The 55,977-nt window shown below is 70.7% G+C and carries 53 protein-coding genes and 1 pseudogene (1 of these 54 only partly in view); 30 read left to right on the forward strand and 24 right to left on the reverse strand.

Annotated elements, in window-relative coordinates; translation table 11 throughout:
• Positions 1-490 (forward strand): ATP-binding protein (locus BLQ91_RS33835; protein ID WP_245734050.1); only part of this gene is annotated, 490 nt, incomplete at its 5' end.
• A 590-nt stretch (positions 491-1,080) separates the two neighbouring features.
• Here the strand turns inward: BLQ91_RS33835 and BLQ91_RS33840 are convergent.
• From BLQ91_RS33840 to BLQ91_RS33855, 3 genes are all read right to left on the reverse strand, one after another.
• Positions 1,081-1,905 carry an extensin family protein gene (locus BLQ91_RS33840; RefSeq protein WP_090103641.1) on the reverse strand — a complete coding sequence of 275 codons (825 nt, stop codon included), beginning with the start codon at positions 1,903-1,905 and terminating at the stop codon, positions 1,081-1,083.
• A 129-nt stretch (positions 1,906-2,034) separates the two neighbouring features.
• On the reverse strand, positions 2,035-2,937 hold the full coding sequence (locus BLQ91_RS42245) for an SRPBCC family protein (protein ID WP_245734052.1): 903 nt from the start codon (positions 2,935-2,937) through the stop codon (positions 2,035-2,037).
• A 29-nt stretch (positions 2,938-2,966) separates the two neighbouring features.
• Complete coding sequence (locus tag BLQ91_RS33855) at positions 2,967-4,229, reverse strand: NAD(P)/FAD-dependent oxidoreductase (protein ID WP_218130505.1); 1,263 nt, start codon at positions 4,227-4,229, stop codon at positions 2,967-2,969.
• A 79-nt stretch (positions 4,230-4,308) separates the two neighbouring features.
• Between BLQ91_RS33855 and BLQ91_RS33860 the strand changes: the two genes are divergently transcribed.
• From BLQ91_RS33860 to BLQ91_RS33865, 3 genes are all read left to right on the forward strand, one after another.
• On the forward strand, positions 4,309-5,781 hold the full coding sequence (locus BLQ91_RS33860) for an FAD-dependent oxidoreductase (RefSeq protein ID WP_090103643.1): 1,473 nt from the start codon (positions 4,309-4,311) through the stop codon (positions 5,779-5,781).
• A gap of 522 nt (positions 5,782-6,303) precedes the next feature.
• Positions 6,304-6,648: a hypothetical protein gene (locus BLQ91_RS40680; protein ID WP_143022946.1), complete on the forward strand. Its 345-nt coding sequence runs from the start codon at positions 6,304-6,306 to the stop codon at positions 6,646-6,648.
• Positions 6,649-6,958: 310 nt separating this feature from the next.
• Positions 6,959-9,073, forward strand: a complete 2,115-nt coding sequence (locus BLQ91_RS33865; RefSeq protein ID WP_176960094.1) for an NACHT domain-containing protein — start codon at positions 6,959-6,961, stop codon at positions 9,071-9,073.
• Between the two features lie 359 nt (positions 9,074-9,432).
• On the opposite strand, the gene BLQ91_RS33870 is transcribed toward BLQ91_RS33865, so the two are convergent.
• Positions 9,433-10,335, reverse strand: coding sequence for a LysR family transcriptional regulator (locus BLQ91_RS33870; protein WP_090103647.1), 903 nt, complete (start codon positions 10,333-10,335; stop codon positions 9,433-9,435).
• 72 nt (positions 10,336-10,407) lie between these two features.
• Between BLQ91_RS33870 and BLQ91_RS33875 the strand changes: the two genes are divergently transcribed.
• Positions 10,408-11,076, forward strand: a complete 669-nt coding sequence (locus BLQ91_RS33875; protein WP_090103650.1) for a nitroreductase family protein — start codon at positions 10,408-10,410, stop codon at positions 11,074-11,076.
• 28 nt (positions 11,077-11,104) lie between these two features.
• Positions 11,105-11,968, forward strand: a complete 864-nt coding sequence (locus tag BLQ91_RS33880; RefSeq protein ID WP_090103652.1) for an AraC family transcriptional regulator — start codon at positions 11,105-11,107, stop codon at positions 11,966-11,968.
• On the opposite strand, the gene BLQ91_RS33885 is transcribed toward BLQ91_RS33880, so the two are convergent.
• The 3 genes and pseudogenes from BLQ91_RS33885 to BLQ91_RS33895 form a co-directional block, all read right to left on the reverse strand.
• Entirely contained in the window at positions 11,946-13,115 is a 1,170-nt protein-coding gene (locus BLQ91_RS33885) for a hypothetical protein (RefSeq protein WP_143022948.1), read from the reverse strand. The genes BLQ91_RS33880 and BLQ91_RS33885 overlap by 23 nt on opposite strands.
• A 15-nt stretch (positions 13,116-13,130) precedes the next feature.
• Positions 13,131-13,946 (reverse strand): SDR family NAD(P)-dependent oxidoreductase, encoded by an 816-nt coding sequence (locus BLQ91_RS33890; protein ID WP_090103656.1) that lies wholly within the window; start codon positions 13,944-13,946, stop codon positions 13,131-13,133.
• Positions 13,947-14,055: 109 nt separating this feature from the next.
• A pseudogene (locus tag BLQ91_RS33895) lies at positions 14,056-14,431 on the reverse strand (AMP-binding protein); the annotation flags it as partial.
• 187 nt (positions 14,432-14,618) lie between these two features.
• Between BLQ91_RS33895 and BLQ91_RS33900 the strand changes: the two are divergent.
• Positions 14,619-15,380 carry a helix-turn-helix transcriptional regulator gene (locus tag BLQ91_RS33900; RefSeq protein WP_143022949.1) on the forward strand — a complete coding sequence of 254 codons (762 nt, stop codon included), beginning with the start codon at positions 14,619-14,621 and terminating at the stop codon, positions 15,378-15,380.
• A complete protein-coding gene (locus BLQ91_RS33905; RefSeq protein WP_090103660.1) occupies positions 15,381-15,803 on the forward strand; it encodes a nitroreductase family deazaflavin-dependent oxidoreductase in 423 nt (140 codons plus the stop codon). It abuts the gene before it with no gap.
• 25 nt (positions 15,804-15,828) lie between these two features.
• Here BLQ91_RS33905 and BLQ91_RS33910 read toward each other — a convergent pair whose 3' ends face one another.
• Positions 15,829-16,392: a TetR/AcrR family transcriptional regulator gene (locus tag BLQ91_RS33910; RefSeq protein WP_090103662.1), complete on the reverse strand. Its 564-nt coding sequence runs from the start codon at positions 16,390-16,392 to the stop codon at positions 15,829-15,831.
• A 19-nt stretch (positions 16,393-16,411) separates the two neighbouring features.
• A complete protein-coding gene (locus BLQ91_RS33915; protein WP_090103664.1) occupies positions 16,412-17,587 on the reverse strand; it encodes an MFS transporter in 1,176 nt (391 codons plus the stop codon).
• A gap of 337 nt (positions 17,588-17,924) precedes the next feature.
• Between BLQ91_RS33915 and BLQ91_RS33920 the strand changes: the two genes are divergently transcribed.
• Positions 17,925-19,145, forward strand: a complete 1,221-nt coding sequence (locus tag BLQ91_RS33920) for a glycoside hydrolase family 16 protein (RefSeq protein ID WP_090103666.1) — start codon at positions 17,925-17,927, stop codon at positions 19,143-19,145.
• A gap of 98 nt (positions 19,146-19,243) precedes the next feature.
• On the opposite strand, the gene BLQ91_RS33925 is transcribed toward BLQ91_RS33920, so the two are convergent.
• Genes BLQ91_RS33925 through BLQ91_RS33935 form a run of 3 tightly spaced genes read right to left on the reverse strand, consistent with a single transcriptional unit; the run spans position 19,244 to position 21,128 of the window.
• Positions 19,244-20,104: an ornithine cyclodeaminase family protein gene (locus tag BLQ91_RS33925; protein WP_090103668.1), complete on the reverse strand. Its 861-nt coding sequence runs from the start codon at positions 20,102-20,104 to the stop codon at positions 19,244-19,246.
• Positions 20,105-20,125: 21 nt separating this feature from the next.
• Positions 20,126-20,287 (reverse strand): DUF397 domain-containing protein, encoded by a 162-nt coding sequence (locus BLQ91_RS33930; RefSeq protein ID WP_090103670.1) that lies wholly within the window; start codon positions 20,285-20,287, stop codon positions 20,126-20,128.
• Between the two features lie 10 nt (positions 20,288-20,297).
• Complete coding sequence (locus BLQ91_RS33935) at positions 20,298-21,128, reverse strand: helix-turn-helix domain-containing protein (RefSeq protein WP_176960095.1); 831 nt, start codon at positions 21,126-21,128, stop codon at positions 20,298-20,300.
• Here BLQ91_RS33935 and BLQ91_RS33940 point away from each other — a divergent pair.
• Genes BLQ91_RS33940 through BLQ91_RS33950 form a run of 5 tightly spaced genes read left to right on the forward strand, consistent with a single transcriptional unit; the run spans position 21,127 to position 26,666 of the window.
• Positions 21,127-21,444, forward strand: coding sequence for an HC3 family zinc finger protein (locus BLQ91_RS33940; protein ID WP_143022950.1), 318 nt, complete (start codon positions 21,127-21,129; stop codon positions 21,442-21,444). The genes BLQ91_RS33935 and BLQ91_RS33940 overlap by 2 nt on opposite strands.
• Positions 21,426-21,674, forward strand: coding sequence for a hypothetical protein (locus BLQ91_RS40685; protein ID WP_143022951.1), 249 nt, complete (start codon positions 21,426-21,428; stop codon positions 21,672-21,674). Before BLQ91_RS33940 ends, BLQ91_RS40685 begins: the two co-directional genes overlap by 19 nt.
• Positions 21,671-21,838, forward strand: a complete 168-nt coding sequence (locus BLQ91_RS41755; protein WP_176960096.1) for a hypothetical protein — start codon at positions 21,671-21,673, stop codon at positions 21,836-21,838. Before BLQ91_RS40685 ends, BLQ91_RS41755 begins: the two co-directional genes overlap by 4 nt.
• 10 nt (positions 21,839-21,848) lie before the next feature.
• Positions 21,849-24,956 carry a phosphodiester glycosidase family protein gene (locus BLQ91_RS33945; protein ID WP_090103675.1) on the forward strand — a complete coding sequence of 1,036 codons (3,108 nt, stop codon included), beginning with the start codon at positions 21,849-21,851 and terminating at the stop codon, positions 24,954-24,956.
• 48 nt (positions 24,957-25,004) lie between these two features.
• Complete coding sequence (locus BLQ91_RS33950; RefSeq protein WP_090103677.1) at positions 25,005-26,666, forward strand: DEAD/DEAH box helicase; 1,662 nt, start codon at positions 25,005-25,007, stop codon at positions 26,664-26,666.
• A 107-nt stretch (positions 26,667-26,773) separates the two neighbouring features.
• Here BLQ91_RS33950 and BLQ91_RS33955 read toward each other — a convergent pair whose 3' ends face one another.
• From BLQ91_RS33955 to BLQ91_RS33975, 5 genes are all read right to left on the reverse strand, one after another.
• Positions 26,774-27,511 carry a methyltransferase domain-containing protein gene (locus BLQ91_RS33955; protein WP_090103679.1) on the reverse strand — a complete coding sequence of 246 codons (738 nt, stop codon included), beginning with the start codon at positions 27,509-27,511 and terminating at the stop codon, positions 26,774-26,776.
• A gap of 147 nt (positions 27,512-27,658) precedes the next feature.
• Positions 27,659-31,075, reverse strand: coding sequence for a S8 family serine peptidase (locus BLQ91_RS33960; RefSeq protein ID WP_143022952.1), 3,417 nt, complete (start codon positions 31,073-31,075; stop codon positions 27,659-27,661).
• A gap of 64 nt (positions 31,076-31,139) precedes the next feature.
• Positions 31,140-31,538, reverse strand: coding sequence for a VOC family protein (locus BLQ91_RS33965; protein ID WP_090103683.1), 399 nt, complete (start codon positions 31,536-31,538; stop codon positions 31,140-31,142).
• Entirely contained in the window at positions 31,535-32,335 is an 801-nt protein-coding gene (locus BLQ91_RS33970; RefSeq protein ID WP_245734054.1) for a helix-turn-helix domain-containing protein, read from the reverse strand. The genes BLQ91_RS33965 and BLQ91_RS33970 overlap by 4 nt, the downstream gene beginning before the upstream one ends.
• A 10-nt stretch (positions 32,336-32,345) precedes the next feature.
• Positions 32,346-33,320 (reverse strand): ROK family transcriptional regulator, encoded by a 975-nt coding sequence (locus tag BLQ91_RS33975; protein ID WP_090103685.1) that lies wholly within the window; start codon positions 33,318-33,320, stop codon positions 32,346-32,348.
• Positions 33,321-33,358: 38 nt separating this feature from the next.
• Here BLQ91_RS33975 and BLQ91_RS42250 point away from each other — a divergent pair, with 38 nt between their 5' ends.
• The 9 genes from BLQ91_RS42250 (at position 33,359) to BLQ91_RS34015 (ending at position 43,869) form a co-directional block, all read left to right on the forward strand.
• Positions 33,359-34,366: a Gfo/Idh/MocA family protein gene (locus tag BLQ91_RS42250; RefSeq protein WP_090103687.1), complete on the forward strand. Its 1,008-nt coding sequence runs from the start codon at positions 33,359-33,361 to the stop codon at positions 34,364-34,366.
• Positions 34,363-34,836 carry a heme-degrading domain-containing protein gene (locus tag BLQ91_RS42255; protein ID WP_090103689.1) on the forward strand — a complete coding sequence of 158 codons (474 nt, stop codon included), beginning with the start codon at positions 34,363-34,365 and terminating at the stop codon, positions 34,834-34,836. Before BLQ91_RS42250 ends, BLQ91_RS42255 begins: the two co-directional genes overlap by 4 nt.
• A 401-nt stretch (positions 34,837-35,237) precedes the next feature.
• The gene (locus BLQ91_RS33990) at positions 35,238-36,644 is read left to right on the forward strand and encodes a family 2B encapsulin nanocompartment shell protein (RefSeq protein WP_245734056.1); all 1,407 of its coding nucleotides are present in this window, start codon (positions 35,238-35,240) and stop codon (positions 36,642-36,644) included.
• Positions 36,645-36,664: 20 nt separating this feature from the next.
• Positions 36,665-37,744 carry a terpene synthase family protein gene (locus tag BLQ91_RS40690; RefSeq protein ID WP_143022953.1) on the forward strand — a complete coding sequence of 360 codons (1,080 nt, stop codon included), beginning with the start codon at positions 36,665-36,667 and terminating at the stop codon, positions 37,742-37,744.
• A complete protein-coding gene (locus BLQ91_RS40695) occupies positions 37,737-38,738 on the forward strand; it encodes a terpene synthase family protein (protein WP_143022954.1) in 1,002 nt (333 codons plus the stop codon). Before BLQ91_RS40690 ends, BLQ91_RS40695 begins: the two co-directional genes overlap by 8 nt.
• Positions 38,739-38,760: 22 nt before the next feature.
• Complete coding sequence (locus tag BLQ91_RS34000; protein WP_245734058.1) at positions 38,761-40,161, forward strand: family 2B encapsulin nanocompartment shell protein; 1,401 nt, start codon at positions 38,761-38,763, stop codon at positions 40,159-40,161.
• Positions 40,162-40,163: 2 nt separating this feature from the next.
• Positions 40,164-41,210, forward strand: a complete 1,047-nt coding sequence (locus BLQ91_RS34005) for a family 2 encapsulin nanocompartment cargo protein polyprenyl transferase (RefSeq protein WP_090103693.1) — start codon at positions 40,164-40,166, stop codon at positions 41,208-41,210.
• A 21-nt stretch (positions 41,211-41,231) separates the two neighbouring features.
• The gene (locus BLQ91_RS34010; RefSeq protein WP_090103695.1) at positions 41,232-42,173 is read left to right on the forward strand and encodes a 4-hydroxy-3-methylbut-2-enyl diphosphate reductase; all 942 of its coding nucleotides are present in this window, start codon (positions 41,232-41,234) and stop codon (positions 42,171-42,173) included.
• Positions 42,163-43,869: a 1-deoxy-D-xylulose-5-phosphate synthase gene (locus BLQ91_RS34015; RefSeq protein WP_090103697.1), complete on the forward strand. Its 1,707-nt coding sequence runs from the start codon at positions 42,163-42,165 to the stop codon at positions 43,867-43,869. The genes BLQ91_RS34010 and BLQ91_RS34015 overlap by 11 nt, the downstream gene beginning before the upstream one ends.
• Here BLQ91_RS34015 and BLQ91_RS34020 read toward each other — a convergent pair.
• Complete coding sequence (locus BLQ91_RS34020) at positions 43,832-44,929, reverse strand: acyltransferase family protein (RefSeq protein ID WP_090103699.1); 1,098 nt, start codon at positions 44,927-44,929, stop codon at positions 43,832-43,834. The two genes, BLQ91_RS34015 and BLQ91_RS34020, sit on opposite strands and share 38 nt — an antisense overlap.
• A gap of 179 nt (positions 44,930-45,108) precedes the next feature.
• Positions 45,109-46,230, reverse strand: coding sequence for a citrate synthase (locus BLQ91_RS34025; RefSeq protein ID WP_090103701.1), 1,122 nt, complete (start codon positions 46,228-46,230; stop codon positions 45,109-45,111).
• Between the two features lie 42 nt (positions 46,231-46,272).
• On the opposite strand from BLQ91_RS34025, the gene BLQ91_RS34030 reads away from it, so the two are divergent.
• Positions 46,273-47,394, forward strand: coding sequence for a citrate/2-methylcitrate synthase (locus BLQ91_RS34030; protein ID WP_090103703.1), 1,122 nt, complete (start codon positions 46,273-46,275; stop codon positions 47,392-47,394).
• Positions 47,395-47,600: 206 nt separating this feature from the next.
• On the opposite strand, the gene BLQ91_RS41765 is transcribed toward BLQ91_RS34030, so the two are convergent.
• The gene (locus tag BLQ91_RS41765) at positions 47,601-47,750 is read right to left on the reverse strand and encodes a hypothetical protein (RefSeq protein WP_176960097.1); all 150 of its coding nucleotides are present in this window, start codon (positions 47,748-47,750) and stop codon (positions 47,601-47,603) included.
• Positions 47,751-47,821: 71 nt separating this feature from the next.
• Here BLQ91_RS41765 and BLQ91_RS34035 point away from each other — a divergent pair, with 71 nt between their 5' ends.
• On the forward strand, positions 47,822-48,766 hold the full coding sequence (locus BLQ91_RS34035; RefSeq protein ID WP_090103705.1) for a helix-turn-helix domain-containing protein: 945 nt from the start codon (positions 47,822-47,824) through the stop codon (positions 48,764-48,766).
• Here BLQ91_RS34035 and BLQ91_RS34040 read toward each other — a convergent pair.
• Positions 48,671-49,204 (reverse strand): MarR family winged helix-turn-helix transcriptional regulator, encoded by a 534-nt coding sequence (locus BLQ91_RS34040; protein ID WP_090103707.1) that lies wholly within the window; start codon positions 49,202-49,204, stop codon positions 48,671-48,673. The genes BLQ91_RS34035 and BLQ91_RS34040 overlap by 96 nt on opposite strands.
• A 94-nt stretch (positions 49,205-49,298) precedes the next feature.
• Here BLQ91_RS34040 and BLQ91_RS34045 point away from each other — a divergent pair, with 94 nt between their 5' ends.
• Positions 49,299-49,856: a YceI family protein gene (locus BLQ91_RS34045; RefSeq protein WP_090103710.1), complete on the forward strand. Its 558-nt coding sequence runs from the start codon at positions 49,299-49,301 to the stop codon at positions 49,854-49,856.
• A gap of 148 nt (positions 49,857-50,004) precedes the next feature.
• Positions 50,005-50,655, forward strand: coding sequence for a response regulator (locus tag BLQ91_RS34050; protein WP_090103712.1), 651 nt, complete (start codon positions 50,005-50,007; stop codon positions 50,653-50,655).
• Here BLQ91_RS34050 and BLQ91_RS34055 read toward each other — a convergent pair.
• A complete protein-coding gene (locus tag BLQ91_RS34055) occupies positions 50,652-52,217 on the reverse strand; it encodes a sensor histidine kinase (RefSeq protein ID WP_090103858.1) in 1,566 nt (521 codons plus the stop codon). The genes BLQ91_RS34050 and BLQ91_RS34055 overlap by 4 nt on opposite strands.
• Before the next feature lie 155 nt (positions 52,218-52,372).
• Here BLQ91_RS34055 and BLQ91_RS34060 point away from each other — a divergent pair, with 155 nt between their 5' ends.
• Positions 52,373-53,023, forward strand: a complete 651-nt coding sequence (locus BLQ91_RS34060; protein WP_090103714.1) for a hypothetical protein — start codon at positions 52,373-52,375, stop codon at positions 53,021-53,023.
• A 21-nt stretch (positions 53,024-53,044) separates the two neighbouring features.
• Here the strand turns inward: BLQ91_RS34060 and BLQ91_RS34065 are convergent, their stop codons facing one another.
• Together BLQ91_RS34065 and BLQ91_RS43080 are read right to left on the reverse strand one after the other, a co-directional pair.
• Positions 53,045-54,202 carry a hypothetical protein gene (locus BLQ91_RS34065; protein WP_090103716.1) on the reverse strand — a complete coding sequence of 386 codons (1,158 nt, stop codon included), beginning with the start codon at positions 54,200-54,202 and terminating at the stop codon, positions 53,045-53,047.
• Positions 54,203-54,285: 83 nt separating this feature from the next.
• Positions 54,286-54,849, reverse strand: a complete 564-nt coding sequence (locus tag BLQ91_RS43080; protein ID WP_245734060.1) for a CGNR zinc finger domain-containing protein — start codon at positions 54,847-54,849, stop codon at positions 54,286-54,288.
• 82 nt (positions 54,850-54,931) lie between these two features.
• On the opposite strand from BLQ91_RS43080, the gene BLQ91_RS34075 reads away from it, so the two are divergent.
• Positions 54,932-55,366: a nuclear transport factor 2 family protein gene (locus BLQ91_RS34075; protein ID WP_245734062.1), complete on the forward strand. Its 435-nt coding sequence runs from the start codon at positions 54,932-54,934 to the stop codon at positions 55,364-55,366.
• 5 nt (positions 55,367-55,371) lie between these two features.
• On the forward strand, positions 55,372-55,977 hold the 5' portion of the coding sequence (locus BLQ91_RS34080; protein WP_090103864.1) for an MOSC domain-containing protein. Its footprint extends 75 nt past the window's final position; 606 of the gene's 681 nt are visible here — the first part of the coding sequence; its start codon is at positions 55,372-55,374; its stop codon lies beyond the right edge, outside the window.

Below are 55,977 nucleotides of genomic sequence, written 5' to 3' on the forward strand. Positions count from 1 at the left end.
CGCCCAGGTCGACGACCTGACACTCATCGCGCTGCCCACCGCGGTGAACTGCGCGGATCTGTTCGTGCGCTTCACACTCGGTGAGTGGCGGCTCAGGAACATGACCGCGGAGTGCTCGGCCGTCGCCTGCGCGCTGGTCGAAGCCGCTGTCGAGTCAGCAGACCCCAAGACGTCGCGGCTGATCACGCTGCGCCTCAGGCTGACCGGCGAGTACCTCGTCGTCGAGCTCGAGGCGGCGCGGTTCACCATGCCGCCGGCCTCGCCCGACCTGCGCACCGGCGAACTGCAGCTCGCCGGCGGCGTCAAGCTGATCTGGTGCGAGCTCCCGCTGCCGACGGGCGTGAACGCCACCGCGGTGCCGCTTCCCCGGCGCGAGAAGCGCCGTTCCCCCGCCGCCGAGGCGCTGGGCGACGAGCCGGACGTCGATCCCGAGCTCATCCAGCGCATCCTGTTCGGTCTCGGCGGCTCGATGGGCGGCGGCCCCCGCTGACACCTCCGGGTTCCGCGAAGGCGCATCCACCGAGTGGGTGCGCCTTCGTTGTGAGCGCGCTCTCACGGGCGCACGCTCCACCGGCCTGTTCCGAAGCCCCCTGAACAATTGGTTCACCGCCGGCAAGCCTGCCGTTCACCGACCGATGGCGCCACATTCCCACCACCCGAAAGAATGTCGCTCCGGCTGACGGACGGTTTCGTCACCAGCGTTTCCGATACGGTCTCGCACCACGCCGCCCGAACTGTCCCCGCACATTCGGAGAGGTGTGTCCCGCGACGATCAGCACGCTGGCCGCGGCCGGACTGGCCCTGTCCACCACCGTGGTCCGGGTGCCGCGTCGGCACGGCCGCCGTCGCCGTCTCCCCCGACATCAAGGCGTTCACCGTCACCGCAGCGACTGCACGGCCCAGGTGGAGCCGGGCGCTCAGCGACAGCCGGCAGGTCGCGCACCGGACGGACGGCTCGATCGAGACCGTCCACCACGTCGCCTGGAAGAAGTGCCCGAAGCAGCCCGCCGACCACGCCCGCGCACGGCGAGGCCGGAGCCCAGGAGGCATGGGCTCCGGCCTCGCCGCTTCTCGGCGAACTCAGATGTTCTGGTTCGCGAAGCCCTTCGTCGCGATCTTCGACAGCATCCCCTGCCACACCGACGAGCTGGTGTGCGGGTCGCCGGTCACGCCCAGCGCCGACTTGAGGCCGTTGAACGCGCTCGTCGTCGCGGGGCCCCAGATGCCGTCGATGGCGAGGCCGGACGCGCGGAAGTTGTTGCAGACGGCCTGCACGAACTTGGTGTCGGACTCGGAGTCCTTGACCGCGCGGACCGGCATGCCGCCGAAGTCGGCGTGGATGTGGTCGGCGTGGTCGGCGTTGTACCAGCCGTCGAGCACGTAGCGGAACCGGCGGCGGCACACGGCCTCCGTCGCGAGGTAGCGCTTGCGGACCGAGGCGGTGCCGGACGCGTGGGCCTGGTCGAGCGGCGAGATGGTGTTGCCGCCGGACCAGCGCACGTGGTCGAGGTCCATCGCGGTGCCGGCGCCGTGCTGGCCCGCCTTGTTGACGTAGAAGCCCGCGGAGACGATGTAGCTGATCGAGCCGTAGCTCGACGAGAGCGAGCGCAGGTCGCGGATCCAGGCGACCAGCGCGTTGTAGAACGCGTCGGTGGCCTGCCAGTTGCGCGCGGTCGTGTTGCCGCGGTTGGAACGCCAGTAGTAGACGGGCGTGCCGTCGATCTTCTGGAACGTCATCATCGCGAGCGCGCCGACCTCGGGCGTGAACTCGGACTCGCGGTGCTGGTCGTTGGTCTCGGGGGCGGCACTCGCCAGGCCCGGAGCGATGGTGGACAGGCCGGCGAGACCGGCGACCGCCGCCGCGCCCGTGACGAAGCCGCGTCTGGTGACGTTGTTCTCGAACACCCCAGTACTCCCTCTGCGTCCAGGCCGGCGGGGGCAGGGGAAGGGCCTGTCTCACCAACCGGCCCGAGGGAGTCTAGGGATCACATTCGCGCTGCGGAATCGCGCCTGACCTGCGGTTTTCCTCAGCCTTTACCGCACGTCGCCGAGCACGCGGATCAAGCTCTTCTCGGTCTCGGTGCCCAGTTTCTCGAGCGCGATCTTCGCGACCGGGGCGCCGATCTTCGCCACTCCGTTGAACTCCAGGTGCGCGTGGTAGGCGATCCTGGTGGTGCCGGGGGTGGCGCCGGCCGTGATCGTGATGTCGTCGGTGGCGGTGGCCGTGTCGTTGCGCCCGACGAACCGCAGACCGTTCGGCTCGTCGCGGGTCAGCTCGTAGACCAGCTCGGTCTTGCGGCCGAGGAACGTCGAGACGTTGCGCCAGCGCGCGCCGACCTCGACCGGGCCGTCGTCGAGGCGCGTGCACGACACGGTGCCCGGATCCCACTGCTCGGCGCGGGCGAAGTCGCGCAAGTACTCGACCACTCCCTCGGGCGAGGACGCGACCGTGAACGTGCGCTCGACGTCCACACCGGACGTCGACGGCGCGTCGAACGCCTGCGGCGCGCGGCGCAGCCGGTACTGGTCGACGAGCTCCGCCTGGCTCGCGGCCCGCGCCGACAGCCGTTCCAGGCGGTCGTCGTCGAAGCTCTTCAGCTTGCGCAGCGTCCGCCACAGAGCGGTCTTGCCTTCGATGCCGATCCGCAGGCCCTCCAGCTCGAGGACGTCGCTGAGCGGTGAGCGGCCGAGCACCTTGCCGTTGAGCTTGAGCATGCCGGCCTTCTCGCTCAGCCAGCCGATCGCCGCCTTGTGCGGGCGCGACTCGACGCCGACCTCGCGCATGAAGTCGAGCAGCTCCTTGCGGTCCGCCTCGATGTCGTCGGCGAGCACGCGCAGCTCGGGGTGGGTGCGGCTGATGCGGCGGCTGAGCTCGGTACCCGCCGTCATCGCGGCCAGGTGGTCGTTGAGGTAGATGCCCAGCAGCTCCGTGTTCACGCCGGTCGGTTACCCCTGACCAAACCTGTTCAGGTGCGTTCCACGGCCTTCATCGGCTGGAGGATGATCGGCTGCGCGCGGCGGCCGGTGAGCAGGTTCCAGCCCCACTGCGCGAGCACCGCGACCCGGTTGCGCCACCCGACGAGGAACGCGAGGTGCACGCCCGCCCACGCCGCCTTGCCGATCACGCCCTTGAGACGCAGCTTCTTGATGTCCGCGACGGCGTCACCGGGCGAGATCGTGGCCATCGTGCCGAGGTCGAGGTAGCGGAACGGCTTATGCCGGCGCCCCTGCAGCCGCGCCTTGATCACGCGGGCGACGTGGTGGCCCTCCTGCAGCGCGGGCTCGGCGATGCCGGGCAGGTCGTTCAGGTTGACCATGTCGCCGATGGCGAAGACCTCGTCCGTGACGGAGCAGTCGACGGGGTTGACCTTGATGCGGCCCCTGCGGTCGACCTCGGCCCCGGTCGCCTCGGCGAGCTTGCGCGCGAGCGGCGAGGCCTGCACCCCGGCCGCCCAGATGATCGTCCGCGCCTCCACCCGGTCGCCGTCCTTGGTCGTGAGGCCCCGGTCGTCGATGGACGCGACCATGGCGCTGGTCATGACCGTCACGCCCATGCGCTCCAGCTTCAGCCTGGCGTGGTCGCGCAGCGGCGGGGAGAACGGCGGCAGCACGTGCGGCACGGCGTCCATCAGCGTGATCCGGACGTCGCGCGGGTCGATCCCGCGGAACTGGCCCTTCAACGCCCGGCGGGCGAGGTCCGCGAGCTGGCCCGCCAGCTCGACTCCGGTCGGTCCGGCACCGACGACCGCGAACGACAGCCACTGCTTCGGGTCGTCCGCCGACACCGCCGTCTCGAACGCGCGGAGCAGCTTCGAGCGCAGGTCGACGGCCTGTTCGAGGGTCTTCATGGGCGGCGCGGACTCGGCCCACTCGTCGTGGCCGAAGTAGCTGTCCTGCGAGCCCGCGGCCACGACGAGCGTGTCGTACTCGATGGTGCTCGACCGCCCGTCGGGCAGGTCGACGTGGACGCGCCGCGCGGCGGTGTCGAAGCCGGTGACCTCTCCCAGCAGGACGTGGGCGTTGCGCTGCTTGCGCAGGATCGCGCGGAACGCCGGGGCGATGTCGCCCGCGGGCAGCAGGGCGGTCGCCACCTGGTAGAGCAGCGGCTGGAACAGGTGGTGGTTCGTGCGGTCGACCAGCGTGACCTCGGCGTCCGCGCGCTTCAGCCCGCGCACGACGCCCAGCCCGCCGAACCCGCCTCCGACAACGACTACGCGGTGCTTGCTCATGGGGGTCGCATACCCGCTTCCGGGGTGAGGTATCCGGACGACGCCGCATAGGGCTCCTCCACGCGGGTACCACCTGCTCATGACCACCACCGCTGACCAGTCGCTCTGGCTCGCCGCGCTCTCGCCGAAGACCCGTCCGCCGCTGACCGGCGAGCACGCCTTCGACGTCGCCGTGGTCGGCGGCGGCATCACCGGCATCACCACCGCGCTGCTGCTCAAGCGGCGCGGTCTGAGCGTCGCCGTGCTGGAGGCGGGCCGGGTGGCGTCGGGCGTGTCCGGCAACAACACCGCCAAGGTGACCGCCCTGCAGTCCACTGTGTACTCGCAGATCCGCTCCAAGCACGGCCTCCCCGCCGCGACCGACTACGCCACCGCCTCGCTCGCCGCCGTCGCCCAGGTCGCGGAGCTGGCCAAGGACATCGACTGCGACCTGCGCCGCTCGCCCGCCGTGACCTACGCCTACACCGAGTCCGAAAGGCGCGACGTCGACCACGAGCTGATCGCCGCGCGCCAGGTCGGCCTGCCGGTGCGCAGCACCACGGACGTCGACCTGCCGTTCGAGGTGTACGCGGCGGTGCGGCTGGACGACCAGCTCAAGCTGCACCCGGTGAAGTACCTGCAGGGCCTCGCCGAGGAGGTCGACGGCGACGGGAGCCGGATCTTCGAGCACAGCCGCGTGCTCGACGTCAGCGGCAACCGGGTCTCCACGGCGGAAGGCGCCGTCACCGCGGACAAGATCGTGATCGCGACGCACTACCCGACGCTCGACCGCGGCCTCTACTTCGCCCGCATGGAGCTCACCCGTGCCTACTGCGTCGCGGCCCGCGTCAGCAGTCCTCCGGAGGCGCTCGCGATCAGCACGGGCAGCCCCTCCTGGTCGATCTCGGCGCACGAGGACAAGGTGATCATCGCGGGCCAGAGCCACTCGACCGGCAAGCCCGTGGTGGAGCCGTTCCGGCGACTGGAGGACTTCGCCCGCGAGCACTGGCAGGTGCAGGAGATCACGCACCGCTGGTCGGCGCAGGACCCGACGGCCTACGACCACCTGCCGATGATCGGCAGCTACCTGCCCGGCAACACCACGATGTTCACCGCAACGGGTTACATGAAGTGGGGCCTGACCAGCGGCACGTTCGCGGCGTCCCTGCTGGCGGACCTCGTGACGGACAAGCCGAACGAGCTGGCCGAGCGCTTCAGCCCGCACCGGCTGTCGCTCAAGTCGCTGCCCACCCTCGTGAAGAAGAACGCCGAGGTCGCGGCGGAGATGATCGGCGACAGGGTCACCCCCGCCGACGCCACCTCGAGCGAGGACCTGCCGCCCGGCCACGCCCACGTCGTCCGCGACGGCCTGGGCAAGATGGGCGTCTACCGCGACGACGACGGCAAGCTGCACGGCGTGTCGATGCGCTGCACCCACCTCGGCTGCCTGGTGCGGTTCAACGCCGCCGAACGCAGCTGGGACTGCCCGTGCCACGGCTCGCGCTTCGACGTCGACGGGTCCGTGCTGGAGGGACCGGCGACCCGCCCCCTCCCGAAGCGCGACCCGAGGTAGGCCGGCTCTTCGCCACGGGCGGTGATCTGCTCGGCCGCCGGCGACAGTGCCACCCGGTCGCCGGGAACCCGGACGTATCGCCGAGTCGTGCGACAGATCCGTCCACTAGGGACAGGGCTCCACCGACGTGCACGTTGTCGTTCGGCATCACCGGCTTCCTGAAGGCACGCCCAGGAACCGCACCGCTTCAGCAGCGCCGTCCCACCACGGAGCACCCACCCGGAAGGCGTGCGCACCGGCCCGGCACGCAGCCGCCCACCACAGCGATCGCGCCTCCCTTCTCGCCGAGACCGGACTTTCACCGACTCGGCCACCCCGCAAAGCAGCAGCGACGGAGAAGGCGCCTATCACGTCCGCATAACCGCCACGTCCACTGAATCGTTTCCGACGCATCGACCGGCCCCTGGGAAAACCCGGTGGTCGACGTGGACGAATTGGAATGGACCACCGAGAACATGAATTAGATTCACGCCAACCTTCGAGCGGCGTAACACCGCGCCGGTCGCCGACGAACACACAGGGATGCACTCCGGCCCTTCTTGCGCCGAGCGGCCACGACCTCACCCGCACTTCTCGCAGAACGTAATTTTTAGTCACGCTCAGTCACAAAGAATTCTTTCTCATCAAGAATCATTTTCGATCTCCACCCGCATTTCCGCACGAAGCCGGATCGGCGACGGCAAACCGTACGGCCATCAGGCATTCGACCAGCCAGAGCGCGACCACGGGGAATCATCGGTCAAGCCGATCACCCGCGCTTTCGACGAATATCCATTCGGCGCGCCGATCAAGCCGTTCATCGAAGAAGTGGCGCCGTGGGCCGGATCCAACCGTTGCAGTCCGTCATGCTTCTCCACGGTCGGGTGAACTAGCCCCTACACGTTGGGCCTAGCGCACAGCGGCGGCCGGCGCTCCGCCCAGGACCGCCCCCCAGACGTACGCCCACCACCCCAGCTCCGCACCACTTGGTTCAGCGACGGCACTTCCGCCAGCACCACCGCGCCGTCCTCGAAGAAGACAGGACTCCCGATCTTGGCACGGACACACCTCACCGCGGCGCCCTTCCGCGGCTTTTCCGTTGCGCAGCAACCTCTTGGCGGTCGCAGGACGGTGCACACAGGGCCGGCATGACATCAGGCTCCGCACCGACACACTGCAACGGAAGAGGGGGACGGCCGTGCATCGGCCCAAGGTGGTGGCGACGGTGGCGTTCGCCGCCCCGTTCGCGATCGCGATCCTGATCAATCTCGCCACCGAGACGGTTGACCTTCCGTCGTGGTCGGCACCGGTGGTGTGGGGCTCGCTCGCGAGCCTGATCCTCCTCGCACACAGGCTCCCGGCACCACCGGCGCCGGCGCCTGCGGCCGGCGCGAGCGCGCGCGATCTGCTGAACGAGAACACCGATCGGCTCGCCGAGTCGGTCAAGACGCAGTGGCGCGACGAGGAGGAGCGCAGACGCCTGCACCACCCCGGCCCGCTGGCTCTTCGGTGGACCAACGCCGACGAGACGTTGATCGACCGCTGGTCCAACATCCGCCGGTTGGCGAGTGGGGAGAACGGCGGTCCGCTGGACCTCGCCGGGAAGATCAGCGAAGTCGGGACCGTCCACCGGCGCATCCCGTCCGGCCGGCTGGTCGTCCTGGGCGGTGCGGGTTCCGGCAAGTCGGTGCTGGCCCTGCGCCTGGTGCTGGCGTTGCTCGAGCAGCGGCGTCGAAGCGACCCCGTCCCGGTGATGTTCACCGTGACGTCGTGGATTCCGGGCGCGACGACGTTCAGGGAGTGGCTCGTCCGCCAGCTCGTCCGCGACCACCCGTGGCTGGGCCAGCCGGGCGCCGGCGGTCGGAGCGTCGCCGCCGACCTCGTCGACAGGCGCAAGATCCTGCCAGTGCTGGACGGCTTCGACGAGATGGCGCCGAGCTTGCAGGTCGAGGCGGTGAAGGTGCTCAACCGCAACAGGATGGCCCTGGTCGTGATCTGCCGCCTCGACCAGTTCCGGGCTGTCGTCCGCTCGGCCGGGGTGCTCGCGGAGGCAGCGGCGATCGAGATCGCCGACCTGGAGCTGAGCGACGTCGCCGACTACCTCCCCCGAACCACCGCGGCCCGGCGGACGCCGCCCGGCGACGGCACGGACTGGGACACGGTGCTCGACGCGCTGCGCGATCACCCGGAGGACGACGCGGCCGCCACCCTGACCACGGTCCTGTCCTCCCCGCTCATGGTCGAGCTGGCCCGCACGGTCTACAGCGACGCCCCGCGGGCGAACCCCAAGGAGCTGCTCGACTCCGAGGCCTTCCCGACTCCTGGCGCGGTCGAACGGCACCTGCTCGACGAATTCCTGCCGGCCGCCTACCGGCAACCACCGGTCGCACGGCCGGCCGACGCCCCCTCCGGCAAGCGGTACACGGCCGCGGAGGCGAAGAAGTGGCTGACCCACCTGACCCGCAGCCGCGATCACGAGATCGCGTGGTGGCGCATGGGCCGGCGGGTGCACCCGGCCACCGCGACGACGCTCTACGCGGCGATCTTCGCGACCGTCTTCGGAGCCTTCTTCCGCCTCGACGCGGCGCTCTACCTGACGACCTGCTGCACCCTGCTGTCCGCCTTCTCCACGGTGCGATCGCCGTTGCCGGTTCAGGCCAGCCTGCAGTTCCGGGAGTTCGTGGTCGCGCTGGGACAAGAGGCCGTCAAGGGCCTGCGCGGCCGTCTGAGCGAGGGTCTGCTGTTCGGAGGCCTGGTCGGCACCGGGTTCGGGGTCGTGCTGGGGTTGACGACCGTCGCCGGAGGTCTCCTCCTCGGAGTGGCGTGCTGGCTCGCCGGCACCTTGCTGTACATGGTCGTCGCCCTGCGGTCCAGGGTGTTCACCAGGTTCGTCAACCACCACGCCGCGCCGTGCCCGGTCCAGATGATCGCCGACGACCGCAGGTGCGCGATCGTCCGTTCCGCGGTTCTGGGCCTGGCGACGGGGATTCCCACGTTGGGTCTGTTCGACCTGGCACGAGCGGCGGAGATGGCGATGGCGGTGGCGGTGACCTACGCCTTGAGCGGTACGGCGTGGGGGCGCTGGCTCGTGATCGTGCGGTTCTGGCTCCCTCTCACCGGACGCTTGCCGTGGAAGCTGCACGCCTTCCTCGACGACGCTTGCGAGCGAGCGGTGCTGCGCCAGACCGGGGCGATCTACGAGTTCCGCCACATCGCGTTGCGCACCAACCTGATCGCCCACGACCGGGGACACCGGCCGGTCCCGAACGCATCGGCACCGCCTCGTCGCGAGGAGCCGCCTCCGGCGAGTTGACGAGCTTCTAGCGGGCACCGCGAGCGCGGTGCCCGCTGAAAGCCATAGATGAGAGCGCTCATCGGGTCCGGCCGACGCTGCTCCCGAGGCGAGTGCGCGGGCCGCAACGGCCTCGTTCCAGCGTCCGTCGCGATCAGTTCGGATCGCGCGCGGCGAACCTCGTCGACCGTGTCGCGGTTTATCACTCGATGTTGTCCTTCCTGCTCGGATCACCAGAACCGCTGTCACCAATCGATGCGCGGCGGCCGAGACCGTCTGATGTGGACGGTCACCTGGCCTGCACCCCACCGGAGACCACACCTCGCGTGAACCCCGAGTTCGCGCCTTTCGCCACTGGGCGAACCGGGACCGAAAACCTCCTACTGGGCGAACAACGCGGCGCAGTGGTCGGCGAACGCTTGCGCGCGGCGCGTCAGCGGCCCGTTCGCCCAGCCCAGCACCACGGGCGTCGTGGGCACCTCGTCGCGCAACGGCACGGCGACCACCTCCAGCCCCTCGTACGACCGGCCCAGCGCGGGCTGCTGCACGGTGATCGAGTACCCGATCCCCCGCGCCACCAGCGACCGCGCGAGCTCGAAGCTGCGCGCCCGGTGCGTCACGACCATCTCCGCCCCGGCTGCCGCGAACACCGAGCGGAAGTAGCGCTCGCTCGGCGGAACGTCGAGCAGCACGAACGGATCCCCGGCGAGCTCGCGCAGCGCCACCGCACGACGGCGGCGCAACCGGTGGTCCGCGGGCAGGAGCACCTTCGGGGGCTGGTCGTACAGCGTCCGGGTCGTGATGCCCGGCACCAGGTCCTGGTCGTAGAGGAACGCGATCTCGCACCGCCCGGACACCACGTCCTCCCCGATCTCCGGCAGGCTCCCCTCTACGAACCGGACCGACACCTCCGGGTGTGCTCGCTCGAACGTGGCGATCGCGGCGGGCAGGTGGAACGGCGCGATCGGCGTGTAGCAGCCGACCGTGAGCACACCGCCGATCTTCTGGCTGAGCCCGCGCGCCTCGACGCCGAGGTCACCCATCGCGCCGACCACGCGGCGGGCGTCCGCGAGCACTCGCGCGCCCGCCGCCGTCACAGTGGCACCGCGCCGGGGTGACCGGACGACGAGCCGCAGGTCGAGCGCGCGTTCCAGTTCGCTCAACGCCAGCGAGATCGCACCTTGCGTGACGTGGCACCGAGCGGCGGCGCCGGTCACCGAGCCGGTTTCCGCCACCGCGATCAGGTATTCCAGCTGCCGCACCGTCACGTTCGGCAAATTCATGAGCAGAGCTTATAGCTGAGTTCAAGAACTTGAGCTGGCCAAAACAGTCGGCTACCGGCACTGTCGCCAGTCGTGACCCGACCGCACCGCCACCCGTTCCGCCCGTACACCCCGCCGCGAGTGCCGATCGGCGAAGGACTCGACCGCGGCCGCGCGTTCCACCGCCTGCTGGACGAACGGCGGTCCGTGCGCTGGTTCTCGCCCGACCCCGTGCCGGCGGAAGCGGTCGAACTCGCCGTGCGAGCCGCGAACACCGCCCCGAGCGGAGCGCACCAGCAGCCGTGGCGGTTCGTCGCCACGCGGGACCCCGGCCTCAAGCACCGCATCCGCTCGGCGGCCGAGGAGGAGGAACGCCGCTTCTACCACGAGCGCGCGGTCCCCGACTGGCACGCGGCCCTGGCCCGCCTGGAGACCGACGCGACCAAGGAGTTCCTCGAAGTCGCCCCGTGGCTGGTGGTCGCGTTCGCGCAGAAGCAGCAGGACGGCAAGAAGACCTACTACACGAACGAAAGCGTCGGCATCGCCTGCGGCTTCTTCATCGCCGCGTTGCACACGATGGGTTTGGCGACGCTGACGCACACACCGAACCCGATGACGTTCCTCAGCGACCTGCTGGGACGGGAGGGCGAACGGCCGTACATCCTCTTCCCGGTCGGCTACCCGGCCGACGACTGCGAGGTGCCGGACCTCCGCCGCAAACCGCTGGGCGAGGCACTCACGTTCACCGGCGGATTTGCCTGATCATCCCGCCGACGAGGAGCATCGGGGCGTGGACGAACTGCGCGCGTTGCTCGCCAAGCACGCCAGGCCCGACCTGACCACGGCGATCCCGGACGTCCTGGTCTCGAAGACCACGGTCGCCGGGCCGCCCGCGCCGTCGATGACCGGCACGATCCTCGCGTTCGTCGCCCAAGGCCGCAAACGCATCGCGTCGGGCGACCGCGTCCACGACTACCGGGCCGGCCAGTACCTGGTCGCCTCGGTCGACCTGCCGATCACCGGCAACTACGTGGACATCAGCCCGTCGGAACCCGCGCTCGGCCTCGGCCTGGTCCTGCGCCCCGACGACGTCGCCCACCTCCTGCTGTCCCAGGACCTCCCGAAGCCCTCCGGCACCCCGGAGGGCCTGGCCGTCAGCGACGCGAGCCCCGAGCTGGTCGACGCCGTGACGAGACTCGCGCGCCTGCTGGACCGGCCCCGCGACGCGCGGGCGCTGGCCCCGCTCGTCAAGCAGGAGATCCTCTGGCGGGTGATGACCGGCGAGCAGGGCGCGGCGGTGCGCCAGCTCGGCTCGCAGGACAGCAGCCTCAGCCACATCTCCCGGGCCGTCACGTGGATCCGCGAGAACTTCGCCGAGTCGTTCAGGGTCGAGACCGTCGCGCGGATCGCGGGCATGAGCGAGTCGGCGTTCTACCGCAACTTCCAGGCCGTCACGGCCATGAGCCCGATCCAGTTCCAGAAGCAGATCCGCCTGCAGGAGGCCCGGTTGCTGCTCGCGACGACCCGGGACGTGACGAGCGTGAGCCACCGCGTCGGCTACGACAGCCCGTCGCAGTTCAGCCGCGAGTACCGGCGCCAGTTCGGCGCGCCGCCGAGCCGCGACGCCCGCCTCAGGCCGCAGCCCGCTCTCTGACGTCCAGGTAGACCGCGCGGACCTCCAGCGTCCGCTCGACCTTCTCGAGCACCGGGGCGAAGAACTGGCGCCGGTGCTCGGCGTCGCTCATCGAGATCACCGAGAAGTACATGCTGCCGAACGCCGCGAACAGCGTGGCGTTGCGCAGCATCGCCTGCGGCACCCCGAGCCACGAGAGGGCGGGCGGCGACCCGATCCACTGCTCGGCTATCTCCGGTGTGACGACGATCAGCCCCAGCAGCACGAAGAACGCGAAGAGCGCGAGCCCGACGACGGCGGCCTGCACGAGCTGGCGGATCGCGAGCATCACCAGCAGGTTGCGCACCTGCCGGCCGGTCAACCGCCTGGGCGGCAGCGGCGCGGCGATCTCGACGCCGGACAGCGGCGTGCCCTCGCAGGCGCCCCGCAGGACCTCCGGCCGCAGGTCCTGCTCCACCCGGCCGATCTCGTCGCGCAACCGGGCGGCGGCCGCCAGCACGGTGATCGCGGCGAACAGCAGCACGACGAGGCTGACGCGAGGCCAGCGCAGCTGGTTCATCGCCTGCCACAGCTCACCGGTGAAGAACAGGAACAGCGTCACGAACAGCATCGGCGGCAACGCCCGCCCGAGCAGGTGCACGCTGTTGCGCAGGTCCGCGATCACGTGCCGGATCGCGGCTTTGAGCAACGCCCCGAGCCCGTAGGTGGTGGCGAGCATCGTCGCCACGAACGCGAACCCGAACACGACGACGAACCACACCAGCGCGACCCACACCGAGTCGGTCTCGCGGTCGCCGTCCGGCGCGGTGAACTTGATGTCGATCGCGGACTGCACCAGCGGCGTGGCCACCGGGGTCACCGCGTACGCGACCAGCACCAGCACCGTCGTGCGCGGCGAGAAGCTCGGCATCCGCCGCACGAACAGCGACAGCAGGACCCACGCCGACACCGTCGTCGCGACGATCAGCCCGAGCAGCAGCCACCGCGACAGCCCGGAGGACTGCTGCAGCACCAGCCACGCGAGGCTGCCGACGGCGACGAACGTGAGCGCGGGTGTCATCCGCGGCAGCACGTGCGACCGGAAGCCGTAGCCCTCGATCATGGTCGGCGCGCCCTGCCGCACGAACCACTGCTCGGTCCGCCGCAGCAGGACGTCCTCCGAAACCATGCCGGAGATCATCCCTCAGCGGTCGTAGAGCTTCGCCATCACGCTGAAGTAGTGGGTCGGCATGATGCGGGCGAGCGCGTCGAACACGTACGCGTCCGGCCCGACCAGCACCCGCGACTTGCCCTTCTCGACGCCGCGGTGGATGATCTCGGCCGCCTTGTCCGGGGTCGTGAGGGCCATCTTGTCGAAGTCCGCCGCCATCTGCTCCCGCGACCGGCCGCGCACGTCCAGCTCGCTGTAGACGCGCGCGTTGCGGATGATGTTGGTCTTGATGCCGCCGGGGTGCACGGTGACGGCGGAGACGCCCGTGCCGCGCAACTCCTGGCGCAACGAGTCGGTGAAGCCGCGGACGGCGAACTTCGCGGCGCAGTAGGCGCTCTGGTTCGGCATGCCGACGAGCCCGAACACGCTGGAGGTGTTCACGACGACGCCGTAGTTCTGCTTCACGAGCTGCGGCAGGAACGCCCGCGTGCCGTGCACGACGCCCCAGTAGTTGATGTCGAACAGCCAGGAGTCGTCCTCCGGCACGGAGTTCAGCACGCTCGTCGAGGTGGCGACGCCCGCGTTGTTGAACACCGCGGCCAGCGGGAGGTCCAGCCAGTCCTGGACCTCCCTCGCGAACTCACCGACGTCGCCGGCGTCGCGCACGTCGAGCACCCGCGTGAGGACCGGGCCGGTGAGCGAGGCCGCGGTCTTCTCCAGCTCGCTCCCGTCGACGTCGGCGATGGCCACCGGACAACCGTTGCGGGACAACCGCTGCGCGAGGCTGCGGCCGATCCCCGAGGCCGCCCCGGTGATCACCGCCGGACGTCCTGAGATCCTGCGGACCATGTCTGCTCCTGTCGTCGGGGACGGCGGAGCCCCCACGTTAGCGGCGCGGCTCGGGGAACTGGTCGTCCCTCCACTCCCCGGTCGACGAGCACGACCGGCACACCGGGCAGCCGGGCGAGCTGATGTTGAGCTGCACGTCTCCTGGCCGGACGCCGATCCAACGCATGGTCGTGAGGTGCCCGACCGGGTACGAGGCCTGGGTGTGCTCGACGAGCTTCGGGCGGCTGGTCGTGCCGGACGGTGCCGCGCCGCAGGCGGTCGGCGAGGTCCGCCGGTCCGAGGGCGGTGGTGGTCGGCATGACGACGGCACCGAGCTCCATCACCGCGGGCATCGACTCCCACAGCTCGACCTGGTTGCCGAGCATGATCACCACGCTGTCGCCCTTGCCGACGCCGTGGCGCACGAGCCAGCGCGCGACGCGGTTCGAGCGGCGGCGCATCTCGTCGAACGAGCAGGCGCGCTCGTCGCCGTCCTCCTCGACGATGTTCACGTGAACGCTTCCGGGTCGCTGAGCACGAGGTCGCGGGCCGCGCGGCAGGTGTCGTGACCGGACATCGCCGGCCTCCTGTTCCGCCGGTACGGAGGGTGCGGAGGGGCTCAGGCGATCGGGATACCCCCGTCCGGGGGTGCACCCCTTTTTAAGGGTGCCGTCGTCAGCGAAACTGCTGGACGTGTCGCCAGACCGCTTCCAGGCGTTGCTGCCGCAACGGCTGGACGTGCTCCGCCGAGCCACCGGGCTGCCCGTCGTGTTCGGCGGTGCCGTCACGCCCGGCCACGACCTGGTGCTGAGCAGCTTCTTCGGCACGCACGGCACGTCGTTGCGGGGACTGCGCGTCGGCACCGGCCGCGGCCTCGGCGGCACCGCGATCGCGATGGGCACGGCGGTCCGCGTCAACGACTACGCCTCCACCCGGGCGATCACCCACGAGTTCGACCAGATGGTGGTCGTGGAGGAACGGCTCACCTCGGTGTTCGCCTACCCGGTGACGGTGCGCGGCACCGTGCACGGCGTCCTGTACGGGGCCGTGCGCGGGCAGGCGACCGTCGGCGACCGGGCGATCAGGATCGCCGGCGCCATCGCGCAGGGCTTCGCACAGGACCTGGACATGCCTTCACTGCACACACAAGCCGCACTCCGCGAACTGGCCGAGGTCACCAAGCTCGTCGACGACCCCGTGCTGCGCGAACGGCTCCACAACGTCCACCGGAACCTCGGCGGCGAGGCTCCCGTCTCCGTCCCGACGGGCCTGACGCCCCGCGAACTCGATACGCTCCGGCTGGCCGCGGTCGGTGCCTCGAACCGGGAGATAGCCGCCGAGCTCGGGTTGAGCACCGAAACCGTCAAGGCCTACCTCCGCAGCTCGATGCGCAAGCTGGGGGTGCACAACAGAACCGCCGCGGTCCACGCGGCGAGGTCGACGGGAGCGCTCTGAATGTCGTTGCTGCAGAAGGCCGTCACCGGCACGGACCGCCTGCTGTACAAGCTGACCGGCGGCAAGGTCGGGCTCGTGTCGTTCAGCGGTCAGAAGGGCCTCACGCTCATCACCACCGGCGCCAAGACCGGTGAGCGGCGCGAGAACCAGGTCCAGTACGTGGCCGACGGCGACTCGATGCTGGTCGTCGGGTCGAACTGGGGCAAGCCGCACCACCCGGCTTGGACGGCGAACCTGCTGAAGAACCCGGACATCCAGGTGAACGTGCGCGGCGACGTCCGCGACGTGCGGGCGACGCTGCTCCAGGGCGCCGAACGCGAGCAGGCCTGGGCGAGGATGGTGGAGGCCTGGCCCGCGTTCCAGGACTACGTGCGGCGCTCAGGCGGTCGCGAGCTGCGGGTCTTCCGCCTCACCGCGCGCTGAGCCCCACGCCGGCCAGGCGTCCACCTCACGGTTTTCCCCCGAGGTCGTCCAGGTACAGGCGGACCAGCTGCTCGTAGGTGTCGTCGAGCCCCTCCGGCAGGCCGAACCCGCCACCCGACTCGATCGACGCGAAGCCGTGCACGATCACCCGCAGCCGCCGCGTGGCGTGGACGGCGTCCGAGCCCTCCAGGCCGTAGCTCCGCAGGGTCGCGTACATGACCTCGACGAGCTTCTGCCCCGCCGCCTTCTGCAGGTCGTCGCGCAGCGGGTCCATCGGAGCGGCCGCGTAGCGCTTCGGGTGCTGCTGGACGTACGCCCGGTACGCGTGCATGAGCGCGCGGACGGCGTCCTCCCCCGACCGGCCGAGGACCGCGCCGGTGAAGTGGGACGTCATGTCCTCCAGCACCCGCACGCCGAGGTGGGCGCGCAGCTCCGCGAGGCTCGCGACGTGCTTGTAGAGCGACGGCGTGGCGACCCCGGTGCGGGCGGCGACGGCGGCGAGCGTCAGTCCCTCGACGCCCTGCTCGTCGACCAGCCCCAGCGCGGCGTCCACGACCTTCGCGGTGGTGAGACCTGCTCGAACTGCCATAGCCGTAAAGCTATTTGCATTAGCCAGACGTCGTCAAGGGCGCCTTCCTGACGACGTGACCCACGAGGGCGATAGTGGCCATCAGAGCGACGAGCCCACAAACGCCGTACCACCCGAACCGCACGAACGCCTGCACGCCCAGCCACGATCCGACCGCACCGCCGATGTACGCGCACGTCATGTAGGCGGTGTTCAGACGTCCGCGATGGGTGTCGCTCAGGTCGTACATGCGGGTGGAGTTGGCCACCGAACCGCACTGCATCGCCACGTCGAGCACGAGTGTGCCGAGCACCAGGGCGACCAGCCCGGCGACGCCACCGGCACCGCCGAACGCGAGCACCCCGGCCGACCCGGTCACCGCGAGCATGCAGACGAGGTTCACCGGATCCGATCCCCGCCGGTCCACGATCCGCCCGGCGACCGGCGTCGCGGCCATCGTCACGAGGTTGACCAGTGCCAGCAGCCCGACGGCCTGCGCGCCGTAGCCGTAGCGCGGACCGGTCAGCAGCAGCGCGACACTCCCCCAGACCGCGCTGAACGCCCCGAAGACCATCGCCTGGTAGCCGCACGACCGGCGCAGTTCGGGTTCGTCCCGCAGCAGCCGCAACGGTTCCAGCAACAGCGAGGGGTACGGCTGCCGCGTGTGCGGTTCGGTCGCCGGCAGCGCCCGCCACAGCGCCACGGCCATCACGAACGCGAGCCCGGAGGCCACGAGGTACGGCGCCCGCCAGTCCAGCCACTCCCCGAGCACGCCGCCGGCGGTGCGCGCGAGCAACATCCCGCCGATCGACCCGGCGAGCATCGTCCCGCTGGCCACGCCCCGGTTCTGCGGTGACACCATCCCGGCCACCATCGGCCCGATGATCGGCGCGATCACCGTCGCGACCCCCACGGCGACCCCCGCGGCGAACAACGGCCCGAACGACGGCGCGAACCCCGCGACGGCCAGCCCCAGCCCGGTGGCGGTGAACAGCGCGGCGGTCAACGGCCGGTACGGCACCCGGTCGCCCAGCGGCACCAGCAGGAAGATCCCGCACGCGTACCCGATCTGCGCGGCCGTGACGACCAGTGCGGCGCTGCCCGCCGGGATGCCGAGCCCGTCGGCGACCAGCGGCGTGAGCGCCTGCGGGAAGTACACGTTGCCGACCGCCACACCGCACGCGACCGCGAGCAGCCACGTCATCCCCCGAGTCATGACCCGAACGCTGGCGGGTGCCACCACCCGGCGCAATCGAATTCACACCCCGAGCCAGGTCGCTGAGCCCATCGGGGGACGCACCTCACCCCACCGGACGCGACGCGGGCAACGGCGGGACATGTTTCCGTCCAAACAGGACGGGGGCTGCCGTCTCCCCGATCCGCTGTCCCAGTAGGACTGATCGTTCCCACTGCCCGCATTCGCGGGAACGCTCCCTGAGAGCGCTCTCATCTGACAAAATTCTGAAAACCTTTACACGTTGACCGAGAGTCACGGCATGACAACACTTCCGAACCACTGGGCGCACAACTAAACACCCGGAAAGGTCGGTTCGATGCAGCGACGCATCGGGACGGCCCTCGCCGCGGCCTTGATGGTCGCCGCGGGGATCACCGTCGCCACCACCAGCCAAGCTCCCCCTGCCAACGCGGCGGTGACCTGGGCCGACGAGTTCAACGCTCCCGCCGGCACCGGTGTCGACGGTGGCAAGTGGCAAATGGAAGTGGGCAACAACAACGGCAACAACAGGGAACATCAGTGGTACCAGGCGGGTACCTCGAACGCGGCGCACGACGGCCAGGGCAACCTGGTCATCACGGCCAAGCGTGAGAACCCCGGCAACTACAACTGCTGGTACGGCAGGTGTCAGTACACCTCCGCCCGCATCAACACCGCGGGCAAGTTCACCCAGACCTACGGCCGGTTCGAAGCGCGGATGAAGATGCCGCGCGGCAAGGGGATCTGGCCCGCGTTCTGGATGCTGGGTGCCGACATCAACACCGGCAACCCGTGGCCGGGCTCCGGCGAGATCGACATCATGGAGTTCCTGGGCCACCAGACGAACACCGTGTACGGCACGATCCACGGCCCCGGCTACTCCGGTTCCGGCGGCCTGCTGCACCAGTACAACGGCCCGAACTTCTCCGACGGCTTCCACAACTTCGCCGTCGACTGGCGTCCGGGTGAGATCGTCTGGTCCGTCGACGGCCAGGTCTACGGCCGCAAGACGCCTGCCGATCTCGGTGGCCGCGAGTGGGTGTTCAACAAGCCGTTCTTCATCATCATCAACCTCGCGGTCGGTGGTGAGTGGCCCGGCTACCCCGACGCCAGCACGACGTTCCCGCAGCAGCTCGTGATCGACTGGGTCCGCGTCTCCAACGACAGCCCGCCCGCCGGCGGTGGCTCGGAGATCCGCGGCATCGGCGGCAAGTGCCTCGACGTGCCCTGGGCGAACACCGCCAACGGCACGCCCATCCAGGTCGTCGGCTGCAACGGCAACGTCGCCCAGAAGTGGAGCCGTCCCGGTGACGGCACGATCCGCGCGCTGGGCAAGTGCCTCGACGTGTCCGGTGGCGGCACCGCCAACGGCACGGTGGTCCAGCTCTGGGACTGCAACGGGTCCGCCGCCCAGCAATGGGCCGTCAGCGGGGCGCAGGACATCGTGAACCCGCAGGCGAACAAGTGCCTGGACACCGTGGGAGGCTCCTCGGCGGACGGCACGAGAACCCACATCTGGCAGTGCCTCGGCGTTGCCAGCCAGAAGTGGCAGGTCTGAGTTCTCTCCCCGCCGGGTCGCGCACGGCCTGACGGGGAGAACGACGGCGCTGGACGTGAGCCCTCGCGGCGGATGGGTTCACGTCCAGCGCTTTCCCGTCACCGCGCCAGAAGCCTCGCGACGGCCCAGTCCTGCACCGCGACGCCGACCGATTTGAACACGGTCCGCCCCTCGCGCAGCGGCGGGTTCCCCAGCGCCGCACCGAGCTCGACGAGCGACTCGAGCCGCAGCACCCCGCCGCGCACCGCCCGGATGATCTCGCCGGCCTCGCTCAGCGCCGCCTCGACCTGGTCCACCACGACGACTCCGGCGGTCGCCAGCAGCTCCTGCGGCAGCTCCCGCATCACCGGCCGGTACGACCCGATCGCGTTGACGTGCACCCGTTCCTTCAACGCCTCGCACCGGAACAACGGCACCGTCGACGCCGTCGCACAGCACACGACGTCCGCGCCCTCCACCGCGCTCTCGCCATCGGCGGCCACGTCCACGACCGTGCCCGGCAACTCGTCCGCCAGGCCCTCCAGCAACGCCTCGGCCTTGCGGGCGTGCCGGTTGAACACGACGAGCTTCTTCAACGGCCGCACCGCGTGCACGGCCCTGATCTGGTCCGCTGCCTGCGCACCGGCCCCCAGCAACGCGAGGTGCGAGGCGTCTTCATCCGCCAGCAGGTCCGTGGCCACCCCGACCACAGCGCCGGTCCGCAACGTCGTGAGCGGCACCGCGTCCGCCACGAACTGCCCGTCCGGGTGCGAGTACACCACCGTGCCGGTGATGACCGGATCGCGCTCGACCTCGATGCTGACCACCTTCACGGCGGTCGACCTCGTGGGCCGGTGGTGCACCGCCATGACGAGCGACCGGCTGTCGCCGAACGCCTGCCGCGGCGGCAGGTCGAACTCCTCCGCGGCCATCCCGGCGAACGCGGCGCGGACGGCTTCGATCGCTGCGGGCATCGTCATGGTTCGGATCGTAACGACCGGCTAGCGCACGACCTTGACCGCGCTCAGGAACGCCGTCCACGCCGCCGCGCCCACCTCGACGTGGGTGGCGGGTGCCTTGCTGTCGCGGATGCCGACGCCGGTGGCGACTTCGACGCAGGCGCTGGCGTTCGCGCTGTAGGTGCTCTTGTGCCACGCGGCCATCGAGGTCTCCTCACGTCAGCAGCTTCTTGATCAGCTCCCTCGATTGTTCCGCATCCAGGGCGACGAGTTCGAGCCCTTCGACGATTCGCCGGTACGCCTTGACCGCGCCGGGGGACTCGATGATCAGACTGGAGTTCTCGCTCTCCAGGAACACCGCGTCGTCGTACCTGTCGAAGGTCAGCATGTCGAACGACCCGGCCATGCCCGCGTGCGCTCCGACACCGAGCGGCACGACCCTGAGATCGATGCTCGGCCTGGCGGCCAGCTTGTCCAGGTGCAGCAGCTGCTCGCGCATCACCCCCGGCCCGCCGACCTCGTTCAGCAACACCGGTTCGGGGATGAAGAAGCGCGCCTCCAACCCGCTGCGGAACGCCTCCTGCCGCAAAGCCCGCGCCGCCACCCGCGCCTCCCGCTCGTCGGCGGGCACGTTCACGCAGGCGGCCAGCACCGCGCGGGTGTAGTCCGAGGTCTGCAACATCCCGTGCAGCAACATCGTCTGCCAGCTGATCAACTTCTCCGCGAGGCGTTCGTGCTCGACCAGCGTCCTGGGGCTGATCGGCGCGCACACCCCGTGGTCCTGCCACCAGCCCTTCACGCCGGTGCCGGGGAAGAGCGACATCAGGTGGTCGCGTTCCGCCTGCGATGTTCGGCACACGCCCAGCAGCAGCGCGAGTTCGAGTTCGGTCGAGCCGCCCTTGCCGTTGACGAGGTCCGAAAGCTTCGCCTCCTGCCAGTTCAGGAGATCGGCGACAGCGCGTGAAGTCATTCCCGTGGCGGCGATGGCCGCACGGAGGCCGTCCCCGAACTCACGGCCTCTCACAGTGGAGAATCTTTTCGGCATGGCGAGGACCGTAGACCCGCTCAGCACCATTCCAGAACGTTTGGCCGCAACACAACCCAAAAGGGCGTTAGCTTGGACCACTTCCAAGTCGCACAATGAGCTGGTGAGATTTCGTTGGACGCCCCACGGGGGGCTGCGTCACGCCATCCCCGACGATCTGACCTGGGGACAGGCCGTCGAGACGCTGTGCGGAAATCCGTTCATCCCGCAACAGATAGGCCTGTGGCGCGACAAGAACGTGTGGCCGACCTGCCGGGACTGCGACGTCATCTGGCGCGAGAGCGAGGGGATCCTGCCATGGCCGCGGAATTCCTGACTGAAGACCTTCTGCGCGTATCTCTTCAACGCCTCTCGCGTGAGGTGGTGAAGACTTATCCACAGTTTGGCGAGATGCTCGCACAAAATATGTTGCGCACATGCGGACTGATTCCCGACCTCGAGCGCGCAGCGCACTATAGGGAGCTGGGCACGCTTCTCATCGACCTCGGTCGGCTGTACCTCGCCGAGGCCGAGGAGCTGTCCACGGTGCAGGCGCCACCTCCTTGAAGTCCGGTGTCGTCACGACCGCGCGGCCGCCGGTGCCGAACCCGCGCGCCGGTGTCGCCGGGTCCTGCCCACCGGCGGCCGGGCCGGTCCCGCGGGGAGCGCCGGGCGGGGTGACGAGGCGCGAGGCGTCGACCGCCGGGCGGATCTCCACCGGGCCGGTCTAGGTTCCAAGGCGTGACGAGACGTGCACTTGCCGTGATCATCGCCGCTGTCCTGATCGCGCCCGTTCCCCCTTCTCACGCCCGGGCCGACGACAGGCGCATCGTGACCGACCACGTCGAGAGACCGGTCGCGCCGGGCGTCACGCTCAGCTCCTTCGACTTCTACGAGCCCGACGGCTGGGTCCGCGGTGACGCCCTCGCCGTCGACCTCGCGAAGACGCGGGTCGGGTACGTCGACCCGGGCACCGTCACGCAGGCCGCTCCCCTGTCCCGGCAGACCCCGCGCGCCGTCGCGGCGGTCAACGGGGACTTCTTCGACATCGACAACTCCAACGCGCCCGAAGGTGTCGGCATCCAGGACGGCCGCCTCCGGAAGTCCGGCACCGGACGGGCGGTCGGGATCGACGCGGCGGGCATCGGCAGCGTGATGGAGACCTTCCTCGAAGGCACGCTCAACGGCACGCACAAGCTGACGCAGCTCAACAGCGCGTCGATCGACACGGACGGCATCGGCGTCTTCAACCCGTTGTGGGGCACGTACAGCAGAGCGCGCGCTACGCAGGGTTCGGCGAACACGGCCGAGGTGATCGTCAAGGACGACGTCGTCCAGAAGGTCCAGAGCCCGAGCGCGGATCCCGTCGAGGGGTACGCGCTGGTGGGTCGTGACAGGGGCGCGGACGTGCTCCGGGCGTTCCAGCCCGGGGACAGGGTCACCGTCGACTACCGCAGCCGCACGAGCAACGGCAGCGAGCCCAGGACGGCCATCGGCGGCCGGCAGCTGCTGGTGGAGGGCGGCAGGAACGTCGCACCGGCCGACGCGGCGCACCCGCGCACGGCGGTCGGCTTCTCGCGGGACGGCAGGAAGATGTTCCTGCTGACCGTCGACGGGCGGCAGAGCGCCCACCTCCCCGGCCTCGACCTGGGCGACCTCGCCGACGCCATGATCGAGCTCGGCGCGCACAACGCCCTGAACCTCGACGGCGGCGGCTCGTCGACGATGCTCGCCCGCGAGCCCGGCACCACGGTGCTTGAGGTGGTCAACACGCCGTCCGACGGCGGCGAGCGCCCGGTCGCGAACGGCCTCGCGCTCTACGCGCCGGCCGGGTCCGGGAGGCTCACCGGGTTCGACGTGCGGACCGTGAGCAAGCGCGTCTTCCCCGGCCTGTCCCGCAGGGTGACCGTGCGCGGCCACGACGAGACGTTCGGCCCGGTTCTCGACAACAGGCACGTCACGCGCGCAACGGGTGGATGGGCGGTCGGCGACACCTTCCACGCGGCGCCGCACCCGGGACGTGCGTCGTTCACCGCCTCCCGCGGCCACACGAGCGCGACCACCGAGCTGACCGTGCTGGGCGAGCTGCGGCGGCTCGCGCCGGAGAGCCCGCGGGTCAGCCTGGCCGAGGGCGAGAGCAAGCCGTTGCGGATCAACGGTTTCGACGCCAGGGGGTTCAGCGCGCCGCTGGAGCGCGCCGACCTCGACCTCCGCTACGACCGCGAGGTCGTCGAGGTGACGCCGGACCTGCGGATCAGGGCGCTCAAGCCCGGCGCGACCACGGTCAGGGCGCGGGTGCGGGGCCAGGAGACCCTGGTCGCCGTCACGGTCGGCGTCACCGACGAGCTGATCGCCACCTTCGACGACGCTCCACAGTGGATGTTCGGCTCCGCCCGCGCCACCGGCGGGGTGGCGCCGGCGCCGGACGGCCACACCGGGCAGGGGCTGAGGCTGAGCTACGACTTCACGCGGTCGACCGGCACGCGCACGGCGTACGCGATGCCGCCCAAGCCGTTGCAGGTGCCCGGACAACCGCTCTCACTCGCCGCGCAGGTGCGCGGCAGCGGCAAAGGCGAGTGGACGGCGTTCACCGTGGAGGACTCGACAGGACGGTCGCGGCCGCTCTACGGCCCGCACATCACCTGGCACGGCTGGCGGCGGATCGAGGTCGCGGTGCCCCCGGAGCTCGAGTTCCCCGTGCGGGTCACGAGGTTCACCACGATCGAGACCGAGGCGGACCGCTCGTACACCGGTGAGGTGCTCGTCGACGACATCGTCGCACGGGTGCCACCGCCGGTCGCCCTGCCACCCGTCCCGGACCTGCGCGAGGACGTGATCGGCCCGGCGGAGGGCTGGAAGTTCGCGGTCGTGTCGGACGCCCAGTTCGTCGCGCGCGACCCGGACAGCGAGCTCGTCAGGGCAGCCCGCCGCACGTTGCGCGAGGTCAGGGCGTCCGGCGCGGAGTTCGTGGTGGTCAACGGCGACTTCGTCGACGAGGCGTCCCCCGCCGACCTGCGGCTGGCGCGCAGGGTGCTGACCGAGGAGCTGGGCGACTTCCCCTGGTACTACGTGCCGGGCAACCACGAGGTCATGGGGCCCGGCACGATCGACAACTTCCGCCGCGAGTTCGGCGTCACCCACCGCGCGTTCGACCACCGGGGCACCCGGTTCGTGCTGCTCGACTCGTCGACCGGGACGCTGCGGGGCGGCGGCTTCGAGCAGGTGCGGATGCTCCGGGACGCGCTGGACACCGCCCGGGGCCAGGTCGTCGTGATGATGCACCACCCGCCGCGCGATCCCACGCCCGCGCGCACCAGCCAGCTCGCCGACCGGATGGAGTCGGACTACTTCGAGCGCCTGCTGTCCGAACGCGACGGACCGACGGCGTTCATCGGCGGCCACGTGGGAGGGTTCTTCGCCTCCACTGTGGACGGTGTCCCGCACGTGATCAACGGCAACTCCGGCAAGGCACCCGCCCAGGCGGGCGGGTTCACCGGCTGGACGCTCGTCGGCGTCTCGGGCAGCGGCGTCAGGGCCGAGGTCCGGCCCCACGTGGACGCGCTCCGGCTCGACGCTCCCGCGAGCCTGCGCCCCGGCGAGGCGAAACCGCTTGCGGCCACGGTGAAACAGGGTGCGCGGACCGTTCCGGTGGGATATCCGATGGGCGCGGTGTGGGAAGGGTCACGCGAGCTGCACGTCGGCGGGCGGGACGGCATCAGGCCGTGGCACGTCGCGCGGCTCGACCCGGACACCGGCGTGCTCACCGGGATAAGGCCTGGTCAGGTCAATATCTCGGTTCGCCTCAACGGGGTGGCGGCTGCGGCGGACGTCCGCGTCGAGGCGCCCTGAGCCGGTCTGGGTGAGTGCGGTGTGAGGCGGTGGGGGAAGATACTCCCCATGACCACCGCCGACAACGGTTTCGCCGACCTGGGGCTGCGGCCCGACATCCTCAACGCACTCACCACGCTGGGCTACGAGGAGCCGACGCCGATCCAGAGCGAAGCGATCCCGCCCCTGCTCGCGGGCAACGACCTGCTGGGCCAGGCGGCCACCGGCACGGGCAAGACGGCGGCGTTCGCGCTGCCGCTGCTCGAGCGCGTCGCCGACCGGATCGGCAAGGGCGAGAAGCCGCTGGCTCTCGTCCTCGCGCCGACCCGCGAGCTCGCCGTGCAGGTGTCCGAGGCGGTCCACCGCTACGGCCGCCACCTGGGCACGCGCGTCCTCCCGATCTACGGCGGCCAGCCGATCGGCCGCCAGCTGCGCGAGCTGTCCCGCGGCGTCGACGTGGTGGTCGCCACCCCGGGCCGCGCGATCGACCACCTGCAGCGCGGCACGCTGCAGCTGAGCGACCTGCAGGTCGTCGTGCTCGACGAGGCCGACGAGATGCTCGACATGGGCTTCGCCGAGGACATCGACGCGATCCTCTCCGAGACCCCGGCCGACCGGCAGACCGTGCTGTTCTCCGCCACGATGCCGCCGCGCATCGACCGCATGGCCAAGAGCCATCTGCGCGAGCCAGTGCTGATCCAGATCGAGCGCGAGAAGACCGAGCCGGGCGAGGCCCCGCGCGTGCGGCAGACCGCGTACCTGGTGCGCCGCGAGCACAAGCCCGCTGCCCTCGGCCGCGTGCTCGACGTCGAGTCGCCGACCGCCGCCGTCGTCTTCTGCCGCACCCGCGACGAGGTCGACCAGCTCACCGAGACCCTCAACGGCCGCGGCTACCGCGCGGAGTCGCTGCACGGCGGCATCAGCCAGGAGCAGCGCGACCGCGTCATGTCCCGCCTGCGCTCCGGCACCGCCGACCTGCTGGTGGCCACCGACGTCGCCGCCCGCGGCCTCGACATCGAGCAGCTCACGCACGTCGTGAACTACAACGTCCCGTCCGCCCCCGAGGCGTACACGCACCGCATCGGCCGCGTGGGCCGCGCCGGCCGTGAGGGCGTCGCGATCACCCTGGTCGAGCCGCGCGAGAACTCACTGCTCAAGACCATCGAGCGCGTCACCAAGACCAAGATCCCGATGGAGAAGGTCCCGACGGTCGCCGACCTGCGCGCCCGGCAGCTGGAGCTCACCCGCTCGTCGCTGCAGGAGTCGCTGATGGAGGACGACCTGTCGCGGTTCCGCGTCGTCGTCGAGACCCTGGCCGACGAGTTCGACGTCATGGACATCGCCCTCGCCGCCGTGAAGCTCGCCCACGAGGCCTCCGGTGCCGCCGCCGACGAGGAGGAGATCCCGGAGGTCCGCCCGCGCGAGGACCGTCCGCGCCGCGACGGCGCCCCGGCCGGTCCGCGCCGTGAGCGCCGAGGCCCGTCCGAGGGCATGACCAGGCTGTTCCTGGGCGCCGGCCGCTCGTCGGGCATCCGGCCGCAGGACATCGTCGGCGCCATCACCGGCGAGTCGAACCTGAAGGGCCGCGACATCGGCGCGATCGAGATCGCCGACCGGTTCTCGCTCGTCGAGGTGCCGGGGGAGTCGGCGAACGACGTCATCGAGTCGCTGCGCGACGCCACGATCAAGGGCAAGCGGGTGACGATCCGCCGCGAGCGCCAGCCGCGCTAGTGCCGTGTGCGAAGCCCCCTCCCGGACGCGTCCGGGAGGGGGCTTCGTGCTTTCGGGAACGCCCCTGGGCGCGTCGGGGTCACCGTGGCAGCCGGGCAGGTCGAGCCTCAGGCCTTGCGCGCCTCGACCAGGAACCGCGTCGAAGTGCACACGAACTCGCCGTGCCGCTGGATGTGCCGGTGCATCTCCAGCAGCCGGTCCCGATAGCCCTCCACGGTGAACCCCGGCACCGTCCACAACACCTTCCGCAGGAAGTGCACCACCGCGCCGACGTCGAAGAACGCCACCCGCAACGACACCGGCTCCAGCAACAGCACCTCCAGCCCGGCGGCCTCCGCCTCCGCACGGGCGACGGCGGCACTGCGAGCCCCGCCCACCGGCTGCGGCCCCATCATGAAGTCCGTCAGCTCACGGTTGGTGCCGGCCCCGATCTGCTGCGAGAAGCAGGTCCCACCGGACCGGAGGACCCGCGCGATCTCGGCCCAGGGCGTCACCACGGGATGCCGGCTGATCACGAGGTCGAACGACGAGGACCGGAACGGCAGCGGACCGGCGTCCGGCGCCTGCACCACGAGAGGCAGCCGCCGGGCGGCGACGGCGGCGTTGGGCGGCCAGGACTCGGTCGCGACCATCACCGGCGGCAGGACGGGCGCGGACGCCGTGACCTCTCCCCCGCCGGTCTGCAGGTCCAGCGCGGACGTCACGTCACGCAGCCGCGCGGCGATCAGGGACGCGTACCCCCACGGCGGGCGTTCCTCGGTGGCGCGGCCCTCGAACCAGGAGAAGTCCCAGCCCTCCAACGGCACCGCGGCCCCCTCGGCCACCAGCTCCTCGAAAGTCCCCATGGCCGACATGCCACCACAGGTGCGCCGGGGGCGGCCACCGAAATGGCGGCACCCGCTCCGGCGCGCGGAGACGCCGCGTCCCTGGTTCGTCTCGCGCGCAGCAGAACGGGTGCCGCAGGGGAGTACAACGACCGAGCGGCTGCTTGGTTACGCCCGGAGGCGGTAAGCCCGCAGGACCGTTTGGTCCACCGAGTTGCCGTCGGTGTCACGGGCGACCACCCGTAGTGACACGTGACCGCCTGCCTTCCCGCCGGGAGGAACGAGCGACTTCACGGGCACCCAGTTGAGGCCGTCGTCGAACGACGCGTAGGCCTGGAGCTCACGCACGGTGCCCGACTGACGCGACGCGGTGAACTTCACCGGCATCGGCACACCGGCCTTCCAGCTGTTGCGCAGGTCGACCGGCAACGAGTAGTCGACCTCCAGCAACGGCAGCCGGCCGTCGGCGGCGGCCGTGAACTCCCACGAGGTGCGCACCGACGTCGACAACGCCAGTCCGTCCCGCGAGGCGTCCAGCAGCAGCTCGTACCGGCCGTCGCGGGCGGGGGCGTGGAACGAGCCCTGCCGCACGTCGGAGTACCCCTGGACCACGCCGTTGTGGCGCAGTTCCAGCCAGCCGCCACCGCCGCGGCGCCAGTTCTCGACCCAGTCCGAGCCACCGAACGGCGAGATGCGCGCGTTGATCAGGTCGCCTGCCCTCTCGACACCGCCGCCGTCCGCCCACGTCACGACCGACGAGCCGCCGAGCCGCGGGGAGGCGACCGCGCGGAGGTTGGTGCGCTCGTACTTCCTGCCCGGCTGGAAGGTCACGGGGGCGAGAGCGGCCCACGAGGTCGTGCTCGGGTCGTCCCCCGCGCCGGAGCCGCGGCCGGCGAAGCCCTCCTGGTACCAGCCGATGCCGCCGCCCGCGGTGAAGTACTCGGTGCGCTGCGCCGGAGCGGCGAGCCGTTCGTCGAGCACCACGCCGAGGTTGCGCGCGGGACTGCCGTTCACCATCGGGTAGTTGCGCGTGACGACCGAGCCGTCCGCACCGGACGTGTGGTAGCGCGCCTTCACCTCGGCGAGCTCCGCGTGCCGGATCTTCCTGGTGCCCGACGGCAGCGCGCCCTTGTCGCGCAGGAACAAGGTGTACGAGACCGGTGACCCCGCGATGGCGCGCAACGTGAGCTTCGCGGGCGTCACGGCCACGAGGTGTTCCGCCACGGCGATCACCGGGATCGCCGTCTGCTCCGGCTGCCCGAACGGCACGGGCCCCGCCCACAGCACGGCGACCGCTCCGGCGTCCTTCATGGCCTGTGCGACGGCGAAGACGTCCTCTCCCGCCGTGCGGACGAGCGCGAGCTTGCCGCGCACGTCGGTGCCGCGTTCCGCCACGTCGAGCGCGTGGTCGCCGGGTGCCAGGTGCTTGCTGCTCTCGAAGTAGCGCACCGGGAACCCGCCGACGACCGAGACGAGCGGCTGCCCGCCCTTGAGCCCGGAGTCGTAGGTCAGCTCCGGCAGCGCGGGGCCGAAGGACAGGCCGTACAGCGGGACGCGGCCGTCGACGACGCTCGCGACGCCGTTGATCTTGCCGGGCTTGAACGGGACGCTCAGATCGGCGTCGCGGTACCAGACCTCCGAGTCGCGGTCGGGCAGCTCGACGCCGATCTGCCTGCCCTGCCTCGCGTCGAGCACCACCGACAGGTCTGCGGTCAGCGAGACGCGGCCCGCCACCTCGGTCGCCGAGACCGGGGTGAACCAGGCGTAGTTCGGCGTCAGCTCGTCGATGCGGCCGATCAAGGCGTAGTCCGCGACCGCCAGTCTCGACGACCCGGTGCCGTCCGCGCCGATCGTGATCACCGACGCGTCCCGCGTGGTCAGGTTGACCACGACGACGAACTCGTTCGCGACGGGCTTGCCGTCACGGCCGATCATCGACAGCTTGAGCTCGTGCCGTTCCTCCTGCACGTACGCGCCGACCGCCGTGGTCAGGGAGACTCCGCCGCCGGTCGCCCGGACGTGCCCGAAGAACGTGCCGTTGCCCCTGGCGGGGTCCAGCACGACGTCGACGGAGGCGCTCCCCCGTGCCGGCACGGTGACCGCGTCCGGCACCGTGAAGCTCGCGCCGAGGTCGTGCCGCAGCTCCAGGGTCACCGGTTCCGCGCCCGCGTTGGAGTAGGTGATCGTCTTCGTGGACGTCCCGGTGTGCGGCCATTCCAGCAGCCCGAACGACAGGCTGCCGGTCGAGGCGCGCACCTGCTGGCGCACCGCGCGTTCGGCGTCGAGCAGGCCGGTGCCGACGTTCGCGGGCGTGTCCGCGACCGGCTCGACCGTCGCCATCAGGTGCGCCTTGAGCTCGGCGGCCTTCCAGGACGGGTTGCGCTGCGCCAGGACCGCGGCGGCACCGGCGACGTGCGGGGCGGCCATCGAGGTGCCGGTCAGCTTCGCGTGCAGGTCGTCGACCGCGTGCTCCCACAACGTGTTCTCGGCGCGCGCGGCCACGATGTCCGTGCCCGGTGCGGCGATGTCCGGCTTGACCGCGTGGTCGGTGATCCGCGGGCCGCGCGACGAGCTCTCGTTGATCCCACCGGCCTTGGTCAGGTTCGCCACGGCCAGCGCCGCGTCCGCCGACGCCGGGGAGGAGACCTTGCGGTACTCCCCCGCGTTGCCCGCCGCGACGACGAACAGCGCGCCGGTCTCGGCCGTGAGTTCGTTGACCTTCAACGACATCGGGTCCGTGCCGTCGGACTGGTCGCCACCCAGTGACATGTTGACGACCTTCGCCCCGACCTCGCGCGCCGCCCACTCCATGCCGGCGATGACCGCGCTGTCGTAGCAGAAGTCGGCCTCGCAGACCCGGCCCACCGCGAGGGACGCGCCCTTCGCGACCCCGGCGTACCGGCTGTCGCGGCCGGCGATGGTCGCCGCGACGTGCGTGCCGTGGCCGACGTCGTCCTGGATGCCGGCGGGCGTGAAGTCCTTCGACGCCGTGACGACGCCAGCGAGTTCCGGGTGCTTCAGGTCGTAGCCGGTGTCGAGCACCGCGACGGTGACGCCGGTGCCGTCGAACCCGGCCTGCCACGCGCCGGGCGCGCCCACCATCGGCACGCTCTCGGTCAGCGAGATCTTCGACTTGCCGTCGAGCCACAGCTTCCCGGCGCGCAGCGCACCGAAGCGCCGGGCCGCCCACTGCTGGGCCGCGTCCTTCTTGGGCACCGCTCCGGCCGCGCGGAAACCGTTGGTCAGCAACGGGATCCGATCGATCTTGTCGTCGCTGTAGCCGTAGCCGTGCAACGCGGTGACGTCGAAGAAGCGCTTGTCGACGAGGTCCTGCCGCACCGCCTCGACGGCGTCGGCCGGCACCACGTACTGGTGGTCGTCGCGGACGTATTGGGCGAACTGCATGCCAGGCCGCCCCTCGACGCCGAGGAGTTCCCCTCGCTCGTTGACGACGACCTTGTCCCCGCTGATGAGCGTGATGGTCGTCGTCCTCAGCCGTTCAGAAGGTTCCGCTCGCGCCGTCGCCGCCGGGCTGAGCAGCCCGGCGGCGAGAGCGGTGATCACCAAACAGCGCGCAAGGCGCACGTGTCCTCCCCTGGGTGTGAACCTCTCCACCCCAGGAGACTCCGGACTCGGTGTGGAGGTTGCATCACGCTCCGCGATAGGTGCCGAAGCTCCAGCGGTTGCCCTCGGGGTCGGCGACCGTGAAGCCGCGCGAGCCGTACTCCTCGTCGCGCAGGCCGCGGACCTCCACGGCTCCACGGACCAGGGACCGGGCGTGCAGCTCGTCGGGCCGGTCGGTCACGACGTAGACGGAGCCGGCGCCCGGTTTCGTCGCCTCGACCTCGCCGGTGGACCGGACGGCGGACCCCAGCATGACGCCGCCGCCCTCGGGCCAGACCATCTCGCAGTGCACGACCTCGCCGTCGGCCTCACCGGGCACGACGAGGTGTTCGGTGAAGCCGAACGCCTCCACGAGGAAGCGGACGGCGGCAGGAGCGTCCTGATAGGACAGACAGGGCCAGCAGGTGGGTGCGGGTGTGCTCATGGGAGCAACTCTGCGCCCCGACCGCCCTCACTGCCTTGTACGAATGGAAGCTCGGTCGCGATCCACTCCGTCGGGGTCGCTCCGCACAACGCCCGCCAGTCGCGGTTGAAGTGCGCCTGGTCGGTGTAGCCGCAGGCAGCGGCCACCTCGGTGAGCGTGGGGCGCCGCTCGCCGCGCAGCATCCGGTTCGCCCGCTCGAACCGCAGGACCCGGCTCAGGACCTTGGGCGTCAGCCCGTACTCGGCCGCGAACCGCGCGCTGAGGTGCTGCCGGCTCCACCCGACCTCGGCCGCGATCTCGCCCACCCCGGCACCGGCCGCGAGCCGCTGCCACGCCCACGCCACCTCCACCTGCTGCTTGACCGGCCGCACGAGCCCGCCGAGCAGCAGGTCCAGCAACGCGAACCGGTCCGTCCACGTCGCTGCACCCTGCAGCCGTTCGCGCAACTCGGCGGCCGGGGCCTCGAGAGCGTCGAGAGCGACCGTCACGCCCGACAGCTCACCGGCCGGCATGCCGAAGAACGCCCGCATCCCGAGCGGCGTGAGGTCGCACTGGACGCCGTGCTGGAACCCGTCGTGGCTGATGATCACGGCCTCGTCGTGCAGGCCGCCGCAGAGCGCGGCGAACCGGCCGCCGGCGAGGTCGACCGTGCCGTCCAGCGTCACGACGAGGGTGAGCGAACCCGACGGCAGGCCGCGGTGGACGCCGGGCTCGGTGCGCATCCGATACCCGGAGTACCGCGTCACGAACGGCCGCAGCCGCGGGTGCGGCAGGCCGACGACGTGCTGGACCTCCACCTCCCCGATGCTAGAACAGTTCCCCCAGGACGAGCAGCCCCGCGCCCACCGGCACCAGGTCCGGCCCGTACGACGTGACGCTCACGTCCACATCGGGCATCGCACCCGGGTACAGCTCCGGCGATCCGAGCACCTTCCGTCCACTCAGGATGATCTGGTCGAGGTCCAGCAGCTGCACCAGGTTCGCGACGGCAGCGCCGAGCACCCGCGCCGCCTCGACCCCCGTGGCGGCCGCGTGGACCGCCTCGACGCAGCCGCGCCGCCCGCACACGCACAGCGGCCCGTCGAGCTGGATCGTGGTGTGCCCGAACTCGCCCGCCCCCGACCGGGCACCGCGGTGGACCTCGCCGCCGAGCAGCAACCCGACGCCCAGGCCGGTGCCGACGAACACCAGCGCCGCGTCCCGCAGGGGCCGCCGCCACGCCTCGGCGAGCACGGCCGCGTTGGTGTCCTTGTCGATGACGACCGGCAGCCCGAGCCGTTGCTCGGCGAGCGCCTTCAGCGGGACGGCGTCCCAGCCGGGCAGGCCGTTCGGCGACACCACGCCGTCGCGGTGGTCGAGCGGGCCGGCGATGCCGATGCCGAGCCCGAGCACCTGTTCCCCGGCGGAGACCAGCGGCTCCAGCGCGTCCAGGACGTCGGCCGGCGTGAACATCGGCGCGAGCGGCACGGCCGACGCCGACACCACCTCGCCGGTCAGGTCGAGCTCCACCACCCGCAGCTCGTCGCGGTCGACGTAGGCCCCGTACGCGTGCGCGCCGTCCGGCGCGAGCCGCAGGGACATCCGGGGCTTGCCCCGGCCGCCGTCCCGCACGGCACCGGTCTCCTCCAGCAGGCCCGCGGCCATGAGCCTCGCCACGATCTTCGAGACCGCCTGCGGGGTGAGTCCCGTCCTCTCGGCGATGGAAGCCCTGCTCAAAGCCCCTGAACGAACCAGAGCCAGCACCGTCCGGTCGTTGTGCGAGCGCAGCGAGGTGAGGTCCACGCTCGCAATTATTCAACAGCGTTGCTTTAATCGGAAGCATGACTCGAGTCGGACTCCTGGGCTACGGCATAGCGGGGCGGGTCTTCCACGCCCCGCTCATCTCCTCGACCGGGGGCATGGACCTCGTCGCGATCGCCACGGCGAACCCCGAGCGGCAGGCGCAGGTCCGCGCCGCCCACCCGGACGCCGCGATCGTCACCGCCGACGAGCTGTTCGAGCTGGACCTCGACCTGGTCGTCGTCGCCACCCCGAACAGGACGCACGTCGAGTACGCCCGCAGGGCGATCGAGAAGGGCGTCGCGGTCGTCGTCGACAAGCCGTTCGCGCCGACCTCAGCGCAGGCCGAGGAGCTGGTGGTCGCGGCGGAGGCCGCCGGGGTGCCGTTGACGGTCTTCCAGAACCGCCGCTGGGACAGCGACTTCCTCACCGTGCGCGACGTCCTCGGCAAGCTCGGCGAGGTCCGGCGGTTCGAGTCCCGCTTCGAGCGCTGGATCCCGGAGATCTGGGACAACTGGCGCGAGTTCGGCGATCCCGGGGAGGCCGGCGGCCTGCTCTACGACCTCGGCGCGCACCTCGTCGACCAGGCCCTGCAGCTCTTCGGACCGGTGGAGAACGTCTACGCGGAACTGGACCGGCGCCGTCCCGGCGCGCAGGTGGACGACGACGTGTTCGTGGCGCTCACGCACGAGAACGGCGTCCGCTCCCACCTGTGGGCCAACGCGCACGCGGCGCACCACGGACCCCGGTTCCGCCTGCTCGGCAGCGAGGGCGCGTTCGAGATCAGCGGCCTGGACGGGCAGGAGGACGCGCTGGCCGCGGGCCGCCGCCCGACCGGTGCCGACTGGGGTCGCGAGGACCGCACCGGGCGGCTTGGCGTCCTGGCCGAGTCGACCGAGGTCGCCGTCGAACCCGGTGCGTACCAGAGCTTCTACGCCGAGGTCCAGGCCGGCCGCGTCCCCGTCGACCCGAGGTCCGCGGTGGACGCGCTGCGGGTCATCGAGGCCGCTTTTCTGTCCGCACACGAGAACCGGGTGGTGACCCTGTGAGCCCCACGAGCGAAGAGCTCCTCAGCCAGGAACGACGTCTGCAGTTCAGCCGCTTCGGCAACGACGTCGCGATCGACCTCGGGCTGCACCTGCTCGGCGCCGCCCGCGAGCAGGGCCTGCCGATCGCGATCTCGGTGCAGCGCAACGGGCACCGCCTCTTCCACGCCTCGCTGCCCGGCACCGCGCCGAACAACGACCGGTGGCTGGAGCGCAAGGCCCGCGTGGTCGAGCTGTTCGGCCACAGCTCCTTCTACGTCGGCACGCAGTTCCGCGAGAAGGGCACCACGTTCGAGGCGCAGTCGCGCCTCGACCCGGACCTGTACGCGGCGCACGGCGGCGTGTTCCCGGTGATCGTCCGCGGCACCGGGCCCGTGGGCACGGTCGGCGTGTCCGGGCTGCCCCAGGCCGAGGACCACGAGTTCGTCGTCACCCAGCTGGAATCGTTCCTGAACACCCGCGAAGCGCAATAGCACGAGCAGCCGTCGGCGTAAAATCGAACCACCGTTCCACTCTGTTCCCGGACGCACAACCGCGTAATGGCGCGCACCGCTTCGAGTGGATTTCGATCCACTCGGAGTGGTGGAACATAGCAGCCGATCGCCGATCGGAAATGTGCACGATGGAGTGATCTATTGCGCCGAACGAGTACGCCATTCCGCAACCGGGCGAATAGCAAACGGTCACCCGCCTGTAGATACAACGCTCCTTGGCTACGTCAGCAGTTGCACGCTCCGTAGCCCCATCAGGCGCAAGACACCCACCCGAATGTCGCCTTCTTGGCCCCTTCACAGTCATCATTTGCGAGAACTAACGTCCTTTCCGGCCTTGTCGGATCGGTCCATTAGCGCAGTGAGATGGGTGGGTGCAGGTTGTGACTGTGACGGATTCTGACCTCCATGAGGGCCGTCAGCAGCTGAGTTTGGGTACGGCCGCCGCTCGTAATCTGGCCACGACCACCAAGTCCGTGCCGCAGATGCAGGGAATCACCTCCCGCTGGCTGCTCAAGGTGCTGCCCTGGGTCCAGGCCTCGGGTGGCGCGTACCGCGTCAACCGGCGCCTCACCTACACGCTGGGGGACGGCCGGGTCTCGTTCAGCAACATCGGCGCCGAAGTCCGCGTCGTCCCGATGGAGCTCACCGAGCTGTCCCTGCTCAAGGGCTTCGACGACGAGGCCGTGCTCACCGCGCTGGCCGGTCGCTTCACGCAGCACGAGTACGGCATCGGCGAGCTCATCGTCGAGAAGGGCCGCCCGAAGGACAAGGTCGTCCTCATCGCGCACGGCAAGGTCGACAAGGTCGGCACCGGCGAGTACGGCGGCGAGACCGTGCTCGGCAACCTCGCGGACGGCGAGTACTTCGGCGAGACCGTGCTGGCAGGCCCGCAGGGCGAGTGGGAGTTCTCGGCCAAGGCCGTCACCCCGGTCACCGTCCTCACGCTGTCCTGGGAGGACTTCCAGGCGCTCAACGGCGAGGCCGGCGGCCTGCGCGCGCACATCCAGCAGACGTTCAACAACCGCAACAAGCCCCAGGACGAGCACGGCGAGGCCGAGATCGACCTGGCGTCCGGTCACGACGGCGAGCCCGTGCTGCCCGGCACGTTCGTCGACTACGAGCTCTCGCCGCGCGAGTACGAGCTGAGCGTCGCCCAGACCGTGCTGCAGGTCCACACCCGTGTCGCGGACCTCTACAACAACCCGATGGACCAGGTCGAGCAGCAGCTGCGGCTCACGATCGAGGCCCTGCGCGAACGCCAGGAGCACGAGATCGTCAACAACCGCTCCTTCGGCCTGCTGCACAACGCGGACCTCAAGCAGCGCATCCACACCCGCTCCGGCCCGCCCACGCCGGACGACTTCGACGAACTGCTGTCGATCGTGTGGAAGGACCCCGGCTACTTCGTCGCCCACCCGCGCACGATCGCCGCGTTCGGCCGCGAGCTCAACAAGCGGGGCCTCTACCCGCAGCACATCGACTTCAACGGCCAGCAGGTGCCGGCGTGGCGCGGCATCCCCGTGCTGCCGTGCAACAAGATCCCGATCTCCGACACCCGCACGTCGTCGGTGATGCTGATCCGCACCGGCGAGCAGGACCAGGGCGTCATCGGCCTGCACCAGACCGGCATCCCGGACGAGTACCAGCCGGGCCTGTCGGTGCGGTTCATGGGCATCAACGACCAGGCGATCATCAACTACCTGGTCAGCGCCTACTACTCCGCCGCGATCATGGTGCCGGACGCGATCGGTGTGCTGGAGCACGTCGAGCTCGGCCGCGAGGGCTAGCAGCGTTGGCCTCCTTCACCATGCCGGAGTTCTACGTGCCGCACCCGGCGCGGATGAACCCCCACCTCGAACGCGCCCGCGCCCACTCGACGCGGTGGGCGCGGGACATGGGGATGCTCGGCACCGGGGTGTGGACCGACGAGATCCTCGCGGGTGACGACTACGGGCACATGTGCGCGTGGACCCATCCGGACGCGCCCGCGGAGGTCCTCGACCTCATCACCGACTGGTACGTCTGGGTCTTCTACTTCGACGACGAGTTCTTCGCGGAGTTCAAGCAGAACAAGGACGTGCCGGGAGCGAAGGCCTACCTCGACCGGTTGCCCGCGTTCATGCCACCGAGCGGCACCGACCCGTGGCCGGAGCCCCGGAACCCGACCGAGCGCGGTCTCGTCGACCTGTGGCAGCGGACCATCCCGCTGATGTCGCGGGACTGGCGGCGCCGGTTCACCACGAGCACCCACAACCTGCTGCTCGAGTGCATGTGGGAGATCAAGAACATCAAGAGCGGCACGGTCGCCAACCCGGTCGAGTACATCGAGATGCGCCGCAAGGTCGGCGGCGCGCCGTGGTCGGCGAACCTGGTGGAGGTCTCCGAGGCAGCCGAAGTGCCCGCGTCCGTCGCGGGCACCCGCCCGCTGCGGGTCCTCTCCGACACGTTCTCCGACGCGATCCACCTGCGCAACGACATCTTCTCGTACGAACGGGAAGTGCTGCGGGAGGGCGAGAACTCCAACGGGGTGCTCGTGTTCGAGAAGTTCTTCGGCCACGACACGCAGACCGCGGTCGAGGCCGTGAACAGTCTCCTGACCTCGCGGCTGCACCAGTTCGAGAACACCGTCTTCACCGAACTGCCGCAGTTGTTCGCCGAGAAGGCCCTCGGCCCGCAGGAGCAGGCTCGCGTGCTCAGGTACGTGAAGGGCCTGCAGGACTGGCAGTCCGGCGGTCACGAGTGGCACCTGCACGCCGGTCGCTACACGAAGGCCCATCCGGGGGCCGGGGGTGGCGGAGCGGGCAACAGCGCGTTCTTCCGCACGATCCTGCGCGGCCCGACCGGGCTCGGCACGTCCGCGGCGTGGCCGGGGGTGGCCCGTGGTTGAGGTCCCCTCGTTCGACATGCCCTTCGCCGCGAGGCTGTCGCCGCACGCGGACCGCGTCCGCCTGCACACCAGGGCGTGGGTGCGGGACATGGGCATGCTCGGCGGCGTGCCGTGGACCGAGGCGTTCTACGACGCCGCGGACTACGGCGGCTTCGGTCCGCTGACGCACCCCACGGCGTCGCTGGAAGACCTGAAGCACATCAACGACTGGCACACGTGGGGCTTCCACGTGAACGACGCGTTCCGGTCCTTCCTCCGTTCGCGCGACGTCGCCGGCGGCAAGGCGTTCGTCGCCGGGCTCAAGTCGGTGCTGAGCGGATCCGCGCCGGCGAACCCGGCGGGGAGGGGCCTCGCCGACCTGGTCTCGCGGTCCACCCTGGACGCGGAGGACCGGGAAGACCTGGCCGAGTTCTTCGACGCGTTGCTGTGGGAGCTGCACAACACCGCGCAGGGCCGGGTGCCCGACCCGGTCGACCTCGTCGAGATGCGGCGCCGGTCGATCGGCGCGGACCTGTCCGCGAAGCTGGTCCGCAGGTCGGTCCGGGCCGAGCTGCCCGAGGAGTTGTCGCGCAACAGCACCATGCGGGCGCTGGTCGACTCGTTCGGCGACGTTCCCGCGTTGCGGCAGGAGATCGTCGGGTTCGACCACGTCCACGCCACCGGGGGCAGCACGACGAGCGCGGTGCTCGCGGTGCGGCAGTTCTTCGGCTGCGGCCTCCAGGAGGCCGTGTCCGTCGTCGCCGACCTGATCTCGGCCCGGCTGCGGCAGATCGGCGCGATCCTCGGCGAGCTGCCGTCCCTCGCGGACGAGTACGGCCTCGACGCGGAGGCGAAGGCCGGGCTGCACCGCTACGCCGAGGCGCTGAAGTCGTGGCTCGCCGGCGAGCTGCTGTGGACGCGGAGGTCCAGCCGGTTCAGCTCCTCCCCCACCCCCGCCCGCACGTCGTTCCACTCCCCGTCAGGACTCGGCACCGCCGCGGTCCTGGTTCGCTGAAACCAGATTGGCAGGACACGCAGTGACAGTTACCGATCCGGGCCTTGGGGTCGAGGAACAGCAGCTCAGCCTTTCCAAGGCGGCGGCGCGGAACCTCGCCACGACCACCAAGTCCGCACCGCAGATGCAGGGGATCTCGCCCCGCTGGCTGCTGCGCATGCTGCCGTGGGTCGAGGCCAAGGGCGGCGCGTTCCGGGTGAACCGGCGGCTGAGCTTCGCGATCGGCGACGGCCGCGTCACGTTCACGAGCGTCGGGTCCGAGGTGCGGATCGTGCCGCAGGAACTGGCGGAGTTCAAGCTGCTGCGCGGGTTCGAGGACGAGGCGGCGCTGACGGCCGTCGCGAACCACTTCGAGCAGCGCGAGTACGAGCCGGGCGACGTGATCGCCAAACGCGGCACGCCGGTCGACGAGGTCATCGTCATCGCGCACGGCAAGGTCACCAGGACCGGCCGCGGCGAGTACGGCGACGAGGTGGTCCTCAGCACGATGGCGGACGGCGAGTACCTGGGCGACGAGCCCGTGCTGTCCGGCGTCGACAAGAAGTGGACCTTCACCGCGCGCGCCCTCACGCCGACGACGGCCGTGGTGCTGAGCAGGGCGGCGTTCCGGCAGCTCACCGACCAGGTGGACCCGCTGCGCGAGCACATCGCGCAGCAGCTGGCGCACCCGACGGTCCCGGCCAACAAGCACGGCGAGGCCGAGATCCACATCGCGTCCGGCCACGAGGGCGAGCCGCCGCTGCCGCACACGTTCGTCGACTACGAGCTGCGGCCGCGCGAGTACGAGCTCTCGGTGGCGCAGACGATCCTGCGCGTCCACACGCGTGTGGCGGACCTCTACAGCCAGCCGATGGACCAGGTCGAGCACCAGTTGCGGCTCACCATCGAGGCCCTGCGCGAGCGGCAGGAGTTCGAGCTGGTCAACAACAGGGAGTTCGGCCTGCTCGCCAACGCCGACCTCAAGCAGCGGGTCAGCACGCGCTCCGGCCCGGTGACGCCGGACGACATGGACGAGCTGATCTCGCGGCGCCGCAACACCAGGCTGATCCTCGCGCACCCCAAGGCGATCGCCGCGTTCGGCCGCCAGCTCAACAACCGCGGCCTGGACGTGCCGACCGTCGAGGTCGAGGGCAAGCGCTTGCAGTCGTGGCGCGGCATCCCGATCGCGCCGTGCGACAAGATCCCGGTCAACAAGAACGGCACCACGTCGATCATCGCGATGCGGCTCGGCGAGGAGAAGCAGGGCGTCGTCGGCCTGCGCCAGACCGGCATCCCCGACGAGTACGAGCCGGGCCTGAACGTCCGGTTCATGGGCATCGACGAGCACGCGATGCTCAAGTACCTGGTGTCGACGTACTACTCGGCCGCCGTGCTGGTGCCGGACGCGCTGGGTGTGCTCGAGAACGTGGAGATCGGTCTCTAACCATGACAGCGGAGAGGACCGAACCGCTCGCCGCGGGCAGGCCCGCGGACGAGGTGCTCGCGTGGAGCCGGAGCCTCGTGCTGCCGGCTCTGCGCAAGGCCGTGGACCAGCTGCCGGCGTCGTTGCGCGCGATCGCGGAGTACCACCACGGGTGGCGCGACGAGTACGGCGACCCGGTGCTGGAGAACGGCGGCAAGGCGATCCGCCCCGCGCTGGTGCTGCTGGCGGCGGAGGCCGTCGGCGGTGCCGCCGCCGACGCCGTGCCCGCGGCCGTAGCGGTGGAGCTGATCCACAACTTCTCGCTGCTGCACGACGACGTGATGGACGGCGACACGACCCGGCGCCACCGCCCCACGGCGTGGACCGTGTTCGGTGTCAGCGGGGCGGTCCTGGCCGGGGACGCGCTGCAGGCGCTGGCCGTGGACGTCCTCGCGGGCTCGGGGCATCCGCGTGCCCTGGAGGCGGTCCGGACGCTGGGTGACGCGACCGTGGCGTTGCTCGACGGGCAGGCGTCCGACCTGGACTTCGAGAGGAGGTCGGACGTCGCGGTGGCCGAGGTCGAGCGGATGGCGCGCGGCAAGACCGGCGCTCTGCTCGGCGCTTCCACGGCGTTGGGCGCGTTGTACGGCAACGGCACGGATCTCCAGGTCGAGGCGATGCGGGGCTTCGGCGCGGAGCTGGGCCTGGCTTTCCAGCACGTGGACGACCTGCTCGGCATCTGGGGCGACCCGGCGGTGACCGGCAAGGCCGTGCACTCGGACCTGGCGAACCGCAAGAAGTCCCTGCCGGTCGTGCACGCGCTGACGGCCGGTACCGCCGCCTCCGCCGAGCTGGCCTCGTTGTACGCCGGCTCGCGGGAGATGGACGCGGAAACGCTTGCGCGGGCGGCGTCCCTGGTCGACGCGGCCGGTGGCCGGACGTGGAGCCGGGCGCAGGCCGACGAGCTGCACACGCGGGCGCTGGTCCACCTCGGCGAGGCGTCACCGACCGCGCGTGCGGCGGTGGAGCTCGGCACGCTCGCCCAGCTGGTCACCGACCGGGACCACTGAACTCTTCGTGAGAGGCGCTCGATGACGGAACACCCGCCGCGTTCGGTGCTGCTCGCCTCACCCCGGTCGTTCTGCGCCGGGGTGGAGCGGGCCATCGAGATCGTGGAACGACTTCTCGACCAGCGCGGCGGCCCCGTCTACGTGCGCAAGCAGATCGTGCACAACATCCACGTCGTGCGCTCTCTGGAGGCGCGGGGTGCCGTGTTCGTGGAAGAGCTGTCCGAGGTGCCGTTCGGTGCCACAGTGGTGTTCTCCGCGCATGGTGTCGCTCCCGCCGTGCGCGCGGAGGCCCAGTCGCGGGATCTGGAAGTCCTGGACGCGACGTGCCCACTCGTCGCGAAGGTGCACTCGGAGGCGCGGCGGTTCGCTGAACGTGGCGACACCATCGTGCTGATCGGGCACGCGGGACACGAGGAGGTCGAGGGCACTCTCGGCGAGGCACCCGACCGGATGGTGCTGGTGGAGACCGTCGCCGACGTCGAGGCCCTGGAGATCACCGGGCCGGTGTCGTACCTGACGCAGACGACGCTGGCCGTGGACGAGACGGCCGAGGTGGTCGAGGCGCTGAGGCGGAAGTTCCCGCGGTTGCGCGGGCCCGGCTCCGACGACATCTGCTACGCCACCACGAACCGGCAGATCGCCATCCGGGAGGTGGCGGCGCGGTCCGACCTGATCCTGGTGGTGGGGTCGAAGAACTCGTCGAACTCGGTGCGGATGGTCGAGCTGGCCGCGCGCGGTGGCACCCCGGCGTACCTGGTCGACGACGCCTCGGAGATCGACCCGGCCTGGCTGACCGGGGTGACGTCGGTGGGCCTGTCCGCGGGGGCGTCGGCGCCTCCCGAGCTCGTGGACGAGGTGGTCCGGGCGCTGGAGGCGCTGGGGACGGTGACGGTGTCGACGCACACGACGGCGACCGAGACGATCGCCTTCACGCTGCCCTTGGCGGTGCGCCGTGCTGGCTGACATCACCTCGCCCGCGGACGTCCGCGCGCTCTCGTCCTCCGACCTGCTCGGCCTCGCCGCGGAGATCCGGTCGTTCCTGGTCTCGAAGGTGCACAGGACCGGCGGTCATCTCGGGCCGAACCTCGGTGCCGTCGAGCTGACCATCGCCGTGCACCGCGTCTTCTCCTCGCCCGTCGACGTCGTGCTGTTCGACACCGGGCACCAGTCGTACGTGCACAAGATGCTGACGGGCCGGTGCTCGGACTTCGACTCGTTGCGGCAGGCCGGGGGCATGTCCGGTTACCCGTCGGCGGCCGAGTCTGCGCACGACGTCGTCGAGAACTCGCACGCCTCCACCGCACTGTCCTATGCGGACGGTCTGGCCAAGGCGTTCGAGCTCGCCGGCGCCGACCGCCGGGTCGTCGCGATCGTCGGCGACGGCGCGCTGACCGGCGGGATGTGCTGGGAGGCGCTGAACAACATCGGCGGCTCCACCCGCCCGGTCGTGGTGCTGCTGAACGACAACGGCCGCTCGTACGACCCGACGGCCGGTGGTTTCGCGGCGTCGTTGCTGAACGGCTCGGCGCGCGGGCTGTTCGAGGCGCTCGGCCTCGCGTACATCGGCGTTCTCGACGGCCACGACGTGCATGCCGTCGAGAACGCGTTGTGGGAGGCCAAAGCGCTCGGCCGCCCCGTCGTCGTGCACTGCAAGACCGTGAAGGGCAAGGGGTACGAGGCCGCGGAGACCGACGAGGCCGACCGCATGCACGCGGTCGGCGCCTGCGGTGCCGCGGGCGGCAGGACGTGGACCGACACGTTCTCCGAGGAGATCGTCGCCATCGGCGCCGAACGTCCCGACGTCGTCTGCCTGACCGCCGCGATGCTGGAACCGGTGGGGCTGCGGCCGTTCTCGGAACGCTTCCCCGAGCGGGTCTTCGACGTCGGGATCGCCGAGCAGCACGCCGTGACGTCCGCCGCCGGCATGGCGATGGGCGGCCTGCACCCGGTGGTCGCCGTCTACGCGACGTTCCTGTCCCGCGCCTTCGACCAGTTGCTGATGGACGTGGCCCTGCACCGGCTGCCGGTGACGTTCGTGCTGGACCGCGCCGGCGTGACAGGCCCGGACGGCGCCTCGCACCACGGCATGTGGGACGCCTCCGTCCTGCCCGTGGTGCCGGGCCTGAGGCTGGCCGCCCCGCGCGACCCGGCGTCGCTGGCGTCCTTGCTGCGCGAGGCGGTGCGGGTGTCGGACGGGCCGTCGGTGGTGCGTTATCCCAAGGCGGCCGCGGGTGCGGACATCCCCGCGGTGCGTCGCGTGAGCCATTTCGACGTGCTGCGCGAGGTACCGGACGCCGAGGTGCTGCTGGTCGCCGCGGGGCCGATGGCCGGTCCGTGCCTGGCGGCGGCGGACGAGTTGGCGTCGCACGACGTCCGCGTGAGCGTGGTCGACCCGCGCTGGACCGCTCCCCTGGACCCGCACCTGGTCAAGTACAGCGGCCAGCACCGCCTGGTGCTCGCCGTGGAGGACACGACGTCGACCGGTGCCCTGGGCGCACGCCTGGGTCAGGCGCTGGCCGGGTCCGCGGCGTGCGTGGCGGCTTTCGCCCTGCCGCCGCGCTTCCTGCCGCACGACTCCAGGGCCCGCATCCTGCGCGCCCACGGCCTGGACGCGGCGGGCATCACGACGAGCGTGCTGAAGCGCCTCGGCGTGAAGTGACGAACCAGCCGATCGCGAACGACAACGCGATCGCCCCCGCCCCCACCGCCGGCGCCTTCACCTCGGCGGGGAGGTCCAGCGGACGCAGACCGGTCGCGAGCGTCAGCAGAACCGGTCCCTGCACCACGAACGCGACGTACGCGGACCGCGCCAGCCCTTCGGCGAACGGCCCCTGGCGCGCCAGCCTGCGCTGCGCGAGCCCGATGAGCCACAAGCTTCCAGCCACCACGAGAAACCCCTCCACCAGCGCCAGCATCGCGGCCTGCCAGGTGAACCCGCCGAGGAACGGCCCCGCGCTCTTCGCGAGGTCCAGCACCCCGAGGAACGCCGCCGCGACCGGGAGGGCGGCGATCGTGCCGGCGACGACGTTCCGCGTCATCCGGTAGATCTCGTCCGGCACCCGTTCGGCGAGCTTGCGCCCACCGATCGCCCCGAGCAGCACCATTCCCAGGCACTGCGGCCACCACCACAGGTGCAGATCGCCGACCTGCCCGCTGCGCGCCGGGAACACCAGCCGCGTCAGGAACGTCGCCCCCGCCACCACCACCGCCATCCTCATCACGGTCCGCGCGGTGATGGAGCGTTCCCTGATCGGCGGCGCCAGCGCGATGCCGGTGCTGAAGAGAGCCAGGACCGCCACGAACCACAGCGACCCGCTGTCCAGGAACGGGTCGCGGTGCGTGAACGCCTGCCACCACGACACGTCCCGTCCGGCCCCGGTGTGGGCGATCCACACGAACGTCGGCCACACCACCAGGGCGCTGGCCACCCACGGCACACCGAGCCTGACCAGCCGGTCGGCGATGAACCGCTGCCGCCCCTTGCGCTCGATCGAGCCGGGCGTGAAGGTGCCGGCCATGAAGTAGAAGGTGCCCATGAAGAACAACCCGGAGGGCCCGATCACCGCGGCCAGCACCGTTTCGACACCGGGGTGGAACGTGACCTCGTTGACCTCGTCGTAGGGCCACCCACCGATCGCGGCGTAGCCCAGCAGCGCGTGACCGCCGATGACCCACGCCACCAGGACCACTTTCAAGTTGTCCACTGCGGACAATCTCATGCTCTCGATGGTCCGCTCCGGGGAGCGTCGACGCCAGCACCCGGCGGCGGCCGGGCGCTGCTCCCCCGGCGGTTCGGGCGTGCGCGACGGCCGCCGAAGTCTCCTCCCGCACCCCGGGCCGATCCGCGCTCACTTCCGGTCCCGCGCGGCCGGCCTCACCTCGCCGCGCCCCCGGCGACCTACGGCCGGTCCCCCGTGTAGACACCCAGCGCCCGGAACCTCAGACCGGGCTCCCGGTACTCCTCCATCGCGTGAGCGACCCACCCCACGATCCGTGCGATCGCGAAGATCGCCTCCCCCGCGTCCGGCGGCATCTTGAACATCAGCGCGAACTGGGCGAGGGCCAGGTCGACGTTCGGGAACGTCCCCCTCTGGGTCGCGATCACCTTGTCCACCACCAGGTCGCCCTCACTGCGCAGCAGGGCGAGCAGGTGGTCGGCGCGCGGGTCGCGGGAGCGGTAGACGGCGTGGCCGAAGCCCGGGATGGGATGGCCGGAGCGCAGCTGTTCGGCGACGGCGCCCATCGGATCGGACTCCGCCTGCTGCAGGAAGCGGTACGCGATCGTCGTGGCGGCGCCGTGCTTCTGGCCCTCCATGGCGCCCATCCCGGCGGACACGACGGCGTAGGGGTTGGCGTGGGCGGAGGCAGCGACCCTGGCGGCCATGGTCGAGATGGCCAGGTCGTGGTCGGCCAGCAGGATCAGGGCGGCGTTCAGCAGGTCCGGCCTCGCGGGCTCGGGCGAAAGGCGCGCCCACAGGCGTTCGGCGATGTCGGTGCCCTGGGGCCTGCCGACGAGCGGCAGCGACTCCACGACGTCGGCGATCAGGGCTTGGGCCGTGGTGACGGCCCGGTCCAGGTCGTAGCGGAGGGGGTCGCCGACGCTGGCGAGGGCGATGGCCACGCGGACCCGGTCGGTCAGGGTGGCGCTCTCCGGGAGGGCCATCCAGATCTCCTGGCCCTCGGGGAACTGCACCCCTGTGGAGTCGATCTCGGTCCACAGCCAGTGCGCAACATCCTCGAAACGCTTGGTGCTCGACAGACCGGGAACGGAGCGGCCGCGGTAGTGGAGCTGGTCGTTCTCCAGCAACGAGATGCGCGTGCGAATGCAATCCGTCACAGAGGACGCCGCTCCGCGGGCTCCGGTGCGTTGCGCCAGAGCCTCCACCTGGGCGACGTCGAACATGCTCGCCCGGTTGACCTTCGTGCTGGTCAGGAGGCCACGGCTGACGTACGAGTAGACCGTCGCCGGTTTCACGCCCAGGCGGCGGGCGGTTTGCGTCGTTGTCAGCATTGATTCCATCAACGTTGACTGTACAAGACGGCTTGACGGAGCCTGTTGTCCATGTTGATTGATGCACCCAAAGGGTTGAAAGACGTCGTCGTCACCACGACCCTGATCGGGGACGTGAACGGTGCTGCGGGCTACTACCACTACCGCGAGCACGACGCGATCGAGCTGGCCAGGACGCGGTCGTTCGAGGACGTGTGGTTCCTGTTCGCCGAGGGAAGGCTGCCGGAGGAGACCGAGGCGGTGGAGTTCGCCCGCCGCACCGCGGAGCTGCGCGAACTACCGGCCGCGATCCGCGAGGTGCTGCCGTCGGTCGCGAAGTCGGGCTGCACGGCGCTGGCGGGCCTCAGGACCGCGTTGTCGATGCTGCCGAGTCGGCCGATGTGGGACGCGCCGATGAGCGACAGGAAGGCGGACGCGCTCAAGGTCAGCGCGATGACGCCGACGATCCTGGCCGCACTGCACCGCCTCAAGCTCGGACTTGATCCCGTCGACCCCAGGGTTGATCTGTCCACCTCGTCCAACTGGCTGTACATGTTGACTGGACACGAGCCGTCAACGTGGACGAGCCGCGCGGTCGAGCAGTACTTGATCGCCACGATCGACCACGGCTTCAACGCGTCCACCTTCACCGCACGCGTGGTCGCCTCGGCGGGCGCGGACGTCGTGTCGGCGGTGACGGCGGCGATCGGCACGTTCTCCGGCCCCCTGCACGGCGGGGCACCGGACCGCGCGCTGGAGGCCCTCGACCTCATCGGGTCGCCCGACAACATCGACGCCTGGGTGCGGCAGCGCATCGAGCAGGGCGACCGCATCATGGGTTTCGGCCACGCCGTCTACCGGACGGAGGACCCGCGGGCGCGCCTGCTGAGGGAGATCGCCCTGGAGGAGCCGACACCGCTCACGACCTTCGCGGTCACCGTCGAGCGCAGGGTCACGGAACTGCTGGCCGAGCTCAAGCCCGGGCGGCAGCTGTACGCGAACGTGGAGTTCTACGCCGGCGTGGTGATGGAGCAGTGCGGCATCCCGCGCGAGATGTTCACGCCGACGTTCGCGTGCAGCCGGGTCATCGGGTGGTGCGCCAACGCGCTCGAGCAGTCCGAGGACACGAAGATCATCCGCCCGGTCGCCCGCTACACGGGCCCGGCGCCGCGGATCGGGTCGCCGACCGGGTGAGGGGAAGGCGCTGCGCCGGCCGGGCGGCACGCCGCCGGGCGATACGCCTGACAACCAAGGCGTCACCAGGCGAAACGCCCGCAAGGCAAAACGTTCGGCAGGGCTCGCTTGCCAGACGAAGCGCCCGCCAGGTGGCATCCCCGCCAAGCGAGCCGTCGGCAAGCGAGCCGTCCAGCGCGCGAGCCGCTCGTCAAGTGCCCCACCGATCAGGTGAGGTAACGCAGTTCGTCGCGAACGCGGATGCGGTCGCGGTCGTGGACGTCGGTCGAGCCTGCCAGGCCGGCGGTGCGGTCGCGGTGCCGGTCGAGCCAGACGGAGAGGGCTGTCACTGCGAGGACGATCGCTGCAAGAGTCATGTCCAAAAGTTTGCGACCAGCAATATCCCGCCAACAGTGGCAGATCTGACGGCGCGCGCTAATATCCTGCCATGCTGCGATCGGTGGCGGTTCCCCTCATCGACGGCGTCGCGCCGTTCGAGTTCGGCCTGCTCTGCGAGGTGTTCGGCGTCGACCGGACCGAGGAGGGCGTGCCCCTGGCCGACTTCCGGGTGTGCGGTGAGGTCCCGAACGAGCCGGTGGCCACGAGCGTCCGCGGCGTGAGCATCACGCCGGAGCACGGGTTCGACGCGCTGCAGAGCGTCGACCTCGTCGCGCTGCCCGCCGCGCGGGTCCGGGACGAGTACCCGGAGAAGCTGGTCAAAGCGCTGCGGGAGACTGGCGCCACGCTGCTCAGCGTGTGCAGCGGGGCGTTCATCCTCGGCGCGGCCGGGCTGCTCGACGACCGGCGCTGCACGACGCACTGGCGTGAGGCGCGGCAGTTCCAGGAACGCTTCCCGAAGGCCCGGATGGACCCGGACGTGCTGTTCGTCGACGACGGCGACATCATCACGAGCGCCGGCACGGCCGCCGGCATCGACGCTTGCCTGCACCTGGTGCGGCGCGAACTGGGGACGAAGGTCGCCAACACCATCGCGCGCCGGATGGTCGTGGCGCCGCAGCGCGACGGCGGTCAGCGGCAGTTCGTCGAGCTGCCGATCCCCGACTGCAGCGCGGACAGCCTCGAACCGGTGCTCGAGCACGTGCTGGAGACGATCGCGGGCAACCACACGGTGGCCTCGATGGCGAAGCTCGCCGTCATGTCCGAGCGGACGTTCGCGCGCAGGTTCGTCGCGGAGACCGGCACGACGCCGAACAAGTGGCTGTCACTGCAACGGGTGCTTCACGCGCGCAGGCTGCTCGAGGAGACCGACCTGGACGTCGACCTGGTCGCGACCCGGTCAGGCTTCGGGACAGCCGCCCTCCTGCGGCACCACTTCCACCGCGTCGTCGGCGTCGCACCCAGCGACTACCGCCGCACATTCGCCTGTCGTTAGGCGCGCGAAGATCTTCTCGGAGATCTCCCGCAGCGCCCCCACCTCGGCGGGCGTGATCTGGTCGAACACCAGTTTCTGCACCATCTCGGCGTGCGAGGGTGCCGCTGCCTCGATCGCGGACCTGCCGAGGTCCGTCAGCACGACGAACGACCCGCGCCCGTCGCTGCCACAGCTCTCCCTGCGCACCAAGCCGCGCTTCTCCATCCGTGCGACGTGATGCGAGATGCGGCTCTTCTCCCAGTGCAACGACCGTGCGAGCTCCAACACGCGTACGCGTTCATCAGGCGTATCGGTGAGCTGCACCAGCACGGCGAAGTCAGCCATCGAGATGTCCGAGTCGACTGACATCTGCCTGCTCAAGTGCGCGTTGAGCTCCCCCTGCATGCGGACGTAGGCACGCCACGCCCGCTGCTGCTCAGGCTCCAACCATCGTGTCACTCGTTCAGCATACGGGAATAGTTGACACATCATCCAGGTTCGTGCAAAGTGGGTGACACTTCAACCAAATCGAACTACCGAAGGACTGACGACCATGACCACCGCCACCAACCTCTCCGAACTGACCGGCGACTACGTCATCGACGCCTCGCACTCCCGCATCGGTTTCGTCGCGCGCCACGCGATGGTCACCAAGGTTCGTGGTGCGTTCAACGAGTTCGACGGCAAGATCAAGATCGACGGTGACAAGCCGGAGAACACCACCGCCGAGGTGACCGTCAAGGTCGCCACGATCGACACGCGCAACGCCCAGCGCGACGGTCACCTGACCACCAACGACTTCCTCGACGTCGAGACCTACCCGGAGATCAAGTTCGTCTCGACCTCCGCGAAGCAGGTCGACGACGGCAACTTCGAGATCACCGGTGACCTGACCATCAAGGACGTCACCAAGAGCATCACCATCCCCTTCGCCTTCGAGGGCGTGGCCGTCGACCCGTTCGGCAACACCCGCGTGGGCTTCGAGGGCTCGCACACCATCAACCGCAAGGACTACGGCGTCACGTGGAACGCGGCGCTCGAGACCGGCGGCGTGCTGGTGAGCGAGAAGGTCGTCCTCGAGTTCGAGATCTCGGCGATCAAGCAGGGCTGACCGCACCCGGTCGCACCGCGGAGGTCCGGGCGCTTTCCCAGCGACCCGGACTTCCGCGTTTCCGGCTCCCGAACGACGCCCGATCGGGCTAATGCGGCGGGTGCCACCAGGCCCCTCGCGCCCGTGTCCTTGGACTACGGTGACTTCTATGGCGACGCGTGTGTTCCTCGTCGACGACCACGAGATTGTCCGCCGCGGCATCGCGGACCTGCTCGGTGAGGAGTCCGATCTCGTCGTGGTCGGTGACGCGGCCTCGGTCGCGGAGGCCCTGGCCAAGCTGCCGGGTGCCGGCGCCGACGTGGCCGTGCTCGACATCAGGCTGCCCGACGGCAACGGCATCGAGCTGTGCCGCGAGCTGCGCAGCCGCCTCCCCGGCCTGCAGTGCCTGATGCTGACGAGCTTCGCGGACGACGAGGCCCTGTTCGACGCGATCATGGCGGGCGCGTCCGGCTTCGTGCTCAAGCAGATCCTGGGCGCCGACCTGGTCAACGCCGTCCGGACCGTCGCGGCAGGACAGTCCCTCCTGGACGCCCGCACGACGTCGGCGCTGCTCAACCGCATCCGCCGCGAACGTGAGGAGGGCGACCCGCTGCGCATGCTCAGCGAGCAGGAGCGCACGGTGCTCGACCTGATCGGCGAGGGCCTCACGAACCGGCAGATCGCCGAGCGCATGTTCCTCGCGGAGAAGACCGTCAAGAACTACGTCTCGCACCTGCTGGCGAAGCTCGGCATGCAGCGCCGCACGCAGGCGGCCGTGTTCGCCTCGCAGTTCCGCAAGGACGGCGAGAAGCCCCGTTAACGCAGCGGGACGCGCCAAACCACGCGGGCGCCGCCTCCGTCGACGGGGTGCACCTCCAGCGATCCGCCGAACTTCGACGCTCGGTGCGCCAGGTTGCGCAGCCCGCTGCGCGCGGCGTCGGCCGTGATGCCCACCCCGTTGTCCTGCACCGTGATCACCACGTCGTCCCCGGCGTCGACCAGCACCGTCAGCTCGGTCGCGGACGCGTGCCGGACGCAGTTCGTCACGGCCTCGCGCACGACGGCCTCGACGTGCTCGGCGAGCTCGGGCGGCACCGAGTTGTCGACGGTGCCGGACATCCGCACGGCGGGTGAGAGGTGCGTGTTCTCGGTCAGGCCGGCGACGAGGTCGAGCAGGCGGCGCCGCAGCGAGGTGTTGTCCGCCGAGTGCAGGTCGAAGATGGACGTGCGGATCTCGCGCACGGTCTCGTCGAGCTGCTCGACGGCGGTCCGCAGCCTGGCGGCGACGTCCGGGTCGGCGACGCGGCGCATGGTCGCCTGCAGCGTCAGGCCCGTGACGAACAGCCGCTGGATGACGTGGTCGTGCAGGTCGCGGGCGATGCGGTCGCGGTCCTCCAGCACGTCGAGCAACCGCTGGGAGCGCTGCTGCTCGGCGAACTCCAGCGCGACCGCCGCCTGGTCCGCGAACGACGCCAGCACCGGCACCTGGTCGGGCAGGAAGCGCGACTCGCCGCCGCGGCGCAGCACCACGAGCGCGCCCGTGACGACCGGGCCCGACCGCAGCGGGACGGCCAGCGCCGGGCCGAACGCCGTGCCCAGGTCGTCGACCAGCAGCGGGACGCCGGAGCGGACCACCTCGTCCACGGCGTGGTCGGCGGCGTTGAAGTCGTCGACCTCCACGCCCGCGCTCGCCGCCACCGACAGCGGCGCGTGCCCGCCGTCGCCCAGCACGACCAGGGCGGAGTCGGCGCCCGCCAGCTCGACGGTGCGCTGGGTGATCAGGCGCAGCGCGTACTCGCCGGACGCGCCCCCGAGCAGCTCCGAGTTGATCTCGCCGATCGCCTCCAGCCACCGTTCGCGCATGCGGGAGCGTTCGAACAGGCGGGCGTTCTCGATCGCGATGCCGGCGGCGGCCGCGAGGGCCTGCAGCACCGCCTCGTCGTCGGCGGTGAACTCGGCGGCGTCGATCTTCTCGGTCATGTAGAGGTTGCCGAACACCTCGTCGCGCACGCGCACTGGCACGCCCAGGAAGCTGTGCATCGGCGGGTGGTTCGGCGGGAAGCCGACCGACATCTCGTGCCGGGACAGGTCGTGCAGCCGCAGCGGCGTCGGGTCCTTGATGAGCAGCCCGAGCAGGCCCTTGCCCTCGGGGAGGTGCCCCATCCTGCTCCGCGTGACCTCGTCCACGCCGACGTGCAGGAACTCCGACAGGTCGTCGCGGGTGCCAAGCACACCGAGGGCGCCGTAGCGGGCGCCCACCAGGTCGACGGCGGCCTGGACGATGCGCAGCAGGGTCGACTGGAGCTCCAGGCCGGACGCGACCGCGAGCACGGCGCCGAGGAGCTCCTGCACGTGGTCGCGGGTGGTGACGATCTCGTCCATGCGGTCTCGCACCTCGGCGAGCAGCTCGTCGAGGTCTCGGCGGCTGCGCGCGTCGGACACGATGACAAGATTCGCACATTTTCAGTGGAACAGGTCCCCGCAAGAGAGGACCTTCGACCGTGTCCGGTTCGTCGCACCCACTGGACAGTGGGCACATGACGATCGCCCTGCCCGCCTCACTCGGACTGGCCGGTGAGGACGTGCGCGGCGTCCTGGCGCTCGCGAGGACCTCGACCTCCGGCGTGCGGTTCGAGGTGCGCCCCGACCAGATCGAGCTCCACACCCCGGGACCGCACACCCGGGAGACGCGCCTCGCGTGCGGTGTCGCGCTGCTCAACGTCCGGCTGGCACTGCAGGCGCACGGCATCCGGCCACTGGTGACGCTGCTGCCGGGCCCGAGCGCCGGTGACGCGGCGGCGGCCGTGCGGCTCGGCGGGTACCGGGAACCCGGCCCGGACGTGCTGGTGCTGCTCCACGCGTTGCGCTCGGCCCGCCGGACGTGGACGGCGTTCCCCGAGCCGGCCTCCTGGCGCGGCCTGCTGTCGCGCGCGGCCGAGGTGGAGCGGGCGTGGCTGCACGTGCGCACCGGCGCCGAGCTGGTCCTGTGCACGTTCAACCAGGGCGCCGCCGCGGAGATCCGCGCCGGCCAGGCGATGCAGCGCGTCGTGCTGACCGCGGCGACGGCCGGTTTCGCCGTCTCCCCCGCCCTCGACCCCGCGAGCCCGTCCGCGTTGCGCGCGGACCTCCGCTCGTGCCTCGGCAACACGCTGGTGCCGCAGGTGGTCCTGCGGCTGGGCGCGGGATAGCCGTCCACATCGGACCGTCGGCTACCGCGACAGCACCGCCTTCCACAGCAGCCGGGCGAGCTCCGGGTGGCAGATGTCGTTGTGCGCGCCCGCGATCCCGTCGATGCGGCGGATCACCGACGTGCAGTCGACGTTGTGCACCTGGCCCCTGACCAGCTCGCCGGGCGAACCGATCGTGTGGCCGTGCGCGTACGTGCCCTGCACGCCGTGCGAGCCGATGGCGCCGTACTTCGGGTACGAGTCGAGGTCGACCTGGCGGCCCGAACGCGCGGCCAGCGGGTAGAACCGGCCGATGGCGTGGTCGTGCGCGGACGTCGTGACGATGATCGGGCCGGGCACGCGGCCGAGCACGCCGCGGAAGTAGCCGGAGCCGGGTTCGCCGGGCAGCCGTTCCGCGAACGACCACAGCGACATCGCGCCCTGCACCAGGGTGAGCGTCGCGGCCGGCACGACGTTCGCCATCGCGGTGGCGGTGATGCAGCCGAAGCTGTGGCCCATCAGGTGGATGCGCGCGGCCGGAGCGGCCTGCGCGACCTCGCGGGCGATCCGCGCGGCCCCGCTCTCACCGAACACCTTGGCGCGCCGCTTCATCTTCCAGAACGTCAGGATCCGCAGCGGTGACAGGATCCCGCCCAGCGCCGGGTCCTCCAGGCACGCCCGGTAGAGCTGCTCGGCGTCGAACGCCATCCCGTCCTCGCCCGGCAGGTCCGGCACGGAGCTCTCCAGGTAGTCGTACGCCTGCTTGACGGCGGCCGACATCCGGCACGGGTGCTGCCGCGCGGCCTGCACGATCGTGCGCACCGCGGCCGTCCGCCCGGCACCGCCGCCGAGCCGCCGCGCCTGCGCCTTGATGAACTCGTCGGACCGCACGTCCTCGTCGCCCCAGGCCTTCGACGGCCAGTGCAGGCCGACGAGCAGGGACTTGAAGCCGCCCGGAAGCCGGTGCGCCGCATCGCGTTCGGCGCGGCAGCCCGCCATCGCCGCGACCCACTGCCCGTACTGGTGACGTGCGGCCGGCACGTCGCCGTTCCACCCGTGGATGAAGAAGAAGACGTCGGTGACACCGCGGCGGGCGTCGTACAGGACGTCCGCGCTGTCACGCCCCCGCTCGTCGCCGGTCTCGTCGAAGCAGACGAGGTGATAGCTGATGTCGTGACCTGGCACGGATTCTCGGGACATCGCGGATCACCACCACACACGAAACGCGCCCAACTGTTGTCCGTTTAATCGGAACGAACACGGCGCACGTGTAGCCCCGGCGATCAGGAAAACCCGTTCGGACCAGGGAATTCACCCCGATTGCGCCGGTAGTGTCGCGCGGCGCGCACCCGGTTGCCGCACGAGGGTGAGCACCATTCCCGGCGCGGGTGGTCCTTCACGAAGTAGAGCACGCAGCCCGGCGCATGACAGGCGCGCAACAGCAGCCGGGACTCGCCGGTGAACAGCTCGACGGCCTCCGCGGCGATCGACGCGCGCTCCCTGTCCGCCGGCGAGCCTTCACTTTCGTTGTCACGCAACAACTCCCCGTCGCGCACGGCGAGCTGGGGCCACTTGCGCGCGCTCCGCGCCGCACGGTTGACCTCAGCCACGGCCCGCTCCAGGTCACGATCCTGCGCGACCGCACGCGTGTCCTCGGTGAGCACGCCCGCGAGGTCCCGCAACGCCTGCCGCAGCGCACGGAAGGCCTCCAGGTCGGCCCGGTCCACCGGCACGCCCAGGAAGTCGCGAAGCCCACCGGCGGTCGTCAGGTCGTCGTGCACCTGCGACCGGCTGGCCCAGATGGTGTTCATCAGCAGGACCGGACGGGGTTCGTCGGGCGTCAGCACGTCTAACGGTAACACAAGCTTGCATCCGTTAGGCTCTAGTTCTAACGTTTATAACGTCGTTCAACCGTTGGAAGGACCGCTCGTGGCACTTCTGCCCCCGTTCGACGCGGAGACCGCCCGCCTGAAGGTGCGGGCGGCCCAGGACGCCTGGAACACGAAGGACCCCGTGCGCGTCGCCGGCTCCTACACACCGGACTCCGTGTGGCGCAACAGGTCCGAGTTCCTCCGCGGCACCGACGAGATCGTCGCGTTCCTGACGAGGAAGTGGGAGCGCGAGCACGAGTACGTGCTGCGCAAGTCGCTGTGGGCGTTCGGCGACAACCGCATCGCCGTGCGCTTCCAGTACGAGTGGCACGACGACGAGGGCCGGTGGTGGCGCAGCTACGGCAACGAGAACTGGGAGTTCGCCGCCTCCGGCCTGATGGCGCGGCGCGAGGCGAGCATCAACGACGTGCGGATCGCCTTCGAGGACAGGCGGATCGATCCCACGTCGACCCACGAGATCCCGGCGGGGTGACCGCGATGCGGGTCGAAGCCCTGTGGCGCTATCCCGTGAAGTCGCTGGGCGGCGAACCGCTCGAGTCGGCGGAGTTCACGTCCGACGGCGTGGCGGGCGACCGCTTGGTGCACGTGCAGGGCCCACGCGGCGTGCTGACCGGCCGCACCCGCTACGGCCTGCTCACGATCCCGGCCTCCACCGGTCCCGACGGACCTCTGGTCGACGGCCACCCGTGGGACAGCAGGCAGGCCCACGAGCGGGTGCTGCCGTTCGGCGGCAGGCTCACCCGCTACACCGGCCCGGAGCGCTTCGACGTGCTCAACGTCCTGGTGGCGACGGACGGCCAGGTCGCGGCCGCGGGTGTCGACGTGCGGAGGCTGCGCCCCAACATCCTGATCGGCGGGGTCGAGGCGGGCGAGGAGGACGCGTGGCCGGGACACGCGCTGGTGGTCGGCGACGTGGTGATCGGGATGTACCAGAAGCGGGCGCGGTGCGTCGTGACGACGATCGACCCTGACACCGGGGCGCAGGACCTGGACGTGCACCGGCGGATCCGGCGGGAGTTCGGCGGCGTCCTGTGCCTGGACAGCTGGGTGGTGCGGGCCGGGGTGGTGAACGTCGGTGATCCC

Source organism: Lentzea jiangxiensis, assembly GCF_900104175.1.
Lineage (GTDB): Bacteria > Actinomycetota > Actinomycetes > Mycobacteriales > Pseudonocardiaceae > Lentzea > Lentzea jiangxiensis.

Excerpts from the sequence above, each read along its gene's own strand:
- BLQ91_RS33915 (WP_090103664.1), bottom strand. The coding sequence starts at position 17,587 with ATGACTCGGGGGATGACGTGGCTGCTCGCGGTCGCGTGCGGTGTGGCG.
- BLQ91_RS33950 (WP_090103677.1), top strand. The coding sequence starts at position 25,005 with ATGACCACCGCCGACAACGGTTTCGCCGACCTGGGGCTGCGGCCCGAC.
- BLQ91_RS33965 (WP_090103683.1), bottom strand. The coding sequence starts at position 31,538 with ATGAGCACACCCGCACCCACCTGCTGGCCCTGTCTGTCCTATCAGGAC.
- BLQ91_RS34010 (WP_090103695.1), top strand. The coding sequence starts at position 41,232 with ATGACGGAACACCCGCCGCGTTCGGTGCTGCTCGCCTCACCCCGGTCG.
- BLQ91_RS33905 (WP_090103660.1), top strand. The coding sequence starts at position 15,381 with ATGTCGTTGCTGCAGAAGGCCGTCACCGGCACGGACCGCCTGCTGTAC.
- BLQ91_RS34020 (WP_090103699.1), bottom strand. The coding sequence starts at position 44,929 with ATGAGATTGTCCGCAGTGGACAACTTGAAAGTGGTCCTGGTGGCGTGG.
- BLQ91_RS33855 (WP_218130505.1), bottom strand. The coding sequence starts at position 4,229 with ATGAGCAAGCACCGCGTAGTCGTTGTCGGAGGCGGGTTCGGCGGGCTG.
- BLQ91_RS34005 (WP_090103693.1), top strand. The coding sequence starts at position 40,164 with ATGACAGCGGAGAGGACCGAACCGCTCGCCGCGGGCAGGCCCGCGGAC.
- BLQ91_RS40690 (WP_143022953.1), top strand. The coding sequence starts at position 36,665 with ATGCCGGAGTTCTACGTGCCGCACCCGGCGCGGATGAACCCCCACCTC.
- BLQ91_RS33890 (WP_090103656.1), bottom strand. The coding sequence starts at position 13,946 with ATGGTCCGCAGGATCTCAGGACGTCCGGCGGTGATCACCGGGGCGGCC.
- BLQ91_RS34035 (WP_090103705.1), top strand. The coding sequence starts at position 47,822 with ATGCTGCGATCGGTGGCGGTTCCCCTCATCGACGGCGTCGCGCCGTTC.
- BLQ91_RS33935 (WP_176960095.1), bottom strand. The coding sequence starts at position 21,128 with ATGCCGAAAAGATTCTCCACTGTGAGAGGCCGTGAGTTCGGGGACGGC.
- BLQ91_RS40680 (WP_143022946.1), top strand. The coding sequence starts at position 6,304 with ATGCACTCCGGCCCTTCTTGCGCCGAGCGGCCACGACCTCACCCGCAC.
- BLQ91_RS33920 (WP_090103666.1), top strand. The coding sequence starts at position 17,925 with ATGCAGCGACGCATCGGGACGGCCCTCGCCGCGGCCTTGATGGTCGCC.
- BLQ91_RS33910 (WP_090103662.1), bottom strand. The coding sequence starts at position 16,392 with ATGGCAGTTCGAGCAGGTCTCACCACCGCGAAGGTCGTGGACGCCGCG.
- BLQ91_RS33930 (WP_090103670.1), bottom strand. The coding sequence starts at position 20,287 with ATGGCCGCGTGGCACAAGAGCACCTACAGCGCGAACGCCAGCGCCTGC.
- BLQ91_RS33955 (WP_090103679.1), bottom strand. The coding sequence starts at position 27,511 with ATGGGGACTTTCGAGGAGCTGGTGGCCGAGGGGGCCGCGGTGCCGTTG.
- BLQ91_RS33870 (WP_090103647.1), bottom strand. The coding sequence starts at position 10,335 with ATGAATTTGCCGAACGTGACGGTGCGGCAGCTGGAATACCTGATCGCG.
- BLQ91_RS33925 (WP_090103668.1), bottom strand. The coding sequence starts at position 20,104 with ATGACGATGCCCGCAGCGATCGAAGCCGTCCGCGCCGCGTTCGCCGGG.
- BLQ91_RS34030 (WP_090103703.1), top strand. The coding sequence starts at position 46,273 with ATGTTGATTGATGCACCCAAAGGGTTGAAAGACGTCGTCGTCACCACG.
- BLQ91_RS34045 (WP_090103710.1), top strand. The coding sequence starts at position 49,299 with ATGACCACCGCCACCAACCTCTCCGAACTGACCGGCGACTACGTCATC.
- BLQ91_RS34050 (WP_090103712.1), top strand. The coding sequence starts at position 50,005 with ATGGCGACGCGTGTGTTCCTCGTCGACGACCACGAGATTGTCCGCCGC.
- BLQ91_RS42250 (WP_090103687.1), top strand. The coding sequence starts at position 33,359 with ATGACTCGAGTCGGACTCCTGGGCTACGGCATAGCGGGGCGGGTCTTC.
- BLQ91_RS34025 (WP_090103701.1), bottom strand. The coding sequence starts at position 46,230 with ATGGAATCAATGCTGACAACGACGCAAACCGCCCGCCGCCTGGGCGTG.
- BLQ91_RS34060 (WP_090103714.1), top strand. The coding sequence starts at position 52,373 with ATGACGATCGCCCTGCCCGCCTCACTCGGACTGGCCGGTGAGGACGTG.
- BLQ91_RS41765 (WP_176960097.1), bottom strand. The coding sequence starts at position 47,750 with ATGACTCTTGCAGCGATCGTCCTCGCAGTGACAGCCCTCTCCGTCTGG.
- BLQ91_RS34065 (WP_090103716.1), bottom strand. The coding sequence starts at position 54,202 with ATGTCCCGAGAATCCGTGCCAGGTCACGACATCAGCTATCACCTCGTC.
- BLQ91_RS33940 (WP_143022950.1), top strand. The coding sequence starts at position 21,127 with ATGGCGAGGACCGTAGACCCGCTCAGCACCATTCCAGAACGTTTGGCC.
- BLQ91_RS33860 (WP_090103643.1), top strand. The coding sequence starts at position 4,309 with ATGACCACCACCGCTGACCAGTCGCTCTGGCTCGCCGCGCTCTCGCCG.
- BLQ91_RS40685 (WP_143022951.1), top strand. The coding sequence starts at position 21,426 with ATGGCCGCGGAATTCCTGACTGAAGACCTTCTGCGCGTATCTCTTCAA.
- BLQ91_RS33885 (WP_143022948.1), bottom strand. The coding sequence starts at position 13,115 with ATGGTTTCGGAGGACGTCCTGCTGCGGCGGACCGAGCAGTGGTTCGTG.
- BLQ91_RS34055 (WP_090103858.1), bottom strand. The coding sequence starts at position 52,217 with ATGGACGAGATCGTCACCACCCGCGACCACGTGCAGGAGCTCCTCGGC.